General features: G+C 63.8%; 45 protein-coding genes and 1 pseudogene. 25 read left to right on the top strand and 21 right to left on the bottom strand.

Going from position 1 to position 48675, the window contains the following annotated elements; genetic code table 11:
- Positions 1-424: 424 nt before the first annotated feature.
- Together OZ411_RS34935 and OZ411_RS34930 are read left to right on the top strand one after the other, a co-directional pair.
- Positions 425-1666, top strand: coding sequence for an MFS transporter (locus OZ411_RS34935; RefSeq protein WP_282531574.1), 1242 nt, complete (start codon positions 425-427; stop codon positions 1664-1666).
- A gap of 189 nt (positions 1667-1855) precedes the next feature.
- Complete coding sequence (locus OZ411_RS34930; RefSeq protein ID WP_282531573.1) at positions 1856-3079, top strand: MFS transporter; 1224 nt, start codon at positions 1856-1858, stop codon at positions 3077-3079.
- A 79-nt stretch (positions 3080-3158) separates the two neighbouring features.
- On the opposite strand, the gene OZ411_RS34925 is transcribed toward OZ411_RS34930, so the two are convergent.
- Together OZ411_RS34925 and OZ411_RS34920 are read right to left on the bottom strand one after the other, a co-directional pair.
- On the bottom strand, positions 3159-3653 hold the full coding sequence (locus OZ411_RS34925) for a VOC family protein (protein WP_282531572.1): 495 nt from the start codon (positions 3651-3653) through the stop codon (positions 3159-3161).
- 96 nt (positions 3654-3749) lie between these two features.
- Entirely contained in the window at positions 3750-4295 is a 546-nt protein-coding gene (locus OZ411_RS34920; protein ID WP_282531571.1) for a carboxymuconolactone decarboxylase family protein, read from the bottom strand.
- Positions 4296-4446: 151 nt separating this feature from the next.
- Here OZ411_RS34920 and OZ411_RS34915 point away from each other — a divergent pair, with 151 nt between their 5' ends.
- Positions 4447-5631: an acyl-CoA dehydrogenase family protein gene (locus OZ411_RS34915; protein WP_282531570.1), complete on the top strand. Its 1185-nt coding sequence runs from the start codon at positions 4447-4449 to the stop codon at positions 5629-5631.
- A gap of 6 nt (positions 5632-5637) precedes the next feature.
- A complete protein-coding gene (locus OZ411_RS34910; protein ID WP_282531569.1) occupies positions 5638-6777 on the top strand; it encodes an acyl-CoA dehydrogenase family protein in 1140 nt (379 codons plus the stop codon).
- Between the two features lie 106 nt (positions 6778-6883).
- On the opposite strand, the gene OZ411_RS34905 is transcribed toward OZ411_RS34910, so the two are convergent.
- From OZ411_RS34905 to OZ411_RS34845, 13 genes are all read right to left on the bottom strand, one after another.
- Positions 6884-7921, bottom strand: coding sequence for an amino acid ABC transporter substrate-binding protein (locus tag OZ411_RS34905; RefSeq protein WP_282531568.1), 1038 nt, complete (start codon positions 7919-7921; stop codon positions 6884-6886).
- Positions 7922-7979: 58 nt separating this feature from the next.
- Positions 7980-8573: a L,D-transpeptidase gene (locus OZ411_RS34900; protein WP_130578331.1), complete on the bottom strand. Its 594-nt coding sequence runs from the start codon at positions 8571-8573 to the stop codon at positions 7980-7982.
- A 159-nt stretch (positions 8574-8732) separates the two neighbouring features.
- Entirely contained in the window at positions 8733-8861 is a 129-nt protein-coding gene (locus OZ411_RS34895; RefSeq protein ID WP_130578330.1) for a DUF2474 domain-containing protein, read from the bottom strand.
- Positions 8861-9874, bottom strand: coding sequence for a cytochrome d ubiquinol oxidase subunit II (cydB, locus tag OZ411_RS34890; RefSeq protein WP_282531567.1), 1014 nt, complete (start codon positions 9872-9874; stop codon positions 8861-8863). Before cydB ends, OZ411_RS34895 begins: the two co-directional genes overlap by 1 nt.
- Positions 9871-11277 carry a cytochrome ubiquinol oxidase subunit I gene (locus OZ411_RS34885; protein WP_282531566.1) on the bottom strand — a complete coding sequence of 469 codons (1407 nt, stop codon included), beginning with the start codon at positions 11275-11277 and terminating at the stop codon, positions 9871-9873. Before OZ411_RS34885 ends, cydB begins: the two co-directional genes overlap by 4 nt.
- A gap of 152 nt (positions 11278-11429) precedes the next feature.
- Positions 11430-11987 (bottom strand): redoxin domain-containing protein, encoded by a 558-nt coding sequence (locus OZ411_RS34880; RefSeq protein WP_282531565.1) that lies wholly within the window; start codon positions 11985-11987, stop codon positions 11430-11432.
- A gap of 12 nt (positions 11988-11999) precedes the next feature.
- On the bottom strand, positions 12000-12701 hold the full coding sequence (locus OZ411_RS34875; RefSeq protein ID WP_282531564.1) for a cytochrome c biogenesis CcdA family protein: 702 nt from the start codon (positions 12699-12701) through the stop codon (positions 12000-12002).
- A gap of 237 nt (positions 12702-12938) precedes the next feature.
- Positions 12939-13118 carry a hypothetical protein gene (locus OZ411_RS34870; protein ID WP_282531563.1) on the bottom strand — a complete coding sequence of 60 codons (180 nt, stop codon included), beginning with the start codon at positions 13116-13118 and terminating at the stop codon, positions 12939-12941.
- A 167-nt stretch (positions 13119-13285) separates the two neighbouring features.
- The gene (locus tag OZ411_RS34865; protein WP_282531562.1) at positions 13286-13897 is read right to left on the bottom strand and encodes a sigma-70 family RNA polymerase sigma factor; all 612 of its coding nucleotides are present in this window, start codon (positions 13895-13897) and stop codon (positions 13286-13288) included.
- Positions 13898-14156: 259 nt separating this feature from the next.
- Positions 14157-14894 carry a response regulator gene (locus tag OZ411_RS34860; RefSeq protein ID WP_282531561.1) on the bottom strand — a complete coding sequence of 246 codons (738 nt, stop codon included), beginning with the start codon at positions 14892-14894 and terminating at the stop codon, positions 14157-14159.
- Positions 14891-16636: a DUF3369 domain-containing protein gene (locus OZ411_RS34855; protein WP_282531560.1), complete on the bottom strand. Its 1746-nt coding sequence runs from the start codon at positions 16634-16636 to the stop codon at positions 14891-14893. Before OZ411_RS34855 ends, OZ411_RS34860 begins: the two co-directional genes overlap by 4 nt.
- On the bottom strand, positions 16606-18633 hold the full coding sequence (locus tag OZ411_RS34850; protein ID WP_165421068.1) for a HAMP domain-containing sensor histidine kinase: 2028 nt from the start codon (positions 18631-18633) through the stop codon (positions 16606-16608). Before OZ411_RS34850 ends, OZ411_RS34855 begins: the two co-directional genes overlap by 31 nt.
- Positions 18634-18718: 85 nt before the next feature.
- Complete coding sequence (locus tag OZ411_RS34845) at positions 18719-19678, bottom strand: TRAP transporter substrate-binding protein (RefSeq protein ID WP_282531559.1); 960 nt, start codon at positions 19676-19678, stop codon at positions 18719-18721.
- A gap of 263 nt (positions 19679-19941) precedes the next feature.
- Between OZ411_RS34845 and ugpB the strand changes: the two genes are divergently transcribed.
- The 11 genes from ugpB to OZ411_RS34790 all read left to right on the top strand — a co-directional run bounded on the left by ugpB (position 19942) and on the right by OZ411_RS34790 (position 30838).
- Complete coding sequence (gene ugpB / locus OZ411_RS34840) at positions 19942-21243, top strand: sn-glycerol-3-phosphate ABC transporter substrate-binding protein UgpB (protein WP_282531575.1); 1302 nt, start codon at positions 19942-19944, stop codon at positions 21241-21243.
- A gap of 116 nt (positions 21244-21359) precedes the next feature.
- A complete protein-coding gene (locus OZ411_RS34835; RefSeq protein WP_282531558.1) occupies positions 21360-22313 on the top strand; it encodes an aminoglycoside 3'-phosphotransferase/choline kinase family protein in 954 nt (317 codons plus the stop codon).
- 228 nt (positions 22314-22541) lie between these two features.
- Positions 22542-24161 carry an ABC transporter substrate-binding protein gene (locus OZ411_RS34830; protein WP_282531557.1) on the top strand — a complete coding sequence of 540 codons (1620 nt, stop codon included), beginning with the start codon at positions 22542-22544 and terminating at the stop codon, positions 24159-24161.
- A gap of 23 nt (positions 24162-24184) precedes the next feature.
- Positions 24185-25198, top strand: a complete 1014-nt coding sequence (locus tag OZ411_RS34825) for an ABC transporter permease (RefSeq protein WP_130578318.1) — start codon at positions 24185-24187, stop codon at positions 25196-25198.
- 10 nt (positions 25199-25208) lie between these two features.
- On the top strand, positions 25209-26108 hold the full coding sequence (locus OZ411_RS34820; RefSeq protein ID WP_282531556.1) for an ABC transporter permease: 900 nt from the start codon (positions 25209-25211) through the stop codon (positions 26106-26108).
- Positions 26108-26245: a hypothetical protein gene (locus OZ411_RS34815; RefSeq protein ID WP_165421067.1), complete on the top strand. Its 138-nt coding sequence runs from the start codon at positions 26108-26110 to the stop codon at positions 26243-26245. Before OZ411_RS34820 ends, OZ411_RS34815 begins: the two co-directional genes overlap by 1 nt.
- Positions 26242-28014: an ABC transporter ATP-binding protein gene (locus OZ411_RS34810; protein WP_282531555.1), complete on the top strand. Its 1773-nt coding sequence runs from the start codon at positions 26242-26244 to the stop codon at positions 28012-28014. Before OZ411_RS34815 ends, OZ411_RS34810 begins: the two co-directional genes overlap by 4 nt.
- 121 nt (positions 28015-28135) lie before the next feature.
- Complete coding sequence (locus tag OZ411_RS34805; RefSeq protein WP_282531554.1) at positions 28136-28318, top strand: DUF4089 domain-containing protein; 183 nt, start codon at positions 28136-28138, stop codon at positions 28316-28318.
- Between the two features lie 7 nt (positions 28319-28325).
- The gene (locus OZ411_RS34800; protein WP_282531553.1) at positions 28326-29711 is read left to right on the top strand and encodes an AtzE family amidohydrolase; all 1386 of its coding nucleotides are present in this window, start codon (positions 28326-28328) and stop codon (positions 29709-29711) included.
- A 3-nt stretch (positions 29712-29714) separates the two neighbouring features.
- Positions 29715-30113 (top strand): oxalurate catabolism protein HpxZ, encoded by a 399-nt coding sequence (hpxZ, locus tag OZ411_RS34795; protein WP_130578314.1) that lies wholly within the window; start codon positions 29715-29717, stop codon positions 30111-30113.
- Positions 30110-30838, top strand: coding sequence for a GntR family transcriptional regulator (locus OZ411_RS34790; RefSeq protein WP_282531552.1), 729 nt, complete (start codon positions 30110-30112; stop codon positions 30836-30838). The genes hpxZ and OZ411_RS34790 overlap by 4 nt, the downstream gene beginning before the upstream one ends.
- Before the next feature lie 202 nt (positions 30839-31040).
- Here OZ411_RS34790 and atzF read toward each other — a convergent pair whose 3' ends face one another.
- Positions 31041-32834 carry an allophanate hydrolase gene (gene atzF / locus OZ411_RS34785; RefSeq protein ID WP_282531551.1) on the bottom strand — a complete coding sequence of 598 codons (1794 nt, stop codon included), beginning with the start codon at positions 32832-32834 and terminating at the stop codon, positions 31041-31043.
- A gap of 261 nt (positions 32835-33095) precedes the next feature.
- A complete protein-coding gene (locus OZ411_RS34780) occupies positions 33096-33590 on the bottom strand; it encodes a MarR family winged helix-turn-helix transcriptional regulator (RefSeq protein WP_349017065.1) in 495 nt (164 codons plus the stop codon).
- Positions 33591-33793: 203 nt separating this feature from the next.
- On the opposite strand from OZ411_RS34780, the gene OZ411_RS34775 reads away from it, so the two are divergent.
- A complete protein-coding gene (locus OZ411_RS34775; RefSeq protein ID WP_282531549.1) occupies positions 33794-35656 on the top strand; it encodes a feruloyl-CoA synthase in 1863 nt (620 codons plus the stop codon).
- A gap of 14 nt (positions 35657-35670) precedes the next feature.
- Here OZ411_RS34775 and OZ411_RS34770 read toward each other — a convergent pair whose 3' ends face one another.
- Together OZ411_RS34770 and OZ411_RS34765 are read right to left on the bottom strand one after the other, a co-directional pair.
- Positions 35671-36195, bottom strand: coding sequence for a MarR family transcriptional regulator (locus tag OZ411_RS34770; RefSeq protein WP_282531548.1), 525 nt, complete (start codon positions 36193-36195; stop codon positions 35671-35673).
- 69 nt (positions 36196-36264) lie between these two features.
- Positions 36265-37539, bottom strand: coding sequence for an NAD(P)/FAD-dependent oxidoreductase (locus OZ411_RS34765; protein ID WP_282531547.1), 1275 nt, complete (start codon positions 37537-37539; stop codon positions 36265-36267).
- A gap of 257 nt (positions 37540-37796) precedes the next feature.
- Between OZ411_RS34765 and OZ411_RS34760 the strand changes: the two genes are divergently transcribed.
- The 7 genes from OZ411_RS34760 to OZ411_RS34730 all read left to right on the top strand — a co-directional run bounded on the left by OZ411_RS34760 (position 37797) and on the right by OZ411_RS34730 (position 44034).
- Positions 37797-38120: a hypothetical protein gene (locus OZ411_RS34760; protein ID WP_130578308.1), complete on the top strand. Its 324-nt coding sequence runs from the start codon at positions 37797-37799 to the stop codon at positions 38118-38120.
- A complete protein-coding gene (locus OZ411_RS34755) occupies positions 38117-39007 on the top strand; it encodes a sigma-70 family RNA polymerase sigma factor (RefSeq protein WP_282531546.1) in 891 nt (296 codons plus the stop codon). Before OZ411_RS34760 ends, OZ411_RS34755 begins: the two co-directional genes overlap by 4 nt.
- 290 nt (positions 39008-39297) lie before the next feature.
- Positions 39298-40470, top strand: a complete 1173-nt coding sequence (locus tag OZ411_RS34750; RefSeq protein WP_130578306.1) for an ABC transporter substrate-binding protein — start codon at positions 39298-39300, stop codon at positions 40468-40470.
- Positions 40471-40694: 224 nt separating this feature from the next.
- Positions 40695-41612, top strand: coding sequence for a branched-chain amino acid ABC transporter permease (locus OZ411_RS34745; RefSeq protein WP_282531545.1), 918 nt, complete (start codon positions 40695-40697; stop codon positions 41610-41612).
- On the top strand, positions 41609-42556 hold the full coding sequence (locus OZ411_RS34740; protein WP_130578304.1) for a branched-chain amino acid ABC transporter permease: 948 nt from the start codon (positions 41609-41611) through the stop codon (positions 42554-42556). Before OZ411_RS34745 ends, OZ411_RS34740 begins: the two co-directional genes overlap by 4 nt.
- Positions 42549-43328, top strand: coding sequence for an ABC transporter ATP-binding protein (locus OZ411_RS34735; RefSeq protein ID WP_282531544.1), 780 nt, complete (start codon positions 42549-42551; stop codon positions 43326-43328). Before OZ411_RS34740 ends, OZ411_RS34735 begins: the two co-directional genes overlap by 8 nt.
- Positions 43321-44034: an ABC transporter ATP-binding protein gene (locus OZ411_RS34730; RefSeq protein ID WP_282531543.1), complete on the top strand. Its 714-nt coding sequence runs from the start codon at positions 43321-43323 to the stop codon at positions 44032-44034. Before OZ411_RS34735 ends, OZ411_RS34730 begins: the two co-directional genes overlap by 8 nt.
- Positions 44035-44125: 91 nt before the next feature.
- Here the strand turns inward: OZ411_RS34730 and OZ411_RS34725 are convergent, their stop codons facing one another.
- The gene (locus OZ411_RS34725) at positions 44126-45016 is read right to left on the bottom strand and encodes an SDR family oxidoreductase (RefSeq protein WP_282531542.1); all 891 of its coding nucleotides are present in this window, start codon (positions 45014-45016) and stop codon (positions 44126-44128) included.
- A gap of 91 nt (positions 45017-45107) precedes the next feature.
- On the opposite strand from OZ411_RS34725, the gene OZ411_RS34720 reads away from it, so the two are divergent.
- Positions 45108-45932, top strand: coding sequence for a helix-turn-helix transcriptional regulator (locus OZ411_RS34720; protein WP_282531541.1), 825 nt, complete (start codon positions 45108-45110; stop codon positions 45930-45932).
- 17 nt (positions 45933-45949) lie between these two features.
- A pseudogene (locus tag OZ411_RS34715) lies at positions 45950-46252 on the top strand (ATP-binding cassette domain-containing protein); the annotation flags it as partial.
- 211 nt (positions 46253-46463) lie between these two features.
- Here the strand turns inward: OZ411_RS34715 and OZ411_RS34710 are convergent.
- The gene (locus OZ411_RS34710) at positions 46464-47864 is read right to left on the bottom strand and encodes an adenylate/guanylate cyclase domain-containing protein (RefSeq protein ID WP_282531540.1); all 1401 of its coding nucleotides are present in this window, start codon (positions 47862-47864) and stop codon (positions 46464-46466) included.
- Positions 47865-48675 lie beyond the last annotated feature (811 nt).

Here is a 48675-nt window from a genome sequence, read left to right as displayed (position 1 = left end):
ACGGGACCCATGGGTGCAACCGGCACCCGGCTTTCCCTGCGCCCTCTGATCTCGAGGAGGGTGGAAAGTGAATCAAAGCTCGGGCGTAACGCGCCGCGAGAATGCGAACTCACATCCTCTCACCACACTCCACCGTCATGCCCCGCGCAGGCGGGGCATCCAGTATCCGGCGGCCTCTCGGCTCAAGCACTACCGTCTCTGGAATACTGGATCGTCCGGTCAAGCCGGACGATGACAGCGGAGAGCTGTTTGACATGCGAATCAGACCTCACCGTCATTGCGAAGCGTGGCCGTGACGCGGGACACACAGCGCCACCTGCATAACGTGCGTCCGTTTGCGCTGGTTGATCGGGCGGCGTCCGCTCTCCATAGTGCGCCTGCAACAGCGAGGTTCCCTGCCGGGCGCCTTGGGATGGGAACGTCGATGAGTGCCACAACCAGCGATGAGATCGCCGACGACGCGCGGGCGCGCGCCAATGTGCTGCGGCTGGCTGCGGCACAAGCGCTGACCGGGGCCAATTCGGCGGTCATCTTCGCGACCGGCTCGATCGTCGGCGCGACGCTGGCGCCGAGCGTCTCGCTCGCGACCGTGCCGCTGTCGATGTATGTGCTGGGGCTTGCCGCCGGCACGCTGCCGACCGGGGCGATCTCGCGCGCCTATGGCCGCCGCACGGCGTTCATCATCGGCACCGGCTGCGGCGCGCTGACCGGCGCGCTCGGCGCCTTCGCGATCCTGCGCGGCGCATTCTGGCTGTTCTGCCTCGCGACCTTTCTCGGCGGCCTGTATGGCGCGGTGGCGCAATCCTATCGCTTCGCCGCCGCCGACGGCGCCAGCGCCGCGTTCCGGCCCAAGGCGGTGTCCTGGGTGATGGCGGGCGGCGTATTCGCCGGCGTGCTCGGTCCGCAGCTCGTGCAGTGGACCATGGACATCTGGCCGCCTTATCTCTTCGCCTTCAGCTTCTTGATGCAGGCGTTCGTCGCCCTGGTCGCGATGGCGGTGCTGGCCGGCGTCGATGCGCCAAAGCCGGCCGCGGTCGATCTGCATGGGGGCCGGCCGCTGCTCGAGATCGCGCGGCAGCCGCGCTTCATCGCCGCCGCGCTGTGCGGCATCATCGCCTATCCCATGATGAACCTGGTGATGACGTCGGCGCCGCTCGCGATGAAGATGTGCGGCCTCTCGCTCAGCGATTCCAATTTCGCGATCCAATGGCACATCATCGCGATGTATGGCCCGAGCTTCTTCACAGGCTCGCTGATCGCCCGCTTCGGCGCATCGCGCATCGTCGCGCTCGGCCTGCTCCTGGAGGCGCTTGCGGCGACGATCGGGCTCTCCGGCCTGACCACGCTGCATTTCTGGGCGACGCTGATCGTGCTCGGCGTCGGCTGGAATTTCGGCTTCGTCGGCGCCTCCGCACTGGTCCTGGAGACGCACCGGCCGCAGGAGCGCAACAAGGTGCAGGCGTTCAACGATTTCCTGGTGTTCGGGACGATGGCGATCGGCTCGTTCTCCTCCGGCCAATTGCTCGCCAATTACGGCTGGTCGGCGGTGAATCTTGTCGTGTTCCCGCCGGTGGTGCTGGGGCTCGCCGTGCTGTGGATCGTATCGCTTGCGAAGCGGCGGGCGAAATTGCGAACGGTCGATGAGTTTCCGGAACCAACTATTTGAGGACTTGCTGACAACTGCTGACAGTTCGGTGGTGATCGAAATGATGATCTAGCAAGCCCTGCTAATGGTGTTCGTCATGGCCGGGCTCGTCCCGGCCATCCACGTCCTTGGCGGCCGAAAAGAACGTGGATGCCCGGGTCAAGCCCGGGCATGACGGCTAGACCAACAGACAAACGACAAGCAAGAACCGTGGACGCATCAACTCACACCAGCACCGACGAGACCGCGCTCCGCTACGACGGTTGGCGCATCGTGCTGGTTTGCTTCCTGCTCGCAACGTTCGGCTGGGGGCTCGGCTTTTACGGCCAGAGCGTCTATGTCGCCGAGCTGCAGCGCCTGCGCGGCTGGCCGGCATCGCTGATCTCCTCCGGCACCACGTTCTTCTATCTCGCAGGCGCGGGGCTCGTCGTCTTCGTCAGCGAGGCGATCAAGGCGTTCGGTCCGCGGAGCTGCTTGATCGCGGGCACGATCGCGATGGCTGCGGCGGCGGTCGCGATCGGGCAGGTGCGCGAGCCCTGGCAGCTTTATCTTGCCGATGCCGTGCTCGCCTTCGGCTGGGCCGGCACCAGCCTCGGCATGATCACCAACACGCTCGGTCTGTGGTTCGACAAGAAGCGCGGCATGGCGATCAGCCTGGCGCTGAACGGCGCGAGCTTTGGCGGCATCGCCGGCGTGCCCCTGCTTATCGCCGGCATCGGATATTTCGGCTTCTCCGGCGCGATGACCGTGGCGGCCATCGCGATGGTCGCGGTGATGGTGCCGGTGATTGTGCTGTTCGTCGGCCGGCCGCCGGCGCATATCGAGGCGGTGGCGCTGTCGGCGGCGGGAGGGCCGTCGCCGACGCAGATCCGCGCCCGTGCGCTTCGCGATCTCGGCTTCCTCTCGGTCTCGATCGCGTTTGCCCTGGTGCTGTTTGCCCAGGTCGGCTTCATCGTCCACCTGATCTCGTTCCTGGATCAGGTGATCGGCCGCGAGCGCGCGGCGGTGGCGATGGCGCTTCTGACCGCGATGGCGGTGGTCGGTCGCGTGACGTTCTCCTTCGTGATCGACCGGCTCAATCAGCGATTGGCGTCGGCGCTGTCCTTTGTCAGTCAGGCCGTGGCGCTGCTCGTCATCATCAACCTGCGCAGCGATTGGGTGCTGGTTGCGGCCTGCGCCGCCTTCGGCTTCTCGGTCGGCAATCTGATCACGCTGCCGGCCTTGATCGTGCAGCGCGAATTCGATCCGCGCTCGTTCGGGGTGCTGGTGAGCCTGGTCACCGCCATTAACCAGATCACCTATGCCTTCGGTCCGGGCGTGGTCGGCTTGCTGCGCGATATATCGGGGAGTTACACGCTGCCGTTCTACGGCTGCATCGCGCTCCAGTTGATCGCGGCCGTGTTGATCATGATCCGCGGGCGCGGCATTGCGTAGCCCGGATGGAGCGAAGCGAAATCCGGGAATCTTCCGAGGCGTCCCCGGATTGCGCTTCGCTCCATCCGGGCTACGAGGCTCAGACTTCCCGCTGCCGCAGCAAATCCTCGAGATCGAGCCGCTTGGTGAACATCGCAAGCGCACCGTCCGGCGTGCGCGGCCATTGCGCCTCGGGCCGGTCCCAATAGAGCTCGACGCCGTTCTCGTCGGGGTCGCGCAGGTAGAGCGCCTCGCTGACGCCATGGTCGCTGGCGCCGTCGAGTGCGATACCAGCGCTGAGCACGCGGTGGAGCGCGTCCGCGAGAGCTGGTCGGGTCGGATAGAGAATCGCGGTGTGGTACAGGCCGGTGGTGCCGGGCGGCGGCGGATTGCCGCCCTTGCTCTCCCAGGTGTTCAGCCCGATATGGTGATGGTAGCCGCCCGCCGAGATGAACGCGGCACCGGCACCCATGCGCTGCTGCAGCTCGAAGCCGAGCACGCCGCAATAGAAGCCGAGCGCGCGATCGAGATCGGCGACCTTTAGGTGCACATGCCCGATCCGCGTGCCGGCGATGATGGGAGGATTTTGCGCCATGCTGCTGCTCCGGTTGAAAAACAGTATCTAGCGATGAACCGAACCGCGCGGTACCGGCCTATCCTGAAACCCTGTGTTTCCGGCAGCGTCCCTGGCTCACGCCAGTTCCGACACCTCGCCATCCGGCAAGCCGAATTCGAACGTGTTCAGCGTCATCGACACCATCGTGTAATAGCCGCAGAGCCCGATGATCTCGACCACGCCGCGCTCGCCGAGCAGCGCGACCGCCTCATCATAGAGCGGCTGCGACAGCCCAAGGCCTTCGTGCAGCGATTTCGCCACGTCGTAGATCATCCTGGCCTTGGGGTCGTCGAATTCGGGCGTGCGGCGGTCGCGGATGTCGTCGATGATCTTCGGATCGAGGCCGCCCTTCAGCGCGAGGCGCTTGTGCGCGAACCATTCATAATGCGCGGTGAAGTGGCGCGCGGTGACGAGGATCGCGATCTCCGAAAGCTTTGGCGGGAACATTGTGTTGAAGCGCAGCATCTCGCCGAGCCGCGTGGCATGCCTCGCCATTTCCGGCCTGTTGAGCCAGGCCATCATCGGCGCCGGCGCCGAGCCGCGCTTGCCGGCAATAGCCTCGTCATAGGTCTGTTTTTGCGCCTCGTTCATTTCGCCAGGCGAAAGCAGCTTCAGCCTCATGTCCGTTTCCTCTTGTTTTTCAATCGTTACGCCAGGAAGCGAATACACCCCTTTCAGCCGCGCGGCCACCGGCGCTGGGCGCAGGGAGATATTGAATTCCACGATCCGGCGGCTAAGGTCGTTTCAACAATTCGTCAGATGGAAACGCGCCATGGCCGATCTTGAAAAATTCCGCAGCGAAACCCGCGCCTGGCTGGAGCAGAACTGCCCGCCGGAGATGCGCAAGCCCATGACCTCGAACGACGACACGTTCTGGGGCGGTCGGAACGCAAAGTTCTCCTCCGAGCCGCAGCGGGTCTGGTTCGAGCGGATGCGCGACAAGGGCTGGACGGTGCCGCATTGGCCGAAGGAATATGGCGGCGGCGGGCTCGATGGCGAGGAGGCGAAGATCCTGCGCCAGGAGATGGCGGCGATCGGCGCGCGGCAGCCGCTGACCTCGTTCGGCATCTCCATGCTTGGGCCGGCGCTGCTCAAATACGGCACGGAGGCGCAGAAGAAGGAGCATCTGCCGAAGATCACGGCCGGCTTGATCCGCTGGTGCCAGGGCTATTCCGAGCCGAATGCCGGGTCCGACCTCGCTTCGCTGCAGACGCGGGCCGAGGGCGACGGCGATGATTTCATCATCAACGGTCAGAAGATCTGGACGTCCTATGCCAACTATGCGGATTGGATTTTCTGCCTGGTGCGCACCGATCCAGCCGCGAAGAAGCATGACGGCATCAGCTTCATCCTGTTCGACATGACCTCGAAAGGTGTGTCGACAAAGCCGATCCTGTTGATCTCCGGCTATTCGCCGTTCTGCGAGACGTTCTTCGACAATGTGCGCGTGCCGAAGTCGCACGTTGTCGGCGCCATCAACCGCGGCTGGGACGTGGCGAAATATCTGCTGCAGCACGAGCGCGCGATGATCTCGGGCATGGGCGAGCGCGGCGTCGGCCGTCCGCTCGGACAGATCGCGGCGGACTCGATCGGCGCCGATACGCAGGGGCGGCTGGATGACGCGGTGCTGCGCAGCCAGATCGCGAGCTTCGAAGTCGATGAAGCGGCGCTCGCCGCGGCCGCCGAGCGCGCCGTTGATTTGGCGAAAGCGGGGCAGGCGCATCCGGCATTTTCCTCGGCGATGAAATATTACGGCACCGAGCTCAACAAGCGCCGCTATGAGATCCTAATGTCGGCCGGCGGCATCGACGCGCTGGAGTGGGAGAGCGAGCGCTCCCGCGGCGGCGCCCGGCCGCGCGCCTGGCTGCGCACCAAGGCCAATTCGATCGAGGGCGGCACGTCAGAGGTTATGCTCGGCATCGTCGCCAAGCGCATCCTCGACCTGCCCGGAGCTTGATACACCATGGCCCTCATCCTCAATGAAGAACAATCCATGCTGCGCGACAGCGCGCGCGGCCTCATCAGTGAAAAGGCGCCGGTCTCGCATCTGCGCCAGTTGCGCGACAGCAAGGACGAAACCGGCTTCTCGCGCGAGCTCTGGAACACCTTTGCCGAGATGGGCTTCTCCGGCCTCTTGGTATCAGAACAATTCGGCGGCAGCGGGCTCGGCGCGGTCGAGGCCGGGATCGTGATGGAGGAGATAGGGCGCACGCTGATGCCGTCGCCGTTCCTTGCCACGTCTGTGCTTGCAGCCTCGGCGCTGTCGCGCGGCGGCAGCGAGGCGCAGAAATCGCAGCATCTGCCCAGGATTGCCGACGGCTCGCTGCTCGCTGCGCTCGCGGTCGATGAAGGCGCCAAGCATCGGCCGCTGCAGACCAGGATGCAGGCGATACGCAGTGGCAACGGCTTCAAGCTGAATGGCGACAAGGCGCTTGTCGTCGATGGCCATACCGCCGGTCTCCTGATCGTTGCGGCGCGCACGGCCGGCAGCGCCGGGGAGAAGAACGGGGTGACTCTGTTCCTGGTCGATCCGAAGGCCAAAGGGATTGCGAGAGAGCGCACCATCATGGTGGACTCCCACAACGCGGCGCGCATCGTGTTCGACAGTGTCGAGGTCAATGCCGACAGCGTGCTGGGGGAGGTCGACCAGGGCTATCCGCTGCTCGAAAGCGTGCTCAATGTCGGCCGCGGCGCGGTCGCGTCGGAAATGGTGGGTTTGAGCGAAGAGGTGTTCGGCCGCACCGTCGCTTACCTGAAGGAGCGGAAGCAGTTCGGCAAACCGATCGGCGAATTCCAGGCGCTGCAGCACCGGGCTGCCCAGCTCTACATCGATATCGAAATCACCCGCGCTGCGGTGCTGAAGGCGCTGCAGGCGCTCGATGCTGATACGGCCAATGCGGGCAGCGCCGTCGCCGTTGCCAAGGCGCGCGCCGGCACGACGGCGACGCTGGCCGTGCAGGAAGGCGTGCAGATGCATGGCGGCATGGGCATGACCGACCAGTTCGACATCGGCTTCTTCATGAAGCGCGCCCGCGTCTGCCAGGAATTGTTCGGCGACAGCAATTTCCACGCCGATCAGTTGGCAAGGGTGAAGGGGTATTGAACTCTATCCCGTCATTGCGAGCGAAGCGAAGCAATCCATCTCGCCGCTTGCGGAAGCGTGGATTGCTTCGTCGCTGCGCTCCTCGCAATGACGGCGTATGTGGCCCCTACCTAATCGGCGGGGCGTACTGGATGCCGCCGGCGCTCCAGAGCTGGTTGAGGCCGCGCGGGATCTTCAGTTGCGACTCGCTGCCGACATTGCGGTCGTAGATTTCGCCGTAATTGCCGACATGGCGGATGATGCGGGCGGCCCAGTCCTTGGTCAGGCCGAGGTCCTCGCCATAGGAGCCCTCGGTGCCGACCAGCCGCATCACTTCGGGCTTCTTCGATTTCATCGCCTCGTCGATGTTCTTCGAGGTGATGCCGAGCTCCTCGGCGTTGATCATCGCATAAAGCGTCCATTTCACGATCATCATCCAATCGTCGTCGCGCAGCCGTACCACGGGCGCGAGCGGCTCCTTCGAGATGATGTCGGGCAGGATGATGTGGTCGTTGGGCTTGGAGAGGTTGAGCCTGAGCGCATAGAGCTGGGAAGCATCGGCGGTAAGGGTGTCGCACTGTCCGCTGTCATAGGCCTTGACGACATCCTCGAGCTTTCCGAACTTCATCTCCGTATATTTCATATTGTTGATACGGAAATAGTCGGCGAGGTTGAGCTGCGTCGTGGTCTCCGCCTGCACGCAGACCTTGCTGCCGTTCAAATCCAGTGCGGAATCGATGTTGCGCGAGCGCGGCAGCATGAAGCCTTCGCCGTCATAATAGGCGACGGCCGGGAAATAGAGGTCGTAATTGGTCTCGCGCGACATGCTCCATGTCGAGTTGCGCGAGAGGATGTCCACCTTCCGGCTCTGCAACTCCTTGAAGCGCTCGCTGGCATCGAGCGGGATGAATTTCGCCTTGGACGGATCGTCGAAGATCGCGGCCGCCACCGCGCGGCAGAAGTCGACATCGAAGCCGGTCCAGTTGCCCTTCTCGTCGGGGATCGAGAAGCCCGGCAGGCCCTTGTTGACACCACACAGCACCTCGCCGCGGCGAACGGTGCGCTTCAAAGTCTTGGTGTCGTATCGCTCATAGATGATGGCGGCGGCTGCAACCAGGGCCGCGACCGCGAGCCCGATCAGCAGGCCGCCTCGAAATGTGCGCATCATTTATTTTCACCAGATGATGAGGGAAATAGGGCGTCAGGAAGGGAGGCAGAGACGGTTACAGTTCGGGCTTTTGCCGGACGATCACCTTGGTGCCGACGGGGACGCGATCGTAGAGGTCGGCGACATCAGCATTGACCAGCCGGAAGCAGCCGGAGGAGATGGCAGTGCCGATGGTATTGGGCTGGTTGGTGCCGTGGATGCGGTAGACGGTGGTGCCGAGATACATCGCGCGGGCGCCGAGCGGGTTGCCGGGGCCGCCGGCCATGAAGCGCGGCAGGTAGGGTTGGCGTGCGATCATTTCCGGCGGCGGCGTCCAGTCCGGCCATTCCGCCTTGCGGGTGATGTTCAGGAGCCCCTGCCACTGGAAGCCTTCGCGGCCGACGCCGATACCGTAACGGATGGCGCGGCCGTTACCCTGGACCAGATAGAGATGGCGCTCCTTGGTCGAAATGATGATGGTTCCCGGCGCTTCGTTGGTGCGGTAGTAGACCACCTGCTTGCGCCATTCCGGATCGAGCTCGACGTTATCGTCGGGGACCAGGCCTGGCTGATCGCCGACGTCGGGCGCCTGGGCCTGGCTTTGCGAGGCCGAAAGCATCAGGCCGCCTGCGGCAATGACCATCCAGATCAGGTGACGAAGTTTCGTCATACAAAGCTCTCCTCGTTGGCGCGGGGCCAAATGCATTGATGCTCCACCCAAATCAGGAAGCATCAAATCTCAGTGGCAGCTTGATGGCAAGTTTGGGGCAAAGGAGGTAGCTGGCTGGAATACCTGCGATTTCCGTCATGGTGCTGTAGCCGAGCCGTCTTATTTCGGTGCGATCCAAAGCCGCAGGCCGAACGAAATCAACGCCACGGTGCCGACGCCGCCGAGCCAAAGCGCGGCGAACCAGATCAGGCGCTTCGCGAGCGGGCGTGGATTCTCCTCGCGTGGCATCAGTGATACCCGCCCCCAGGCCGCACCTTGCCGCGAAATACCCAATACGCCCAACCCGTGTAGGCGAGGATCAGCGGAATCAGGATCGCCACGCCGACCAGCATGAAGATCTGGCTGTTGGGGGGCGAGGCCGCCTCCCAGATCGTGATGCTCTGCGGCACGATATAGGGATACATGCTGATGCCGAGGCCGGCATAGGACAGCAAGAATAACGCCAGCGTCAGGAAGAACGGCTGGTAGTCATATTTGTTCGCAAGACTGCGCAGCAACAGAGCGGTGACGGCCGCCACGGCGAGCGGCACCGGCGCGGTCAGGATGATGTTCGGCCAAGTGAACCAGCGCTGGGTATATTGCACGCTGAGAAATGGGGTTGCGAGGCTGACGGCGACGATCGCGCCGAGCATCGCGAACAGCAATACCCAACTCAATTGATAGGCCTTGTCGCGCAGCGCGCCCTCCGTCTTCATCACCAGCCAGGTCGCGCCCAACAGCGCGTAACCCACCAACACCGATATTCCGGTCAGCACGCTGAACGGCGTCAGCCAGTCCCACCAGCCGCCGGCATATTGCCGACCCTCGACATGCACACCCTGCAGGATGGCGCCGAGGGCAACGCCCTGCGCCAGCGCCGCCACCAGCGATCCGCCGAAAAAGGCGACGTCCCAGCGGTTGCGTTCCCTTTGCGTGGTGCGCCAGCGGAATTCGAACGCAACCCCGCGGAAGATCAAGCCGACCAGCATCGCGATGACAGGCGTATAGAGCGCCGGCATCAGCACGGCATAGGCAAGCGGAAACGCCGCCATCAGGCCGCCGCCGCCGAGCACCAGCCAGGTCTCGTTGCCGTCCCAGACCGGCGCGACGCTGTTCATGATGACGTCGCGATCCGCCTTCCTTGGAAACAGCGGAAACAGGATGCCAAGGCCGAGATCGAAGCCGTCCATGACGATATAGACGAACACCGCGAAGGCGATGATGAAGGCCCAGACCATGGCAAGGTCGACCGCGACACTCATGACGCGCCCTCCGCTGCTGCGGCGGCGGCCGGGGTGATGCCGGCGGCGCGGGCGGGTACGTCACGCGGCGGTCCCGCTTCGCCCGGATGCGGCGGCGCCGCCATCAGCCGTAGCAGATAGATCACGCCCGCCGTGAACACCGCGAAGTAGACGATGACGAAAGCGAGCAGCGAAGAGCCGACCGCAGGCGCAGCGAGCGGGGAAGCCGAATCGGCCGTCCGCAGCAGGCCGTAGACCGTGAATGGCTGCCGCCCGGTCTCGGTGGTGATCCAGCCCGCCAGCACCGCGATGAAGCCCGCCGGCCCCATCAGCATTGCGAAGCTGTGCAGGAAGCGCGAGGAATAGAGCTGACCGCGCCAGCGCATCCATGCGCTCAACAGGCCGAGCCCCATCATCAGAAAGCCGAGCCCGACCATGATGCGGAACGACCAGAAGGTGATCGGTACCGGCGGCCAGTTTTCGCGCGGCACGGTGTCGAGGCCGGCCATCGGCGCGGTGGGTGAATGCTTCAGGATCACCGATCCGAGCTTGGGGATCTCGACGGCGAAGTCGACCCGGCCGGCCGTCTGGTTGGGCCATCCGAACAGAATAAGCGGCGCGCCGTCCTTGTGGCTCTGGTAGTGGCCTTCCATCGCCATGATCTTCACGGGCTGATGCTCCAGCGTGTTCAGCCCGTGCTGGTCCCCGGCCAGAATCTGGATTGGCGCCACGAAAGTCGCCATCCACATCGCCATCGAGAACATCACGCGCGGGCCGGCGAGATGCTGGTCACGCAGCAGATGGTAGGCGCCAACCGCGCCGACCACGAGCGCGGTGGTCAGATACGCCGCGAGCACCATGTGCACGAGGCGATATGGAAAAGACGGGTTGAAGACCACCTTGAGCCAGTCGGCGGCCACGAACTGGCCGCTCGCATTGACGGCGTAGCCGGTCGGCGTCTGCATCCAGGAATTGGACGAGAGTATCCAGAATGCCGAGATCAGTGTGCCGATCGCGACCATCAAGGTTGCGAGAAAGTGCAGCCGGGGACCGACGCGGTTCAACCCGAACAGCATCACGCCGAGGAAGCCTGCTTCGAGGAAAAACGCGGTCAGGACCTCATAGGCCATCAGCGGTCCGATGACGGGCCCGGTCTTGTCGGAGAAGGCCGACCAGTTGGTGCCGAACTGGTAGGACATCACGATGCCCGACACCACGCCCATGCCGAATGCGACCGCGAAGATCTTCAGCCAGTAGTGAAACAGATTGATGAAGACCTCGCGCCCGGTCCAGAGCCAGAGCGCTTCGAGCACCGCAAGGTAGCTGGCGAGCCCGATCGAGAAGGCCGGGAATATGATGTGAAACGACATCGTGAAAGCAAACTGCGCCCGGGCGAGCGCAACCGCATCCCAGCCTTCGAACATGACGCGCTATCCATCGTGAATTACGACATGAGGTTATCACGCGTCCGATCGTAGTGAAAACATGTCAATATGACCAAGGCAGAGCGAGCGGCCCCGGCGCGGACCTTGGCACGCCGGGTTTGACGATAGTCCTTTAGTCCTCGCAAAAGCGCTCAACTGTTGACGTTGAGCAGCCGGGCGATGGTGCGGTCAATCTGCTCGTACTGTCCCTCGCCGTCGTGATGGAATACGATATTTCCATTCTGGTCGATGATGTATTGCGCCGGCCAGTACTGGTTGCGGTAGGCATTCCAGGTCTGCGACTCGTTGTCCTGCGCCACCGGGTAGGTGATGCCGTGCCGTTTCAGCGCCGCCTGGACGTTGGAAGCCGAGCGTTCGAACGGAAATTCCGGCGTATGAACGCCAATCACCACCAGGCCTCGATTCCTGTACTTGGCATCGAGCGCGACGACATGGGGGAGCGTGTTGACGCAGTTTACGCAGCCATAGGTCCAGAAATCGACCAGCACGACCTTGCCGCGCAGGTCGGCGATGTTGAGCGGCTGCGAATTGAACCATTTGCTGATGCCGACAAAATTCGGCGCGTTCTGCTCGGCGGCCGCAACCTTCACTTTGGGCTCCTGCGCGCGGGCGATATGAGGAGCGGTGATGCCGGTCAGGCAAACAGCGCCGACCAGGGCGGATACAAGCGAGCGCATGATCATTTCCATTTCCTCCTGATGTCAAAGGCCGATCTGGCCGTTGGGGTAGAAACTGGTTAGCCACGCCACGATCAGCGTGTCGTATTGGAAGTAGGAGAGGGCCGCGAAGGCGATGATGACGACGCCAAAGCCCTGCTGCAGTCGCGGCGCGATCCGCGCGATGCTGCGGATGCGGGTCGTGACGGCCTGCCCACCGTAGGCGATGGCGAGCATCGGAATCGCCGCCCCGACGGCGTAGACGACGAGCTGCAGACTGGCCCACCCGGTATCTTTCGATGTCGCCACGATGGTCAGGATCGAGCCCAGCACGGGTCCAGCGCATGGGGTCCACACCAGCCCGAGTGTTGTGCCGAGCACGAAGCCGCCGACCAGGCCTTGCGATGGTGTTGCGTTGTCCGGCGAACCGCCTGCGGTGAGACCGCCGATTCGGATCGTCAGCCATTCGAACGGCGCCGGCCAGATCATCAACAGCCCAAAGCCGAGCAAGAGGATCGCGGCGCCGGTTCGCAACACGTTGGGATCGAAATCGAAGGCGCGCGTGATCGCGCCCAGCAGCAACGCCACCATCGAGAATGACATCACAAAGCCGAGCGCGATCATCGCCGGCCGCGCCTTGCTGGTCTGGCCTATCGATGCCCCAAGCAGGATCGGCAGCATCGGCAGGGTGCAAGGCGCCGCGACGGTGACAACACCTGCGAGCAGCGCGAGAACAAGATTCAGCATCAGAACCGCCCATCGCCAACCGGCCACGCCCAATGCCTGCGCCGGCAGTGTGATGTTCTTCGCGATGGCGAGATCAGCCGTTACGTCTGCCTCATTCGCGCGAGGTCACGTCTGTGTGAGACTTCCATGCCGATTGTACGGACCGCAAAGCAAAGCGACCCGGCTGGGGGGGGGCATCCCGGCCGGGTCGTTGGAGGTAGTCCTTGGGAGGTTAGAACTTGAAGACGTAAAAACTCGCTACCTGATCTCGCAGACTTCTGCGGCGCTCTTGGTGCTGCAGTCGATCACCTGCTCGCGCACCGGCGTCACACCGGCATCGCGCTGCGCGCGCGGAGCGACATTCTGACTCGATAGTGTTGCAAGCGTAGCCACTGCGCCGAGCGGGATGATGAAGAAGCGGAAGGACGGCTTCAGCATGTCGTTCTCCTGTTCGGCGTTGGCGTTGCGTTCGATGGCTATTGTATAGAGACTGAGCTTTTCCAGGTGATGTCGTCGATTGTTTCAATTGTTTCGTCGCCGCTTTCTGGCTTCGAAAACAATCCCTACAATTTCTTACCCTCCATACGACTTCCGGGATCGCTGTTTCACGCTGCGAGGCTTTCCACGCCGGCGCACCTCAGCAATTCGGCCAACTGCTTGCGGGCATAGAACATGCGGGTCTTCACGGTGCTCTGGGGAATGCCGATGATCTCGCCGGCCTCTTCCACCGACTTCTCGTGATAGTAGACGAGGTTGATGATCTCGCGGTGCGCAGGTGACAGCTTCGCGACGCAGGCGCGGAGGATCTCGCTCGTAGTGGCGCGATCGAGCGCGGCTTCCGGTGTATCGGCTTCGTCGACGATGTCGAGCACTTCTTCCTGTTCAATGTCCTCGTGCCGGCGCTGGCGCAGCGCGGTCAACGCCTTGAAGCGGGCGATCGACAACAGCCAGGTGGAAACCTGCGAGCGGCCTTCGAACTGGTCGGCGGTGCGCCAGACGTCCAGGAACACCTGGCTCACGAGATCTTCCGCCACCGTGGTGTCGCGGACCATGCGGAGGACGAAACGGTAGACCCGGACGTTGTGACGGGAATAGAGCACGTGCATGGCCGTGCGGTCGCCTATGGCGATCTTGCCGAGCAGCATTTCGTCGGATGTCTGGCGTGCAGCGGCGATATGATCGTTGGCTGCAGCGTTGATGGCGACGACGTTCGACATGACAGGCTCCCAGTTCGCCTTGGCGGCTTTCGTTGGGAGAATTGTTAATGAGCCACGGTTTCGGGATGTCTGCGCGAAAAGCGGAAAATGGTTTCATCCGTAGGAGAATTGTTTCGTCGGGGCGTGGGCGACGAAACATTCGGGGCAAAAATGCCAGTAATTTCAATGCGCGGAAAATTGCCGGGAAGTTGCGGACCGGGCGGAACCGAACGGCGCCTGACGCGTTTTCGCGCGCCCCGTCATTGGGCAGGGGCGAAGATCAGGCCTTTTCGCCGCTTGGTGAGAACAGATAGCCGCCGCCGCGGATGGTGCGGATGACCGCGGGCTTGGTCGGATCGATCTCGATCTTGCGGCGGATGCGCATGATCCGGAGGTCGACGGCGCGGTCGAAGGCCTCGGCGTCGCGCGCATTGGCCAGTTCGAGCAGCCGCTCGCGCGACAGCACCCGTTTCGGATTGGCCGCAAACACCTTCAACAGCCCGAATTCGGATGCCGTCAGCGGATGCTCGTTGCCTTCGTCGTCGCGCAGCGCTTGCGCCTGCAGATCAAGCCATTTGGTGCCGAAGCGGACCAATTGTTCCTTCTCGGTCTTGGCGGCTGTCGTCTCGGGCGCGGCCACTTTGGCCGGCGTGCTCCGCCGCAGGACCGAGCGGATCCGCGCCATCAATTCGCGCAGCTCGCAGGGTTTTGCCACGTAATCGTCGGCCCCGAGCTCAAGCCCGACCACGCGGTCGATCGGGCTCGCGGTCGCCGTCAGCATGATGACCGGCACGTTCATCCGGCTCTTGAGATCGCGGATGATCGACAGCCCGTCTTCCTCGGGCATGTTGAGGTCGAGCACCACGAGGTCGGGATGGTTGGTCTCGATCACGCTGCGCAGGCTCTTTCCGCCATCGCACAACGTCACGCCAAAGCCATGCATCTTCAGATAATCACCGACCATCTCGCGGGCCGGTGCCTCGTCATCAACAATGATGATGTGCGGGCTCTGGGTCATGATGTCTCTGCTGTGGCCGGCAATGTAACCGTAAAGATCGAGCCCTGTCCGGGGCCGGGGCTCTGCGCAGTTACATGGCCGCCATGCATGTCGATAATGCGTTTGACGATCGAAAGTCCAAGCCCGGTCGAGCTCTCGCCTGCGGTCGGCTTGGCCGACAGCCGCTGGAACCGGCCGAACAGGCGCCCCAAATCCTCCGGCGAGAGGCCGGCGCCCTCGTCGGCGATCCGGATCACCGTGTGGTCGCCCTCATGGGTGACGACCACCCTGATCTTGCCGCCGATTGGTGAGTATTTGATGGCATTGCTGACCAGATTGTCGATCGCCTCGCGAATGCGGTCGGCATCGCACATGGTCACGAAATTCGGCGGTGCGGAGACCGAGATGCTCTGCTGCTTGTTGACCGCCAGCGGCAGGTTCGCTTCGGCGACCTCGTTGATAAGAGCCGCGACATCGACCGGTTCACGGCGGATGGTGATGTCGAAGGCGTCGGCCATCGCGTCCGAGATCAGATGATCGACCATCGATGTCAGGCGCTTGGTGGCATCCCTGATGTGCTCGACCTGGGTCGCGACCGCTTCCCTTGGCGAGCCGGCGCCGATCAATTCGGTCAGCATCTCGGTGCGGCCGAGGATCACGCCGAGCGGGTTCTTGAGGTCATGGGCGACCGTGCCCAGGATCTCGTTCTTGAAGCCGTTGGCACGCTGCAATCTCAGCCATTGCGCCGAAAGCCGGCGGTTGGCCTGCATCAGCGCGCGGGTGCGCTGGGCGACGCGGTCCTCGAGCTGCGTGTTGGCCTCATGAAGCTGCTGGTACAGGATCACGTTGTCGAACGCGATCGAGAGGCGGCTACTGAAGATCTCGACCAGCGCGCGGTCGGTGTCGGAGAGCTGGCGCTCCGCCTGCAGGAGCACCACGACTTCGCGGCCGCTGCCGGTGCGCAAATAGAGCACGCTGCGGTGGTCGGCGAATTCGTTCTTGCGACGCTGGAAGGCGGCTTCCACCATCTCGCGCAGATCAGGGTCGAGCGATTTCGAGCTGGTGGTGCCGATGAAACGGCTGTAGCAGCCGGAGCCCGCCAGCACCGACAATTCGCTGCCGGCGCCGTCATCGCGCAGCACCAGGATGCCGGCGCATTCGACATTGAGCAGCGAGGCGAGCTGGGTCAGCACGCCCTCGGCGAGCCGCTGCATCGATTTGAAGTCGTAGAGCGTGGAGGCGGCGTCGATGATGATCTCGAGCCCGCGCCTGGTCTGCACCATGCGCTCGAGCTGCTGGTAGCTGCGCAGCGCTGCCGTCAACGAGGTGAACAGCTTGTCGGCGGTGAGCTCGGTCTTGGCCTTGTAGTCGTTGATGTCGTACTGGACGATCACCCGCCGCTCCGGCGCCTGGCCCGGCTGTCCGGTGCGCAGGATGATGCGGACGGTCTCGTTCTTGATCTCGTTGCGGATATATTCGACGAGTTCGAGCCCTGCGACGTCGGTCTCCATGATGACGTCGAGCAGGACGGCGGCGATGTCCGGATGCTCTCGCATCAGCTTGCGACCTTCCGCCGCAGAATAGGCCGACAGGATCTCCAGCGTGGCCCCGTTCAGGCTGTAGTCGGACAGCGCGAAGCGGGTGCCTTCATGCACTGCAGCATCGTCGTCGATGACTGCCACCTTCCATTTTCGCGCGGACGAATCCTCCGGTGTGACCCCGGTGTCGTCGATCAGGTGGAGGACATCGTCCTGTTCGGCCATTGAGCAGTTCCGTCATTGGCTTGGTCCGCGATCGTGGGCTGACCCGTCGGCTGACCCGTTGGCTGACCCTTGGCGATTCTTGGCATGATAATGCGAAAAGTGGTGCCTTGTCCCGGCCTTGACTCCAGCACCATGCGGCCGCCGAGCTGTTGGGTGACAAGATTATAGACAATATGCAAGCCCAGCCCGGTGCCGCCTTCATTGCGCCGGGTGGTGAAGAATGGATCGAACGCCTGGCGCTGCACGTCCGGCGTCATGCCGGCGCCGTTGTCGGCGAAGATGATCTCGATGTCGTCGCTGCCGCGGGCCCGCGCTGAAATCGTGATCGTCCCCGATCGCCGGTCGGCGAACGCATGATTGACGGCGTTAAGGAAAAGATTGGTTAAAATTTGTCCGTAGGAGCCGGGATAGCCGTCGATCATCAGGCCTTCCGGCACGTCGACTGTCAGGGCGATCGCGGCTTTCTTCAGCACCGGCCGCAGGCTGGCGACGATCTGGTCGGTCGCTTCGCTCAAGGAAAACTGGCGGCGCTCGGCATGCGAGCGATCGACCGCCACCTGCTTGAACGACTGGATCAGTTCGCCCGCACGCTGCAGGTTGGCGACGAGCTGCTGCGCGGCATCGCGCGAGCTCTTCACGAATTCGTCGAGCTTGGAGCGGCGCAACTGTTCTGATTTCAGCTCGTGCTCGAATATCTCGGTGCGGCGCGCAAAGCTCGAGGCCACCGTCAGGCTGATGCCGATCGGATTGTTCACCTCATGGGCGACGCCGGCAACCAGGCCGCCGAGCGCCGCCAGCCGCTCCGCATCGATCAGGTTCTGCTGGGCCGTATTGAGTTCGAGCAGCGCGCTCTCGGCCCGTTCCTTGGCGGCGCGCAATTCGTCTTCGGCCTGGCGCTTGGCGATCGCATTCTCGCGGAACACTTCCACCGCGCGCGCCATCGCGCCGACCTCGTCCTTGGCATCGGTGCCCAGCACGCGGCGATCGTAATTGCCCGACGTGATGGCGTGCATCGAGGCCATGATCTGCTGCAGCGGCAGGCGGATCGAGAGCGCGATCAGGACGCCCGCGGAAACGATGATGCCGAGGAAGATCACCGCGATCGAGAGCACACGGCGCGAAATGTCCGACAGCGTCCGGTCGAAGGTTTCCTGCGCCTTCTGCTCGCGCTGGCGCATGTTGATCGAGAGATCGTCGATGACGCCGATGGCGTCGGCCTGGCTCGCGTCGATGGTGTTGCGCAATAGCTCGGTGCGGCTCGCGAGCTGCTCGGTCAGCTTTCCCAATCCCTCGCGCAACGCTTCGGTCCGTTTGTTCAGCCGCGCCAGCGCCAGGCGCTGCAGGTCGTTGTCGGCGAGGTCGATCATGACCGGGATCGTCTTCTCGATCGTCTCGGTGTTGCGGCGGGCCTCTTCGGCGGATGTGCTCGAGAGCGACAGATAATAGGCGTTCGCCGCCACCAGCATCGCGGTGAAGGCCTCGCGGGATTTGCCGAGCGATGGCCAGATCAGCGCGTCGCGATGGCCGGTGGCGCCCTCGATGATGGAGTAAAGACCGGCCATGTCCTTGGCCGGCCCGAGCACCTGCTCCTCATAGGTCTTGGTGATCTTTGCCTGCACGGCGCGCAGTTCGCCGAAGCCGTCCAGGAAGCGGCTGGTGACGCGCTCGAGCTGCTCCACCGATCCTGACAGCATCGGGTCGGTGGCGGCGCGCGTGGTCAGCGTGCCGAGCACGGCTTCGCGGAGCAGCAGGATCTCGGCGAACAGCTCGGGGCTCGGCTGGTTGATGTAGCGGTGGATCAGGTTCTGCAGCCGGCTGGTCTCGGTCTCGAGCTTGGCCAGGATCTTGTCGGACTCGCGGACCTGCCGGACATCCTCCCAGGCCGAGCGCAGCACGGTGGCGCCGTTCCAGATCAATGCCGCCAGCACCACCACGACCGCCGAGTTCAACAGCGCGATCGACAGGATGCGCCAGCGGATCGGCACCGCCCGCAGCATCTGGACGATGTGCACGCGGCCGAGCGCGGCGAGGCTCGCCTGCCGTCTCACTGCTCCATCCTGTCCGGGCGCTGCCAAGCTTGCTTCACTCCACCTTGCGGATGCGATCGATCAATGACGCGATCGCGGGGTCGCGCTGCGCTTTGGCATAGAGCCCTGCCATCGCTGTCTCGAACGGCCTGCGGTCGAAATCACCGATGATCTTCACGCCCGCGGCTTCGGCCCGCTGGCGCGAGCGCTCGTCGAGGTCGTTCCACTTCTCGCGCATGAAGGTGCTGGAGCGCTTCGCAGCCTCGCGGAAAAGCGCCTGGTCTTCGACCGACAGGCTCGCCCACGCCTTTTGCGACATCACCAGCACTTCCGGGCTCATCGTATGTTGGGTCAGCGTATAGAAGCCTGCGAACTTGTAGTGATCGGCGGTGATGAAAGACGGCCAGTTGTTCTCTGCGCCGTCGATCAATCCGGTGGCAAGGCCGGTCTTCACCTGCCCGTAGGGCAGCTCGACCGGTTCGGCGCCGAGCGCGCGGATCATGTCCGACATCTGCTGCGACTGCTGGACCCGAATCCGCAGGCCCTTGAGGTCGTCGAGCGAACGGATCGGACGGGCGCTGTTGTAGATCGAGCGCGCACCCGAATCATAGAAGGCCAAGCCGACGAAGCCGTAAGCCTCGAATGAGTTAAGGATCTCGTTGCCGATGGGGCCATCCAGCACCTTCTGCAAATGTTCGACCGAGCGGAACAGGAAGGGCATCGCCAGCACGTTGGCCGCGGGCACCATGGTGCCGATCAGCGCCACATTGGTGCGGTTGATGTCGATCGCACCCGCCCGCGTCTGCTCCAGCGTTTCTTTTTCCTCGCCAAGCTGCCGTGAGTGAAACACCCGCACATGATGACGGCCACCGCTTCGCTCCTCCACCAGGCTGCCCATGTAACGCAGCGCCTGGACGGTCGGATAGTCCTCGCTCTGGGTATCGGAAGCCCGAAATTCGCGCGCAGCCGCACCCGTTGCGACCGCCGTCAGCAGCAGCGCGACAACAAGCTTCATGATCCGCGAAAGGCCGGCGCGGCGGTACACAGGCTACAAATCCCCTTGTGATATGGTCTGTGGCAGGAAGAAAAGGTTCAATACTTTTTAGCAGAAGCCGGAAAGATAGCTATCCGACGATCTACGGTTAATCGGCCATTCCGACGTTTTGCCGGATTGCAACCGTAACGACGCAGCCTTAATCAGGGGCAAAAGTGATTTTGATTTTGCTTCTCAAGCGCGAAAGCCTGGATTGGCGCACCGTGACATCGTTTACGAGATTCCTGTACCCAGCGGCGCTTGCGGCCACTCTGCTCGGATCTCCCGCGCATGCCGCGACCGAGATCATGTGGTGGCACGCGATGTCGGGAGAACTCGGCAAGCAGGTCGAGAAGCTCGCTGCCGATTTTAACGCGTCCCAGTCCGACTACCGGATCGTGCCGAGCTACAAGGGCAACTACACCGAAACGGTCACGGCGGCGATCTTCGCTTTCCGCTCGCGCAGCCAGCCCGCTATCGTCCAGGTCAACGAGATCGCCACCGCCACCATGATGGCGGCTCGCGGCGCGATCTATCCGGTGTTCGAGCTGATGCGCGACCAGTCCGAGCCGTTCCTGCCGTCGGCCTACCTGCCGACCGTGACCAGCTACTACGCCGACCTCAGCGGCAATCTGCTGTCGTTTCCGTTCAACGCCTCGACGCCGATCCTCTATTACAACAAGGATCTGTTTCGCGCCGCCGGCCTCGACCCGGAGGCGGCGCCCAAGACCTGGCCCGAACTCGGCGCGGCCGCAAAGCGGTTGCGCGCGGCGGGTGCTCCTTGCGGATTCACCACGTCGTGGCCGTCCTGGATCAATGTCGAGAATTTTTCCGCCTTTCACAATGTGCCGATCGCGACCAAGGCCAACGGTTTCGGCGGGCTGGATGCGGAGCTCATCTTCAACAATCCGCTGATGGTGAAGCACATCGCCCAGCTCGTGGAATGGCAAGCCACCAAGGTGTTCGACTATAGCGGTCGCGGGCAGGCGGCCGAGCCGCGCTTCCAGAAGGGCGAATGCGGCATTTTCATCGGCTCGTCCGGCACCAGCGCCGATATCAAGGCCAACTCGAAATTCGAGGTCGGCTACGGCATGCTGCCCTATTGGCCGGACGTCACCGGCGCGCCGCAGAACAGCATCATCGGCGGCGCCACGCTATGGGTGCTGCGCGATCGCCCGCGGGCGGAATATGCCGGCGTTGCGAAGTTCTTCGCCTATCTGTCGAAGCCGGCGGTGCAGGCCGCCTGGCACCAGGCAACCGGCTATCTGCCGATCACCCGCGCAGCCTACGAGCTCACCCGCTCGCAGGGTTTCTACGACCACAACCCCGGCGCGGCGATCGGGATCGAGCAATTGACGCTGAAGCCGCCGACCGAGAACTCGAAAGGTATCCGGCTCGGCTCCTTCGTGCTGATCCGCGGTGTCATCGATGAGGAGCTCGAGCAGGCCTTTTCCGGCAAGCAGTCGCCGCAGGCCGCACTCGATCTGGCTGTCGAACGCGGTAATCGGCTGCTGCGCCAGTTCGAGCGCGCCAATCCGGACAGGTAGAAATTGGTCTCGCCAACCGTCATTGCGAGCGAAGCGAAGCAATCCATTTCTCCGCGCGGGTCGAAATGGATTGCTTCGTCGCTTCGCTCCTCGCAATGACGTCGTGGCGCAAATTCATGACGCGGTCATTACCCGCCTTCACCGACTACGAAGCCTTTCGCACTTGGCGCGCCGACCCATCGCGCTGGCTGCCGGTCGCGATCGATATCGCCCACAGCCACGGATTTGCCTCCACGTCGCCTCACGTCTTCACAACCGGCACCAACCTCGTCGTTGGACTCGGTGATGATCTCATCCTGAAGATATTCCCGCCGGTGCTGCGGGCGCAGTTCGTATCCGAGCGCGGATCGCTCGCGCAGCTTTGCGGGCGGGTCAAGATTCCGATTCCGGAGATCGTCGCCGAAGGCGAGCGCGACCGGTGGCCCTATCTGATCCTCACGCGCGTATCGGGTGTCCTGGGTGCGGAGGTGTGGCCCTCGCTACCCGAAGCTGACAAGGAACGCGTGCTCGCCGAGATCAGCGAGACCATCGCCGATGTTCAGCGCGTGCCGCCGGGCCCGCTGCTTGAAATCGAGCCGCGCTGGGACGTGTTCATGCAGAGCCAGATGGAAGGCTGTCGTGCCAGGCACGAGCGGCTGGGGCTGGCGCGAAAATTCCTCGACGGGCTCGATGATCTCTTGCGCGACGCCGCCGAGCTGATCCCGATGCACGAACCGCCGGTCATCCTCACCGGCGAATACATCCCGGAAAATTTCCTGCTAATGCAGCGGGACGGCCGCTGGCACCTTTGCGGGCTGATCGATTTCGGCGACGTGCTGACGGGATGGCGCGACTACGATCTGCTCGGCCCCGGCGCGTTCATGGCCGCGGGCCGGCCGCGCCGTGTGCTGAGCCTGCTCGAAGGCTTTGGCTATTCCCGCAGCGACATCGACTTCGCGCTGAAGCGGCGGCTGATGGCCTTGATGCTGTTGCACCGCGCAAGCGACCTGAACCGGCACATCTGCATCGACGGCTGGCAAGCGAAGGCTGACGATCTCCTGCAACTGCAAGAGCTGATTTGGGCCACATAAATGGCTCGCCTAACAAACGGGCGTTCAAAATTAATAGCTTAATCAGTGAGCAAATATGCCGATTTGTATGCAATAGGGTGGCGATCGATCGCAGCGTTTGAACTTGCCGTTCTTGATATTCGAAAGTTAAATCAACGACTTGTGCGTACGCTAACGTTCCATTAAGGCTTGGCACAAACCTTGCGAACCTGTTCCACGCCATTTCCTAGGGGCGTTGGAGCATCACCCATGAAACGTCGCGATTTCCTGAAGTCCGCGTCCGGATTAGCCGCTAGCGCGATGGTGCCTGCGCCCGCGATCTGGTCGCCGGCCAAGGCTGATGCGCGCTCGGAGACGCTATTGATCGTTTCCGAGGGCGGCCCGAACAATCTCGACATCCATGGCGTCGGCACCAATGTGCCCGGCTATGAGGTGTCCTGGAATTGCTACGACCGCCTGATCACCCACGAGATGAAGAGCGGCCCGGGCGGCGTGCCCTATTACGACCGCGACAAGTTCAAGGGTGAACTGGCCGACGACATGAATGTCGGCGACATGTCCGTCACCTTCAAATTGAAGAAGAACGCCAAATTCCACGACGGCGCGCCAGTGACGGCGAAGGACGTCAAATGGTCGCTCGATCGCGCGGTCAGCGTCGGCGGCTTCCCGACCTTCCAGATGAGTGCGGGCTCGCTGACCAAGCCCGAGCAGTTCGTCATCGTCGACGATTCCACGGTGCGGGTCGATTTCGCCACCAAGGACCGGCTGACGATCCCCGATCTCGCCGTCATCGTGCCCTGCGTTGTCAACTCCGAATTGGTGAAGAAGAACGCCTCTGAAAAAGATCCTTGGGGCCTCGAATACACCAAGCAGCAGACCGCGGGCTCCGGCGCCTACAAGGTGACGAAATGGACCGCCGGCACCGAAGTGATCATGGAGCGCAACGACGCCTGGGTCGGCGGACCCATGCCGAAGATCAAGCGCGTGATCTGGCGCATGGTGCCGCAGGCCGGCAACCGCCGCGCGCTGCTGGAGCGCGGCGACGCCGACATCTCCTATGAGCTGCCGTTCAAGGATTTCCAGGAGATGAAGGCGAACGGCAAGCTCGACGTGGTGTCGCTGCCGTTCTCCAACGGCATCCAGTATATCGGCATGAACGTGACCAAGCCGCCGTTCGATAATCTGAAGGTGCGGCAGGCCGTGGCCTACGCGATTCCCTATCAGAAGATCATGGACGCGGTGCTATTCGGGCTTGCCAACCCGATGTTCGGCGCGCCCAAGGACAAGCCGACCGAGGTCGCCTGGCCGCAGCCGCACAAATATTTCACCGACATCGAGAAGGCCAAGGCGTTGCTGGCGGAGGCCGGCTATCCCAACGGCTTCGAGACCACGATCTCCTTCGATCTGAATTTTGCGGGCGTCAACGAACCGCTCTGCGTGCTGGTGCAGGAAAGCCTGGCGCAGATCGGCATCAAGACCACCATCAACAAGGTGCCCGGCGCCAACTGGCGCACCGAGCTGAACAAGAAGGAGATGCCGCTGTTCACCAATGTGTTCTCGGGCTGGCTCGATTATCCCGAGTACTTCTTCTACTGGTGCTATCACGGCAACAATTCCGTGTTCAACACCATGAGCTACAAGTCGCCGGAGATGGACAGGTTCATCGACGGCGCCCGCAAGGCTGCCGCGATCGGCGACACCGCGGCCTACGACACCGACGTCAAGGGTTTCGTCGATCTCGCCTTCGCGGAAGTGCCGCGCATTCCGCTGTATCAGCCCTTCGTCAACGTGGCGATGCAGAAGAATATCTCCGGCTATCAGTACTGGTTCCACCGCCGCCTCGACTATCGCGCGATGGCGAAGGGGTAGCGAACGAGCAGGGAGGGCGCGCCATGCTCACGATGATCGGCAAGCGGCTGATGTTTGCGATCCCGAGCCTGATCGGGGTCGTCATCGTCACCTTCCTGCTGACCCGCGCGCTGCCGGGCGATCCGGCCGCCTATTTCGCCGGGCCTGCCGCCACCAAAGAAGCGGTCGAACAGATCCGCAAGAAGCTCGGCCTGGACCGGCCGCTGATCGAGCAGTTCTTCCGCTACACCAATGATCTCGCCCATGGCGATTTCGGCAATTCGCTCACCACGGGACAGCCGGTGGCGGCCGAATTGCGCAACCGCCTGCCGGCTTCCGCCGAACTGACGCTGCTCGGCCTGCTGGTGTCGATCGCAATCGCAATCCCGCTCGGCGTGCTCGCCGCAACGCGGCCCGGCTCGTGGATCGACCATCTCTGTCGCGTCACGACCACCGCCGGCGTATCGCTGCCGGTGTTCTTTACTGGGCTGGTGCTGGTCTACATCTTCTATTTCCAGCTCGGCTGGTCGCCGGCGCCGTTGGGGCGGCTCGATGTGTTCTATAGCGCGCCGCCGACCGTGACCGGCTTCTATCTGATCGACACTTTGATCGCGCGCGATTTCGAGGCATTCCGTTCCGCGCTCAGCCAGCTCATCCTGCCGGCGACGACGCTTGCGATCTTCTCGCTGGCGCCGATCGCGCGCATGACCCGGGCTTCGATGCTGGCCGTGCTGTCCTCCGACTTCGTTCGCACTGCGCGTGCCAGCGGCCTGTCGCCGGGGACGGTGATCGTCACCTACGCGTTCCGCAACGCGATGCTGCCGGTCATCACGACGCTCAGCATGGTGTTCTCGTTCCTGCTGGGCGCCAATGTGCTGGTTGAAAAAGTGTTCGCCTGGCCTGGCATCGGCTCCTATGCGGTGGAAGCGCTGATCTCGTCGGATTTCGCGCCGGTGCAAGGCTTCGTGCTGACCATGGCGGTCATGTATGTGCTGCTCAATCTGGTGATCGACATCCTCTATGGCGTGATCGATCCACGCGTACGACTGGAAGGGTGAGGGGTGAAGCATGAGCACCGTTGCGCCTGTCGTTGAACCCGTCGCTCCGGCGCCGACCTCGGGGCTGTCAGCCGTCTTCGAGCACACGCGCTATGTGCTCGGCGAGAACAAGGTCACCGCCTTCGCCTTCGGGCTGCTGGTCGTGATCGTGTTCGCGGCGCTGTTCGGCCCCTATGTCGTGCCCTACGACCCGCTCGCGAGCGATACCGCCGCAGCGCTGAAGCCACCGTCGGCGGCGCACTGGTTCGGCACCGATCAATTGGGGCGCGATATCTTCAGCCGTGTCATCGTGGCCACTCGGCTCGATACCTTCATTGCAGTTGCGTCCGTAGTGCTGGTGTTCCTGATGGGCGGGCTCGCCGGCATTGCGGCCGGCTATTTCGGCGGCTGGATCGACCGCATCGTCGGCCGCATCGCCGACACCATCATGGCGTTTCCGCTGTTCGTGCTGGCGATGGGCATCGTCGCGGCGCTCGGCAACACCGTGCAGAACATCATCATCGCCACCGCAATCGTGAATTTCCCGCTTTACGCGCGCGTCGCCCGTGCCGAGGCCAATGTCCGCCGCAATGCCGGCTTCGTCCAGGCGGCGCGGCTCTCCGGCAATGGTGAGTACCGCATCCTGCTGGTGCACATCCTGCCCAACATCATGCCGATCATGATCGTGCAGATGTCGCTCACCATGGGCTACGCCATCCTGAACGCTGCCGGCCTCTCCTTCATCGGCCTCGGCGTCCGCCCGCCGACCGCCGAATGGGGCATCATGGTCGCCGAAGGCGCGGGCTTCATGGTGTCGGGCGAATGGTGGATCGCGCTGTTCCCCGGCCTTGCTCTGATGATCGCCGTGTTCTGCTTCAATCTGCTCGGCGACGGATTGCGCGACATCGTCGACCCGCAGCGGAGAACGTGATGGGCTCGCTCTTTCAGCCGATCGTCATTGCCGGGCTTGACCCGGCAATCCATCGTGCGAAGCGCATTCTTGATTTCTTGATGGATGCGCGGGTCAAGCCCGCGCATGACGATTTGAGAATGGGGCGCCCGTCATGACCGCGCAGCCGCTGCTCGACGTCAGGGACCTCACCGTCGAATTCACCACGCGGCGTGGCATCGTCAAGGCGGTGCAGCACGTCAATATTTCCGTGGCAAAAGGCGAGACCGTCGGCATCGTCGGCGAGTCCGGTTCGGGCAAGTCGGTGACGTCTTACGCCGTGATGCGCATCCTCGATCGCGCCGGCAAGATCGCCGAGGGCTCGGTGATGTTCTCGGGCATCGACGTGAAGGCGGCGACCGAGACGCAGATGCGCGACCTGCGCGGCCGCGAAGTCTCGATGATCTTCCAGAACCCGCGCGCGGCGCTCAATCCGATCCGGAAAGTGGGCGACCAGATCGAGGACGTATTGCGTCAGCACGTCCAGCAATCGACCGTGGCCGATCGTGGCGAGAAGGCGATCGAGGCGCTCGAGCAGGTCAAGATCGCCCGCCCGCGCGAGCGTTATCACGCCTATCCGTTCGAGCTCTCGGGGGGCATGTGCCAGCGCGTCGTGATTGCGCTCGCGCTGGCTTGCAATCCGCAGCTTCTGATCGCGGACGAGCCGACCACCGGTCTCGACGTCACCACCCAGAAGGCGGTGATGGACCTGATCGTCGAGCTGACGAAACGGCGGTCGATGTCGACCATCCTGATCACGCATGATCTCGGCTTGGCCGCCGCCTATTGCGACCGCGTCGTGGTGATGGAAAAGGGCCGCGTGGTCGAGACGGCAAAATCGGCCGATATTTTTGCCAGGCCCGAGCACGCCTACACCAAGAAGCTGATGCGCGCGACGCCGCGCATCGGTGTCTCCTTGCGCGATTTGCTGCCGGAGGACGATACGCCCTCCGTCATGGCCGGGCTTGACCCGGCCATCCATCAATCTTCGAAAGACTCTTCTTCTGAACGGATGGACCCCCGGGTCAAGCCCGGGGGTGACGAGAAGGCAGAACCCCTTCTCCTGGTCGAAAAGCTCGTCAAGGAATATCCCCGCCAGGGCGCGAACGCGGTGCTGTCAAAACTGTTCTGCCGCAAGCCGCCGGTGGAACAAGAAGTGTTCCGCGCCGTCGACGGCATCAGCTTCCATGTCGGCCACGGCGAAAGCGTCGGCCTGGTCGGCGAATCCGGATGCGGCAAATCGACGACATCGATGATGGTGATGCGGCTGCTCGACCAGACCTCCGGTCGCATCGCCTTCGATGGCGACGAGATCGGCGAGATCAAGCCGCAATCCTTTGCGCGATTGCCGCTGCGCAGCCGCATCCAGATGGTGTTCCAGGATCCGACCGACAGCCTCAACCCGCGCTTCACCGCCGCGCGTGCGATCGTCGACCCGATCATGCAGCTCGGCGACATCAGGGGCCGCGACGCGCTGCGCGCCCGCTGCGAGGAACTCGCCACGCTGGTCGGCCTGCCGGTCAATTTGCTCGACCGCTTCCCGCACCAACTGTCCGGCGGGCAGAAGGCGCGCGTCGGCATCGCGCGGGCCATCGCGCTGCATCCGAAGCTCGTCATCCTCGACGAGCCGACCGCGGCACTCGATGTCTCCGTGCAGGCGGTGGTGCTGAACCTGTTGCAGGATCTCAAGCAGTCGATGGGGATGAGCTATCTGTTCGTGTCGCACGATCTCAACGTCGTGCGCTTGTTATGCGACCGCGTCATCGTGATGCGCAGCGGAAAGATCGTCGAGCAGGGCACGTCCGAAAAGGTCTTGGGCGATCCGCAGGATGCCTATACAAAGGAGCTGCTGACGGCGATCCCGCATCCGCCGTTGCCTGTTCATTGAGCAGTCTCCGGGAAGAAAACGGGCAAGCAGGCTTTCCAAACGCTCGATAAAACAGATGTGTTTGTGGTCCGATTCAAGTAATCGGATCATGGGTGCGTTGAGATCGCCGGGTGGGAGCGTGATGGTTGCCGACAAGCTGGATGACTATATCGACGCCGTCGCGACGGCGATGGGGCTACCGGTCGAGGACGCCTGGCGGCCGGCGATTCGTGCCAATCTCGAAGTCTCGCTGAGACTGGCGCGGCTGGTGGACGAATTCCCGCTTCCCGACGAGACCGAGCCGGCCAGTGTCTACTCCGCCTGATAGCGCAATGACCGACCAATCAGCCACCGACATCGCGCAGGCCGTCGCCACGCGAAAGCTCTCGGCACTGGAAGCAACCGAGGCGGCGCTCGGCCGCATCGCAAAGCACGATGCCGTGCTCAACGCCTTCACCGACATCACCGCCGATCGCGCACGCGCCAAGGCCAAAGCCGTCGATGCGGCCATCGCGGCCGGCCAAGGCGTCGGCCCGCTCGCGGGCGTCCCCTTTGCAGTGAAGAACCTGTTCGACGTGCAGGGCCTCTCCACGCGCGCCGGATCGAAGATCAATCGCGATCTGCCGCCGGCCACGCGCGATGCCACATTGATCGAACGGATGGAGGCCGCCGGCGCCGTGCTGGTCGGCGCGCTCAACATGGGCGAATACGCCTATGACTTCACCGGCGAGAACGTGCATGACGGCCCATCACGCAATCCGCACGATCCGACGCGGATGACCGGCGGCTCCTCGGGCGGCTCCGGCAGTGCGGTGGGCGGCGGACTGGTACCGATCGCGCTCGGCTCCGACACCAACGGCTCGATCCGCGTGCCCTCGTCCTTCTGCGGTACCTTCGGCCTGAAGCCGACCTATGGCCGGTTGTCGCGCGCGCGGTCGTTTCCATTTGTCGCAAGCTTCGATCATCTCGGCCCGCTGGCGCGAAGCGCGCGCGATCTCGCGCTCGCCTATGATGCGATGCAGGGGTCTGATGCAGATGACGCCGCCTGCACCACGCGGCCGGTCGAGCCGGTGATGCCACAGCTCGCGCAAGGCATCGGCGATCTCCGCATCGCCATTGCTGGCGGCTATTTCCAGCAGAACGTCTTTCCCGAGGCGGTCGAAGCCGTCGCCCGCATCGCCAAGGCGCTCAACACGACGCGCATGGTGGAACTTCCGGAAGCCGCGCGCGCCCGCTCGGCGGCCTACGTCATCACGACAACAGAAGGTGCTTCGTTGCATCTCGATCGCCTGCGCAAGCGGCCGAATGATTTCGATCCCGCGGTGCGTGATCGCCTGATCGCGGGTGCGATGATTCCGGCGCCCTATGTCGACAAGGCGCAAAAGTTCCGGCGCTGGTACCGCCAGAAGGTGCTGGAGCTGTTCAGGACGGTCGACGTGATCCTGGCCCCGGCGACGCCCTGTGTGGCGCCGAAGCTTGGGCAGGTGAATTTTACGCTCGATGGAGTCGAACTGCCGGTGCGCGCCAATATCGGCATCCACACCCAGCCGATTTCGTTCATTGGCCTGCCGGTGGTGGCCGTCCCGGTTCCACTCGAGCCGATGCCGATCGGCGTGCAGATCATCGCCGCGCCGTGGCGCGAGGACATCGCGCTGCGGGTCGCCTACGCTCTGGAGCACATGGGTGCGGCCGCCGCGCCGCCGCCGCGAGGAATCTAGCGAATGGAAATCGATCTGCCCGACGTGCTTGCCGAAGTGACCGCGCAATTCGACCGCTACGAGAAGGCGCTGGTGTCGAACGACGTCGCTGTGCTCGACGAATTGTTCCGCAACGACAAGCGCACGCTGCGCTACGGCATGGGCGAAAATCTCTATGGCTATGACGCGATCATGGCGTTCCGCGCCGGGCGCTCGTCGGTCGGGCTCAATCGCCGGACCGACAAGACCGTGATATCGACCTACGGCCGCGACACCGCGGTCGCCTCGACGCTGTTCTTTCGCGACTCCGCACCGGGCAAGGTGGGGCGGCAGATGCAGACGTGGATACGCTTCCCCGAGGGCTGGAGAATCGTCGCCGCCCATGTCAGCATCATCGACGAACCGAAGGATCCGAAGACATGAGTCTGGACGATCTTCCGCGTAGCCCTGCTGCCGCCGGACCGGAAATGCTGGTGCGGCGCGTCGACCGTCCGTTTCCGCAACAATCCAAGACCACGCGCGCCGAGGAGCTGCGCCTGCAGCTTGCCGATGAGATCGTGCGCGGCGCGCTCGGGCCGGGCTCGTCGCTCGATGAAACCGATATCGCGCGCCGCTTCAATGTCTCGCGCACGCCGGTGCGCGAGGCGCTGCGTCAGCTTGCCGCAAGTGGTTTGGTCGAAGCGCGCGCCCATCGCGGCGCGGTGGTGGCGCGGCCCTCGGTCGAACGGCTTACCGGCATGTTCGAGGCGATGGCGGAGTTGGAAGCGCTGTGCGCGGCGCTCGCCGCCGAGCGGATGACGGCTGCGGACCGGCATGCACTCGAAGCCGTGCATGAGGAATTGCGCGTGCTCAGCTACACGGGAAATCCCGAGCGCTTTCACGAGGTCAACGAGCGCTTCCACAACACGATCTATGCCGGCTCGCACAACGACTATATTGCGGAGATGACGTTGGCGACGCGGGTCCGCGTGCAGCCGTTCCGCCGCGCCCAGTTCCGCAATCTCGGACGATTGGCGAAATCCCATGCCGAGCACGACCGCGTCGTGGTCGCGATCCTGCGCGGCGACAAGACCGGCGCCGCCGCCGCCATGCGCGCCCATATCACGTTGGTGCGCGGCGAATACGAGATCTACGCAGTCTCGGTGTAGTTTCGTAGTTCCGTAGGGTGGGCAAAGCGCAGCGTGCCCACCTTGCTTGCACCGAACGTGGATGGTGGGCACGCTTCGCTTTGCCCACCCTACGAAATCGGTGTTGTCGGAAACGTTTCTCCGCGTCATTGCGAGCGCAGCGAAGCAATCCATCTCTCCACAAGCGGCGGCATGGATTGCTTCGCTGCGCTCGCAATGACGGCTAGACCGTAGCGTTCTCCGCCACGAACGCGCGCCAGCCGCCGAAGGCGGAGATGTCGCGCGCGCCGTTGATGGCCGCTGGCTCCACGAGGAAGCCTTTCACCTCGCGGCCATCGGCGAGGCGGATCGTGCCGATCGAGAGCGGCGGCGGGATCGCGGCGACGAACTTGCCAAAGGAAGCCGGTGAGAGCGCCCAGAGTTCGAGCTTGATCGCCGATCCCGCGCCCGCCTCGACCCGCAGCATGCCGGGTTTCGGCGGCGTGGTGCCGAGCGCATAGAGCCTGTAGTCCGGAGCGGTCGTGGCCTCCTCGAGCAAACGTCCGTCGAGCGTGCGCAATTCGCCGTTCAGCGCCATGCCGGACAGGTGCGCGCCGACAACGGCGATCGGAATGTCCTCGCCGCTTGATGGCGGTAGCGGACCGAGCGGCGGCTGCGGCAGCGACTTCGCGCCGATCGGCAGCCTGGTGTCGGTATGGAAGACGCGGCCGATGCTGGCAAGCAGCGCGTCGCGGCCGGCCAGCGCCAGCAGCGTGATGCCGAACGGCGCGCCGTCGGGCCGCATCGCGGACGGCAGCGCGAGGCCGCAGAGGTCGAGCAGGTTGACGAAATTGGTATAGGTGCCGAGCCGGCTGTTGAGCTCGATCGGATTGGCCAATACCTGCGCGGTTGAATAGACCGTCGGCGCTGTCGGCAGCACGATCGCGTCGATCGAGGCGAAAGCGCGCTCGGCGATCCGGCGCAGCGCCTGCAGCCGGTAGAGCGCGGCAAAGGTCTCGGCGGCGGTCAGCCGCGTGCCGGCCGCGGTGATCTCGCGCGTGACCGGGTGGATCGACTCCGGTGATGAGGCGAGCAGATTGCGGATCACCAGATAACGCTCGGCGACCCATGGGCCTTCGTAGAGCAGCCGCGCGGTCTCGTAGAACGGTTCGAGGTCGAATTCGACCAGCGTCGCGCCGAGCGCGGCCCAGCGCTCGATCGCTTCCGCGTAAAGCTGCTCCGACTGGCGGTCGCCGAAGAAGATCAACTGTCCCTTGCGGGGGATGCCCAGCCGAAGCTCGGCGGGAAACTCCGTCATCCCGGCGAGCGGCCGCTCGCGCGAGAAGGGGTCGGCGCCATCGGGGCCGGCCATCACCTTCAGCGCCATCATGGCGTCGTCGACGGTGAGCGAGAACACCGAGATGCAATCGAGGGTGCGACAGGCCGGCACGACACCCGCGGTCGAGATCAGTCCGAGGCTCGGCTTCAATCCCACGATGTTGTTGAGCATCGCCGGCACCCGGCCGCTTCCCGCGGTGTCCGTGCCCAGCGCCAACGGCACCAGTCCGGCGGAGACCGCGACCGCCGATCCCGAGCTCGATCCACCTGGAATGAGGTCGTCGCGGACCGGATTCCTGGGGATGCCGTAGGGCGAGCGCACGCCGACGAGACCGGTTGCGAACTGGTCCAGATTGGTCTTGCCGATGATGATCGCGCCGGCTTCGCGCAGCCGTGCCACCGCGGTGGCGTCATGCGTCGGCATGTAGGAGAAGGCGGGGCAGGCCGCCGTGGTCGGCATCCCCAGCACGTCGATATTGTCCTTCACCGCGACCGGCACGCCATAGAGCGGCAGGCGCGCGGCGTCCTTGCCGGCCAGCGCCTCGGCTTCCGCCAGCGCGTCCTTCCCGTCGCGTAGGGTGATGAAGATGGCGGGATCGCCATGGTCGCGGACGCGCTGAAAACTGCGCGCGACCGTTTGCGCTGGCGTCATGGTGCCGGCGCGATGCGCAGCGACGATCTCAGCGGCGGTTTCTGTCACGTGGTGCCCCGTCCGTTGGTCGACCGATCTCCGCCACGATCGACGGCGCCCGGCCTGACAAAACCCAAGCCCGACCGAAGCAAGCGATGTGCCATTGTGTACATTTCCGATCCGGGCGCGGTTACTGGAATCGGCACGTAAGATCAGCCGCTTAGGGCAGGCGTGGGAATTGGCAAGAGTTCCAGGAGGCAATCCGCCGCAACGGGATTGCCCAATCATTGGGCAGGACGATTTGAGGCGAGGTACGCCCCGCGCCGGGGGTCAGGTGAAGCAGGAGAGGATCTGAAGCAGGCGCTCCCGGTTCTCCTTGCCGATCTTCTCGGCTACGTGACGTTCGTGCTCGGCAGCAAGCCGCTTGAACTGACGCAGCGATGTCTCGCCTTGCGCGGTAAGATACAAGGCGTGGGACCGCCGGTCGGACGGGGACTGGACCCGCTTGACCAGCTTGCGCCGCTCGAGGCCGTCCAGGAGGTGCACCAGCCTGGCGCGCTCGATCCCGAGCCGCTTCGCCACCGCCATCTGGCTCAGGCCCGGATTGGCGCCGATCACGGTCATGACGGAATATTGCGTCGGCCTGATATCGACCGCCGCAAGCGTCTTGATGAAATCCTGGAAGATCCAGATCTGAAATCGTCGCACTGCGTAGCCGGCATGCCCGGCCAGCGCGTCGAGCCCGACCTCACGGTCCGCGTCGTCTCGCCGCGCCTTGCCGTTTCCTGTTGGTCTTCCTGATGGTTTCCCGTTGGCGGAAGTCAGCCGCAGCGGCGCCGCTCTGTTGGCCACGTGATTCCTCCGATGCCGCGTCTCTTTTAACGCCCGAGCAGGGGCAAGAAAAGATTGTTGTTGACGACAACAATTGTCCTGCCCAACATTATGACCAAGCAGCCCGGAACGAGGCTGCAGCCGGCGGCCATAAGCTGCGCCGGGCAAGCCCGGTCAGGACGGGCGAGGAGGAAACCATGACGATTGCCGCCGCGCGCGGGGACAATCCTGATCATCTGTTTGCCGTGCCCGCGATCGTTGCCGATCGGCGGGGCGACGGCAGCATCATCGTGAGATCGACCGTGCCCTTGCGCGAAGGCGCGCGCTGCGTCGGCGACTGGCTGGAGCATTGGGCGCGGCAGATGCCGAACAGGGCCTTCCTCGCCGAGCGCGCCGATGTCGAGGTGCCCTGGACCACCGTCAGCTATGCCGATGCCTTGGCGCAGGTGCGTGCGCTCGCATCCTGGATCCTGGCGCAGGGCCTTAGCGCCGAACGCCCGGTGATGATCCTCTCCGACAACTCAATCGATCACGCGCTGCTCGCGCTCGCCGCCCAGCATGTCGGCGTGCCGTCGGCTGCGATCTCGCCGGCCTATTCGCTGATGTTGAAGGATTTCGACAAACTGAAGAGCATGGTCCGGCTGCTCGAGCCCGGCGCGATCTATGTTTCCGCCACCAGGCCGTTTGCGGCGGCGCTTGCCGCGGTCAAGCCGTTCCATACCGCGAGCATCATCAGCGGCAAAGCCGACGACAGCGATGCGATTTCGTTCCGCGCCATCGCGGCTACGCCCGAGACCGCGGAGATCGAAAAGGCCTTCGCGGCGGTGACGCCGGACACCATCGCAAAATTCCTGTTCACCTCGGGGTCGACGGGCGCGCCGAAGGCCGTGATCAACACCCAGCGGATGCTGACCTCGAGCCAGCAGGCCAAGGCACAGACCTGGACGTTCCTTGACTCGGTGCGCGACGATCTCGTGATCCTGGACTGGCTGCCCTGGAGCCACACCTTCGGTGCCAACCACAATTTCAACCTGGTGCTGCGTAACGGCGGCACGCTTTATATCGACGGCGGCAAGCCGGCGCCGGGCCTGTTCGCGACGTCGCTCGCCAATCTGCGCAGCGTGGTGCCGACGGTCTATTTCAATGTGCCGCGCGGTTTCGACATGCTGATCGCGGCGCTTCGCGACGATGATGCGTTGCGCCGGAAATTCTTCGGCGAGGTGAAATTTGCCTTCTATGCCGGCGCGGCGTTGCCGCAGAATCTATGGGACGCGCTGGAAGAATTGTCCGTGAAGACCGTCGGCCGCCGGCTTCCGATGGTGTCGGCCTGGGGCTCGACCGAGACGTCGCCGCTCGCGACCGATTGCCATTTTCTGGCGGAGCGTTCCGGCAACATCGGCGTCCCGGTCCCGGGTACCGAATTGAAGCTGGTCGCCTCCGGCGACAAGCTCGAGGTCCGCGTGCGCGGCCCCAATGTCACGCCGGGCTACTGGAAGGCGCCAGACTTGACCGCGCAGGCATTCGACGAGGAAGGCTTTTACCGGATCGGCGATGCCGTGAGGTTTGCCGATCCGGAACAGCCCGAACGCGGGCTGTTCTTCGATGGCCGCGTTGCCGAGGATTTCAAGCTCAATTCCGGCACCTGGGTCAGCGTCGGCACGCTGCGCGTCGCCGGCATCGCCGCACTGGCGCCGCTCGCGCAGGACATCGTCGTCACCGGCCATGGCGGCGACGACGTTCGCTTCCTGGTATTCCCCAACATCGCCGCCTGCCGCGCGCAGGCCGGGTTGCCCGACGGCGCCGATATCGCCGACGTGATCGGCCACGAATCGATCCGCGGCGCGATCGCGCAGGGTCTTGCAAGACTGAAGGCGCAGGGCGGCAACTCCTCCGGCCACGCCACGCGCGCGCTGTTGCTTGCGGAGCCCGCCTCCGTCGACGGCGGCGAGATCACCGATAAGGGCTACATCAACCAGCGCGCAGTGCTGACGCGCCGTGCGGCTGCGGTGGCGATGCTGGATGACGATACCTCGCGTGAATGGATCGCCTGCGTTAGCTGAGGCAGCGCGTGCGGTCAGGAGCCGGTCTGGCGGGTCACCGCGCCGAGATTATTGTGCAGCCGCCGCAACAGGTCGATCAGCATCTCCCGCTCGTCCTTGCGCAGGCAGGACAACAGCCGACGCTCGCGATCGAGCGCGGCGACGATGACTTTGTCATGGATGGCGCGGCCTCTGGCCGTCAGCGTGATCGAATGGCTGCGGCCGTCGTTCGGGTTGGCGCGGATCGCGACCAGCCCGCGCTTCTGCAACAGCGCCAGCGTCCGGCTCACCGGTCCCTTGTCGAAGCCGATGATGTGGCAGATGCGCGAGGCGGGGATGCCCGGCTCGATCGCGAGCTGCGACATGATCCGCCACTCCGTGACATTGACGCCGAAATGACGCTGGTAGAACGAGGTGGCGCTGTTGGAGAGCTTGTTGGCAATGAAGGTGACGAAAGCCGGCACGTAGCGATCGAGGTCGAGCGTTGGGCCGGAATTGACAGCCGCTGCTTGCGCGGGTCTCGGCCGGCGCGGCTTCCTGGGGGAGGTTTGAGTGCTCATTTCCTTGATCATCGCTGCGGGGTCGCGGCCCGCAATAAGGTCGTTCCAGCGGTTCTTTTTGGTTTAAGGCTATCGCGCCACCTTGCTGCTGCCCTGGGTGATCAGCCGGGCCGCGCGCTGGTCGCGGGCGTGAATCCAGAGCCAGCTCAGCGCGACGCTGAGGCGGTGGCGGATGCCGATAAGGAAGTAGATGTGGGCGATGCCCCAGATCCACCAGGCAATCGCGCCGCGCAGCTTGAGCCAGCCGAAATCGATGACGGCCAGCCGCTTGCCGATCTGGGCGAGACTGCCCTGGTGCTTGTAGCGGAATGGCGGCAGCGTGCGGCCTTCGAGCCGCGCCCTGATCAGCGTCGCGACGTAGCGCCCTTCCTGTTTCGCCGCCGGTGCGATGCCGGGCACCGGCTTGCCGTCGGGACCGGCGATCGTGATGGTATCGCCGATCGCAAAGATGTCGGGATGGCCGGGGACGGTGAGGTCGGGATTGACCTGCAGCCGATAGGCGCGGTCGGCCGGCGCGTTCAGCCATTCGGCGGCCCGGGAAGCGCGCACGCCGGCAGCCCAGATGATGGTCCGCGCCTCCAATCTCTTGCCGCCATAGACCACGCCGTCGGCATCGCATTCGGTGACCGGCGCGCCCAGCATCACCTCGACGCCGAGCTTTTCGAGCGAACGCTGCGCGTAGGTCGAGAGATCGTCGGGAAAGCCTGCGAGCACCCGCGAGCCCGCCTCGATCAGAACGACGCGGGTCTTGTGGGTGTCGATGTTGCGAAAGTCAGGCGCCAGCGTGTCGCGTGCGAGGTCGGCGATGGTGCCGGCCATTTCGACGCCGGTCGGGCCGGCGCCGACGATGACGAAGGTCAATAGCGCCGCGCGCCGCGCCGGATCGGTCTCGCGCTCGGCGCGCTCGAAGGCGACGAGGATGCGGCGCCGGAGCGTGGTGGCATCCTCCAGCGTTTTCAGGCCTGGTGCGAACGGTTCCCATTCGTCGTGGCCGAAATAGTCGTGGCGTGCGCCGGTCGCGAGGATCAGCGTGTCATAGGGGACGCTGTCGCCGTCATCGAGCACGACACGCTTGCCTTCGGCGTCGATGCTGTTGACGTTGGCGAACAGTGTCGTCACCTCGCGGCGGTCGCGCAGGAGGTGGCGGATCGGCCAGGCGATCTCGGAGGTCGCCAGCGAAGCGGTCGCGACCTGGTAAAGCAGTGGCTGGAACAGATGATGATTGCGACGGTCGATCAAGGTAATCTTCACCGGCGCGCCGGCGAGCCCAAACGTCGCCTCCAAGCCACCAAAGCCGGCGCCGACGATCACCACGTGATGCGGATCTTTCGACGGCGTCGTCATGGATTATGGCCCCGGGGTTCTCGGTATCTCCGGGTAGATTATGTATTCATTTGTGCAGTTGTTCCAAGGCGCTTCTTTCTAATCGCACGATAGCGAAAACGTATGGCTCAGGCCTTCCGTGGTGCCGCGGCCGTGATCGGCGACGGCGCCTAGGAGCGCAAAAATTCTTCCTGTGACACCGTATCCTTTGACCGTCGCCAAACGTCCTTGGGATGCGCGATGGCTTCCGCATCGCGGCTCGAACCAGGGAGAGGACGATGACGACCAGGCTGATCAGGTACAAGGCGAAGCCCGAAATGGCCGATACGAACGCCGAACTGGTTGCGGCGGTGTTTGCGGAACTGAAGGCGGCAAAGCCCGATGGCGTGCGCTATCTCACGCTGCGGCTGGAGGACGACACGTTCATCCATGTCGTGGAGACCGCATCCGACGACGGGTCCAGCGCGTTGCCGCAGCTCGCCGCGTTCAAGGCGTTCCAGAGCGGCATTCGCGACCGTTGCGCCGAGCCGCCGCTGGTTCGCAGCGCCAGGGTGGTCGGCAACTACCGTATGCTGGAGCATGATCCTGAGCAGGGAGAATGACGCCAGTGTCCGATGCATCGGTGGCCGCGGGTCTCGACAGCCTCCTGGTCGTGCTGCGGCCGCGGCTGCACCGCTACTGCTCCCGCATGGTCGGTTCGGTGATCGACGGCGAGGACGTGTTGCAGGATGCGCTGATCAAGGCGGTGGAAGCGTTTCCTTTGGCTGGGGAGATCCAAAACCCGGAAGGCTGGCTGTTCAGGATAGCGCACAACGCCGCGCTCGATTTCCTGCGCCGCCGCCAGCGGCAGGCCGCGCTCCGGTCGGCGGAGGAGGTCGACATGATGGCCGACGAGCTCGACGACATCGCCCGCCGCGAGATCGCCGCCGCCAGCCTGCGTACTTTCATGCGCCTGCCGGTGGCGCAGCGCAGCAGCGTGATCCTGAGGGACGTGCTCGGCTATTCGCTGGCGGAAGTCTGCGAGATCATGGACCTGAGCCTGGTGGCGGCAAAGGCCAGCCTGCACCGTGGCCGGGTCCGGCTGCGCCAGCTCGCGCAAGAAGGCGACGACGCGCCGCGGCCGAAGCTGACGGACGCCGATCGGGCCCGTCTTTCCGCCTATGTCACCCATTTCAACGCCCGCGATTTCGACGCCATCCGCGCCATGATCGCCGACGACATCAAGCTTGATCTCGTCAGCAGGACCCGGCTCAATGGCAAAGCCGAGGTTTCGCGCTATTTCGGCAATTACGCCAAGGCCAGCGACTGGCATCTGGTGCCGGGGCTTGTGGAAGGCCGTCCCGCGATCCTGGTGTTCGACCCCACGGTGCCCGCCGCGACGCGGCCGAACTATTTCGTGCTGCTGGACTGGCGGGCCGACAGGGTTGCAAGCATCCGGGATTTCCGCCACGCGTCCTACATCATCGAGGACGCGGAATATCTGGTGTAGTCGGCGCGGCAAAGGCGGCCGGCAGCAGCTCCGAAACTGCGACAATGGTTGCCCGGGCAACCGGCACTATAATTCTTGCCAGCCTCGTATTTTACGAATTATGGTGCAGATTAGGCGCGAGCATGCACCGAAGGTTCTAAACGCCGCCTTCGGTTCACGCTTGCTGCCCAGTCAGGATTCCGCGCACAAAACACGTCACCCTGAGCGGGAGTGACGGGGGCACGGATGGCGCCGCCGGACGGTTCACCCGCCTGGCGGGCCGGTTGGAATGGTTGAGGAGGGGAGTGAACATGAAAACGTCATTTTGGCTGGCGGGCGTGACCGCGCTGGCGCTGGCGCAGCCCGCACTTGCGGCTGACACGATCAAGATCGGCTTTGTCTCGACTTTCAGCGGTCCGACCGCCGTCATCGGCAACGACATGCGGAACTCGTTCGAGCTGGCGCTCGACCATCTCGGCCGCAAGATGGACGGCAAGCCGGTTGAGGTGATCTATGAGGACGACCAGCAGAAGCCGGATGTCGGCAAGCAGAAGACCGAGAAACTGGTGCAGTCCGACAAGGTCGACTTCATTGTCGGCTACATCTGGTCGAACGTGCTCCTGGCCTCGCTGAAGACCGCCGTCGACAGCAAGACCTTCCTGATCTCGGCCAATGCCGGCCCGTCCCAGCTCGCCGGCGAGCTTTGCTCTCCTTATGTCTTCTCGACCTCTTGGCAGAATGACCAGACGCCCGCCGCCATGGGCCTCTACATGAACCAGAAGGGCGTGAAATCGGTGTTCCTGATCGGGCCGAACTATGCCGCCGGCAAGGACATGCTTGCGGGCGTCAAGAGCACCTTCAAGGGCGAGGTGGTCGGCGAGGAATATACGGTGTGGCCGAGCCAGCTCGATTTCTCCGCCGAGCTGACCAAGGCGCGCAACTCGAAGGCCGAGTCGATCTTCGTGTTCTATCCGGGCGCCGCCGGCGTGCAGTTCCTCAACCAGTATGTGCAGGCCGGCATCAAGCAGCAGATCCCGCTCTATACCGCCTTCACCATCGACGAATTGTCCTTGCCGCTGCAAAAGGAAAACGCGCTCGGCATTCCCGGGGCCCAGGAATGGGTGAACGACCTGCCGAACGAAGAGAACAAGCGCTTCGTCGCCGATTACCGCAAGAAATACGCGAACCTGCGCCCGACCTATTACGGCGCGCAGGCCTATGACGCTGCCCAGCTCATCAACAGCGCGGTCGTCGCGGTGAAGAGCGACCTGACCAAAAAGGATGCGATGAAGGCGGAGATGGAGAAGGCGAACTTCAAGTCGCTGCGCGGCCCGTTCAAATATGGCAACAACCACATCCCGATCCAGAATTTCTACCTGCAGGACGTGGTCAAGGACGCGGACGGTCAGCTATCGCTGAAGACGGTGGCCACCATCGTCGAGAACGACCAGGACCGGTTCCACGACAAGTGTCCGATGAAATGAGGGTAAGTCACCTCGCCCCGCTTGCGGGGAGAGGTCGGATCGCTCTTGCGATCCGGGTGAGGGGGACTCTCCGCGGGCGCGGTGTTCGCGGAGGCAGCCCCTCACCCCGGCCCTCTCAGAGCGAGCTTCGCTTGTCTCGACCCCGCAAGTGCGGGGCGAGGGAGCAGGGCGGCGGCGCCTCCGCGCTGCCGCTGTTTTGTTTATGAGGCTGATATAAGTCGCCGATGTTCCTTCTGATCGAACAACTTCTGAACGGATTGCAGTTCGGCCTGCTCTTGTTCCTGCTGGCGGCCGGGCTCACGCTGGTGTTCGGCATCATGGATTTCGTGAATCTGGCGCATGGTTCGCTGTACATGATGGGCGCCTATTTCGCCGCGACCTTTGTCGGCTGGACCGGGAGCTTCGTGCTCGGTGCGATCCTCGCGCTGGCCGCCACGCTTCTGCTCGGCATCGCCCTTGAATTCGTGGCACTCAGGCATCTCTATGGCCGCGACCATCTCGACCAGGTGCTGGCGACCTTCGGTCTGATCCTGTTCTTCAATGACATGGTGCGGCTGATCTGGGGGCCGGCCGGCCTCGCGCTGCCATTGCCGACATGGCTGACCACCCCGGTGCAGCTTCTGCCCGGCGTCTACTATCCGGCTTACCGGCTCTCGATCATCGTCGTCGCGCTGCTGGTCGCCGCGCTGCTTTATCTCGTGGTGATGCGCACCCGCATCGGCATGTTGATCCGCGCCGGCGCCTCCAATCGCGAGATGGCCGGCGCGCTCGGCATCAACATCAAGCTGCTGTTTACATTGGTGTTCGGCCTTGGCGCCGCGCTTGCGGGTCTTGCCGGTTTGATGCAGGCGCCAATCCTGACCGTGCAGATCGGCATGGGCGAGAACATCCTGATCCTCGCCTTCGTCATCATCGTGATCGGCGGCATCGGCTCGATCCGCGGTGCCTTCCTCGCCGCGATCTTCGTCGGCATCATCGACACGCTCGGCCGCGCCTTCCTGCCGGATTTGCTGCGCATGGTGCTGAGCGGTGCCGCCGCCTCGACCGCCGCGCCCGCTTTGTCCTCGATGCTGATCTACCTGTTGATGGCGATCGTGCTGGTCGTGCGGCCGGAGGGGCTGTTTCCGGCCGCCAAGCGATGAAGTCCAAGCTCAACGCCAGCAACGCCGTCGTGGCGGTCGTTTGCGCCGCGCTTGTCCTGCTGCCGGTCTATTCGGCGGTTACAGGCAATATCTTCATCCTGACGCTGTTCACGCGGATCATCATCTTTGCGCTGGCGGCCTCGAGCCTGAACCTGATGATGGGCTATGGCGGCATGATGAGCTTCGGCCACGCCGCCTATCTCGGCATCGGCGGCTATGCCGTCGGCATCCTGGCGGCCGAGGGCATCGGCTCCGGTTTCATCCAGTGGCCGGTCGCGCTCGCCGTCTCCGCCTTGTTTGCGCTGGTGATCGGCGCGCTATCGTTGCGGACCCGCGGCGTCTATTTCATCATGATCACGCTCGCCTTTGCACAGATGGCCTATTACGTCGCCTCCGCGCTGTCGCGCTACGGCGGTGACGACGGCCTGACCATCTACAAGCGCAGCACCTTCGACGGGCTGATCAACCTCTCGGACCGCACGCAGTTCTATTATCTCTGCCTCGCCTGCCTGTTCGGCGGCGTCTACCTGATCTGGCGCATCGTCAATTCGCGGTTCGGCCTTGTGGTGCAGGGCGTGCGCTCCAACGAGCAGCGCATGCAGGCAATCGGCTTTCCGGCCTATCGCTACCGGCTGACCTGCTTCGTCATCGCGGGCACCATCTGCGGCCTTGCCGGCGCGCTGCTCGCCAACAACACCGATTTCGTCAGCCCGGCCGTGATGTACTGGACGCGGTCCGGCGATCTCATGGTGATGGTGATCCTGGGCGGGATGGGCTCGCTGTTCGGCCCGTTGATCGGCGCGATCGTCTATCTCGTGCTGGAAGAATTGCTGTCGCAGTTCACCGAATATTGGGCGCTGATCATGGGCCCGCTCTTGCTCTTGATCGTCCTGTTTGCGCGTGGTGGCATCATGGGCCTGCTCGGGAGGGTGCGTCGTGGCTGATCCCCTGCTTCGCGTCGACAATCTGGTGCGCCGTTTCGGCGGCATCCTCGCGACCGACAATCTGTCGCTCGAAGTGCCGCGCGGCGAACTGCATGCGATCATCGGACCCAACGGCGCCGGCAAGACTACGTTGATCAGTCAGTTGACCGGGCAATTGATGCCGAATTCCGGCACCATCCATTTTGCCGGTCGCGATGTCACGGGGTTGCCGTCCTACCGGCGAAGCCGGCTCGGGCTGGCGCGCTCGTTCCAGATCACCTCGCTCTTGAAGGATTTCAGCGCCATCGACAACGTCGCGCTCGCGGCGCAGGCGCATGATGGTCACTCCTTCCGCTTCTGGGGCAACGCGCGGAAGGAGAAGCATCTGCGCGATACCGCGCGTGCGGCGCTGGAGCGCGTCGGGCTCGGATCGCGCGCCGATGTCCTGGTCTCCGAGCTCAGCCATGGCGAGCAGCGCGAAGTCGAACTTGCGGTGGCCCTTGCGACCAAGCCGCAGCTCTTGCTGCTGGACGAACCGATGGCGGGCCTCGGTGTCACCGAGTCCGCGCGGATGGTCACTCTGTTGAAGGAGCTGCGCAAGGAGTTCACCATCGTGCTGGTCGAGCACGACATGGAAGCGGTGTTCGCGCTCGCCGACCGCATCACGGTCCTGGTCTATGGCCGCGTCATTGCCTGCGACACCCCGGATGCGATCCGCCGGCATGAAGAGGTCAAGCGCGCCTATCTCGGCGAACAGCATGCGGTGACCCGCCAGGGAGGCCCAATTGGCTGACACATTGCTGGAGGTCGAAGGGATCGAGACCTGCTACGGCCTGAGCCAGGTGCTGTTCGGCCTGTCGCTGTCGATCAAGCGCGGCGAGATGATCGCGCTGATGGGCCGCAACGGCATGGGCAAGACCACCACGATCCGCTCCATCATGGGGCTGACTCCGGCGCGGTCAGGTGCGATCCGCTTTGCCGGGCAACAGGTGCGCGGCCTGCCGTCATACAGAATTGCAAAACTCGGCATCGGCCTGGTGCCCGAGGGCCGGCAGATCTTTCCGAACCTGACGGTGCGCGAAAACCTGGTCGCGGCCTCCGGCAATCGCCAAGGCAGCTCCGATCCCTGGACGCTGGAAAAGATCCACGCGCTGTTTCCGCGCCTCGCCGAACGCGGCAGCAACATGGGCGTCACGCTCTCCGGCGGCGAGCAGCAGATGCTCGCAATCGGCCGCGCGCTGATGACCAATCCCAAACTCCTGATCCTGGACGAGGCCACCGAAGGCCTCGCGCCCCTGATCCGCGACGAGATCTGGAGCTGCCTCTCGATGCTGAAGGGGCGCGGCCAGTCCGTGCTCGTGATCGACAAGAACGTCGGAAACCTCGCCCGCATCGCCGACCGCCACTACATCATCGAGCGCGGCCGGACCGTGTGGAGCGGCACATCAGAGCAACTGGTCGCCGAGCCCGATCTGCAGCACCGGTATCTCGGGATTTGAGGCGCGGCTTGGCGGTCTGGACGAGCTGGGCCGCGTACCCCGCCTGCGCGACCCACCGAAGTCGATGTCCGCTTCGCGCCCAACCTCCCGCTCAAACCTTGAAGTAACCCGGCTGGCCGATGTCGGCGATCAAGCTAGCCCCAGTGGGCGTCCAGCCCAACCGCTGCTGCGTCAAAGCGCTGGAGGCCGGCATGTCCAAACCGGCGAACATTGCCAGTGGCCCGTAATAATCGGCCGCCTCTTCCTTCTTGATCGAAACGACCGGCACATTCAACGCGCGGCCGATCACTTCGATGACTTGGCGCATGGGTACGCCTTCCTCGCCAACCGCGTGGTAAATTCCGTCTACCGCGCCCTTCTCCAACGCAAGCCGGTATAAGCGGGCGACATCCAGCCTATGCGCCGCTGCCCAGCGTTCGGCGCCTTCGCCGACATAGGCGGCGGCGCCTTTTTGACGCGCGAGCTCGAGCAGATAAGTGATCAACCCAGCTTTTCCGTCGGCGCCATGCACTTGCGGCAGGCGTATTGCCATCGCGCGCACACCACGCGACGCATAGGCCAAACCGGCCTGCTCGGACACGCGCGGAACATGCGGGCTTGAATCGCGTCGCATATCTTCGGTGATCATCACACCTGGCGCGATGAGGCCCGTTCCCGAGGTCACGATGAAAGGCTTGTTCGTGCCAGCCAGCACGTCGCCCATTGCTTCGATGGCGGCCTTGTCGATCGCGCCATTCTCCGCGAATTTCGAGAAATCATGGATGAAGGCCAGATGGATCACGCCGTCCGAATCCCTTGCGCCGCGCTTCAGGCTTTCCAGGTCCTGCAGCGAGCCGCGATGAACCTCCGCGCCTAGTTTCTCGAGCGTCTCGACGTTCGCTTCGGAGCGCGCGAGGCCGACGACTTGATGCCCGTTGGCGATGAGTTCTTTTGTAGTTTCGGTGCCGATAAATCCGGCGGCGCCGGTGACGAATACGCGCATGAGAAGCACTCCCTGTTCGGAATGCCGGGATATTGCTAAGCTCGTCATTCGGGTAAAGTAGTGAGATTATACAGGTATAATCGCTAACAGGATGACGGACGCGAACTCGCTCGGGGCTTATCTCAAGGATCGTCGCGCGAAGCTCGATCCTACGGCATTCGGCTTTCCGCTGAAGCGGCGGCGAACGCCGGGACTTCGGCGCGAAGAAGTGGCGCAGCGCGCGAATGTGAGCGCCACATGGTACACTTGGCTGGAGCAGGGGCGCGGCGGAGCACCCTCGGCCGACGTGCTGGATCGCATTGCCCGAGCCATGATGCTGACCGACGTGGAGCGCGAACATTTGTTTCTGCTCGGCCTAGGCCGGCCACCCGAAGTCCGCTATCATGCGCCCGAAGGTATCTCACCCCGTCTGCAACGGGTGCTCGATACGCTGGAATACAGTCCCGCTTTTATTCGCACGGCGACATGGGATTTGATCGCGTGGAACAGGGCCGCCGCGACGGTCCTCACCGACTACAGCAAACTGCCGGATGGGCAGCGCAATGTTCTGCGCATGATGTTCCGCGATAGCCGCGTTCGCGCAGCGCAGTCCAACTGGCAAAGTGTGGCGCGCTATGTGGTGGCGTCCTTCCGCGCGGATGTGGCGCGCGCCGGTGCGGCGCGCAATGTGCAATCGCTGGTCGATGAACTCTCCGCGACAAGCCCCGAATTCGCGGCAATGTGGCGTGACAACGACGTGCAAGGGCACGGCGATGGCGTGAAAGTCCTCCATCATCCCACCGCGGGACCGCTCTCGATGGAGTTTTCTGCTTTCGCCGTCGATGGCCGGCCCGACCTCAATATGGTGATCTACAATCCTGCAACGCCCGCGGACGCGGACAAGATCCGCGCGCTGCTGAAGTCTTTTCCGAAGTAGGCGCGATGGGCGTCACGCTCTCCGGCGGCGAGCAGCAGATGCTCGCAATCGGCCGCGCGCTGGTGACCAATCCCAAACCCCTGATTCTGGACGAGGCCACCGAAGGCCTCGCCCCGCTGATCCGCGACGAGATCTGGAGCTGCCTGTCGATGCTGAAGGGGCGCGGCCAATCCGTGCTCGTGATCGACAAGAACGTCGGAAACCTCGCCCGCATCGCCGACCGCCACTACATCATCGAGCGTGGCCGCACCGTGTGGAGCGGCACATCAGAGCAACTGGTCGCCGAGCCCGATCTGCAGCACCGGTATCTCGGGATTTGAGGCGCGGCTTGGCGCCGCGATTGCTGCGCGGCACCAAATGATGGGCCAGAAGCAGCCATCTGTTCTCTGGGCTGATCAATCATCTGCGGAACAGACAAAATCGAACTGCGTCGTAACTCCTTCGTCGGACGACGCTTTGGGATAGTAGGCTTGGCTTCATGCGAAACCGAGGCTCCGAAAGTGCCAAGCCTGTTGCGATCACCGCGATCTATCACACCTCCGCGCGTGCCTGCGTCCAGACCGCGATCGGCTGCTCGAGCCCGCGGATGGTCTGCGGGGCCTGGGCCATCAGGGGACGAAACACCGCTTCTGCACTGTCGAGTTCGGTCCTGGCCTGCCTGACGAGATCGTCGCTCGCCACCAGCGCGCAGTCGAGCGCGCGGGTCAAGGCTTCGAGCCGGCTTGCGGCGTTCACGGTCGAACCGATCACCGCAAATTCGAGACAGGTCAGCCCGATGTCGCCGAGCACGACCGGCCCATAATGCAAGCCAAAACTGACGCGGATCGGAGTCTCGCCCGCCGTTTTGCGCTGGTTGTTCCATCGATCCGCCGCCGACATCATCGCCTGCGCACAGCGTAGCGCGTTAATGGCGTCGGCCTTTCCGATGAACGGCGTGCCGAAGGTCGCCATCAGCCCGTCGCCGAGATATTTGTCCAGCGTGCCGCTGTGACGGAAAACCTCCTGCTCCATCAGCGCGTGGAATTCGCGCAAGGTGCGCACGACCTCGTCCGGCGTGCGCGCGTCGGCAAAGGCCGTGAAGCCGACGATGTCGACGAACAGCACCGCGACGTTTTGCGTGCGCACCTGCTTCAGTGGCTCGTCATGCCCTGACAATTCCTCGACCACGTTCGGCGAGAAGTAGCGCGCGAGATTGCCGCGTTCGCGCTCCACCGCGGCATGGCGGATCAAGAGATCATTGCTGCGGCGCACCGCCACGGCGAGCGTCACCGCGACGATCATGAACACGACGATCTCCTGAATGCGCTCGCCGAACACGATCGAGTTGGGCGAGATCAGTTGAAACAGCCGGTGATCGCTGCCGATTGCCGCTGCGATACGGGCGGTCAGCGCGGGATCGCGATCGGGCTGCCACCACACCCAGGCAATGCCGATGATCCAGAGGGCCGAGGTCCACGTTCCGACCGCGATAACCGTTCGCCAGGAATAGGCCAGCGTGGCGCCCGATAGAAGCACGAAAAAATAGATGAAGTTGCCGAAATGGAGTTGCATCGCCGCCGGCCAGTGCCCGGAGCCGAGGGGATTCGGTCCCACGATGACGAACGTCAGCAGCGCAAGGTCGCAGAACAGCAGCGCAAGCTCCGGCCTCGACACGCCGACCCGCCCGACTCTGGCCTGAGCCCAGCCGATTAGCGCGAACAGGCCCAGCAGAGCCACATAATATAGCTGCTCCCATGCCGGGTTGATAATCGGCAACAGGCAGGCGATTACGGCAAGCGCGACATAGCGCGCCCGCACCGCCAGCCGCAGGCCCTCCTGCTTAGCCGCTGCGAGCGCAGCCTGCGCAAACTGAACGGTGTCAGTTTCGGTGTCGCGCCGACTGCGCGCGCGGAGCGCGGCGGGCAAGTCGAGGCGCTCGACAAGCGTGGTCACGGGCGGTCTCCTTCGATTGGGCGGCTGCAGTACAGTAACGGACATCAGCAGCCGCAACCAACAATCAGTGTAGTGATACATGAGTTTCAGGTCATCAGCTCAGGCTGAGGACATCGACCTACTCGCGAAAATGGATCTCAGCTGTATGCTCGGCAGCGCATCAACCAGGCATCGCGGGAGGTCTGTTCCGGGTCATTTTCGACCGAGTGAGCCGGGTGTACCGATCGGTTGATGTCCGCTTGGCCGCTAAAGCATGACAAGGGCGAACGGTGACGAAGCTGTCCAGATGATCGATACCTCGATTTGGTCGGTATCAACGCCTGCCGGTCTGGATCGCACTGGCAGCCGGTGAGGCCCACGGTTGTAGCTCTGCGCTAATGAGCCCACGGCCCAATTGATGACGAAGCATAGCCCGGCGTTCGCTTGCGACTATGATAGTGGGTGACGCCTTGCGCCGTCGCTCGCCGCAAACTTCGCCGTCATTCCGGGATGCGTGCGAAGCATGCAGGCCCGGAATCCATTGGGCCGCAAGCGCCTGTGGTGAAATGGATTCCGGGCTCGATGCTGTCGCATCGCCCCGGAATGACGGCCCCCGTCATTGCGAGCCAACGGGTCGCGCGAACGCGCGCCCGATGACAGGCTCCGCGAAGCAATCCATGCCTCCACTTGCGGCGCTATGAATTGCTTCGCTCTGCTCGCAATGACGATGTGGATGCTTTGGGTGCGACAAATCAACCCGACGGGCAAATCACCAAAAGTCTGTCCATCCCTCGCGCGAAAAACATTCCGCTTTCGCCGTCGGGCAAATCAG

The organism is Bradyrhizobium sp. Arg237L, from assembly GCF_029990105.1.
Classification (GTDB): Bacteria; Pseudomonadota; Alphaproteobacteria; order Rhizobiales; family Xanthobacteraceae; genus Bradyrhizobium.
This window is presented reverse-complemented; position numbering and strand designations above follow the sequence as displayed.

Coding starts and splice junctions, on each gene's coding strand:
- OZ411_RS34935 (WP_282531574.1), top strand. CDS start 425: ATGAGTGCCACAACCAGCGATGAGATCGCCGACGACGCGCGGGCGCGC.
- OZ411_RS34925 (WP_282531572.1), bottom strand. CDS start 3,653: ATGGCGCAAAATCCTCCCATCATCGCCGGCACGCGGATCGGGCATGTG.
- OZ411_RS34920 (WP_282531571.1), bottom strand. CDS start 4,295: ATGAGGCTGAAGCTGCTTTCGCCTGGCGAAATGAACGAGGCGCAAAAA.
- OZ411_RS34915 (WP_282531570.1), top strand. CDS start 4,447: ATGGCCGATCTTGAAAAATTCCGCAGCGAAACCCGCGCCTGGCTGGAG.
- OZ411_RS34910 (WP_282531569.1), top strand. CDS start 5,638: ATGGCCCTCATCCTCAATGAAGAACAATCCATGCTGCGCGACAGCGCG.
- OZ411_RS34905 (WP_282531568.1), bottom strand. CDS start 7,921: ATGCGCACATTTCGAGGCGGCCTGCTGATCGGGCTCGCGGTCGCGGCC.
- OZ411_RS34900 (WP_130578331.1), bottom strand. CDS start 8,573: ATGACGAAACTTCGTCACCTGATCTGGATGGTCATTGCCGCAGGCGGC.
- OZ411_RS34895 (WP_130578330.1), bottom strand. CDS start 8,861: ATGCCACGCGAGGAGAATCCACGCCCGCTCGCGAAGCGCCTGATCTGG.
- cydB (WP_282531567.1), bottom strand. CDS start 9,874: ATGAGTGTCGCGGTCGACCTTGCCATGGTCTGGGCCTTCATCATCGCC.
- OZ411_RS34885 (WP_282531566.1), bottom strand. CDS start 11,277: ATGTTCGAAGGCTGGGATGCGGTTGCGCTCGCCCGGGCGCAGTTTGCT.
- OZ411_RS34880 (WP_282531565.1), bottom strand. CDS start 11,987: ATGGAAATGATCATGCGCTCGCTTGTATCCGCCCTGGTCGGCGCTGTT.
- OZ411_RS34875 (WP_282531564.1), bottom strand. CDS start 12,701: ATGCTGAATCTTGTTCTCGCGCTGCTCGCAGGTGTTGTCACCGTCGCG.
- OZ411_RS34870 (WP_282531563.1), bottom strand. CDS start 13,118: ATGCTGAAGCCGTCCTTCCGCTTCTTCATCATCCCGCTCGGCGCAGTG.
- OZ411_RS34865 (WP_282531562.1), bottom strand. CDS start 13,897: ATGTCGAACGTCGTCGCCATCAACGCTGCAGCCAACGATCATATCGCC.
- OZ411_RS34860 (WP_282531561.1), bottom strand. CDS start 14,894: ATGACCCAGAGCCCGCACATCATCATTGTTGATGACGAGGCACCGGCC.
- OZ411_RS34855 (WP_282531560.1), bottom strand. CDS start 16,636: ATGGCCGAACAGGACGATGTCCTCCACCTGATCGACGACACCGGGGTC.
- OZ411_RS34850 (WP_165421068.1), bottom strand. CDS start 18,633: ATGCTGCGGGCGGTGCCGATCCGCTGGCGCATCCTGTCGATCGCGCTG.
- OZ411_RS34845 (WP_282531559.1), bottom strand. CDS start 19,678: ATGAAGCTTGTTGTCGCGCTGCTGCTGACGGCGGTCGCAACGGGTGCG.
- OZ411_RS34835 (WP_282531558.1), top strand. CDS start 21,360: ATGACGCGGTCATTACCCGCCTTCACCGACTACGAAGCCTTTCGCACT.
- OZ411_RS34830 (WP_282531557.1), top strand. CDS start 22,542: ATGAAACGTCGCGATTTCCTGAAGTCCGCGTCCGGATTAGCCGCTAGC.
- OZ411_RS34825 (WP_130578318.1), top strand. CDS start 24,185: ATGCTCACGATGATCGGCAAGCGGCTGATGTTTGCGATCCCGAGCCTG.
- OZ411_RS34820 (WP_282531556.1), top strand. CDS start 25,209: ATGAGCACCGTTGCGCCTGTCGTTGAACCCGTCGCTCCGGCGCCGACC.
- OZ411_RS34815 (WP_165421067.1), top strand. CDS start 26,108: ATGGGCTCGCTCTTTCAGCCGATCGTCATTGCCGGGCTTGACCCGGCA.
- OZ411_RS34810 (WP_282531555.1), top strand. CDS start 26,242: ATGACCGCGCAGCCGCTGCTCGACGTCAGGGACCTCACCGTCGAATTC.
- OZ411_RS34805 (WP_282531554.1), top strand. CDS start 28,136: ATGGTTGCCGACAAGCTGGATGACTATATCGACGCCGTCGCGACGGCG.
- OZ411_RS34800 (WP_282531553.1), top strand. CDS start 28,326: ATGACCGACCAATCAGCCACCGACATCGCGCAGGCCGTCGCCACGCGA.
- hpxZ (WP_130578314.1), top strand. CDS start 29,715: ATGGAAATCGATCTGCCCGACGTGCTTGCCGAAGTGACCGCGCAATTC.
- OZ411_RS34790 (WP_282531552.1), top strand. CDS start 30,110: ATGAGTCTGGACGATCTTCCGCGTAGCCCTGCTGCCGCCGGACCGGAA.
- OZ411_RS34775 (WP_282531549.1), top strand. CDS start 33,794: ATGACGATTGCCGCCGCGCGCGGGGACAATCCTGATCATCTGTTTGCC.
- OZ411_RS34770 (WP_282531548.1), bottom strand. CDS start 36,195: ATGAGCACTCAAACCTCCCCCAGGAAGCCGCGCCGGCCGAGACCCGCG.
- OZ411_RS34765 (WP_282531547.1), bottom strand. CDS start 37,539: ATGACGACGCCGTCGAAAGATCCGCATCACGTGGTGATCGTCGGCGCC.
- OZ411_RS34760 (WP_130578308.1), top strand. CDS start 37,797: ATGACGACCAGGCTGATCAGGTACAAGGCGAAGCCCGAAATGGCCGAT.
- OZ411_RS34755 (WP_282531546.1), top strand. CDS start 38,117: ATGACGCCAGTGTCCGATGCATCGGTGGCCGCGGGTCTCGACAGCCTC.
- OZ411_RS34750 (WP_130578306.1), top strand. CDS start 39,298: ATGAAAACGTCATTTTGGCTGGCGGGCGTGACCGCGCTGGCGCTGGCG.
- OZ411_RS34745 (WP_282531545.1), top strand. CDS start 40,695: ATGTTCCTTCTGATCGAACAACTTCTGAACGGATTGCAGTTCGGCCTG.
- OZ411_RS34740 (WP_130578304.1), top strand. CDS start 41,609: ATGAAGTCCAAGCTCAACGCCAGCAACGCCGTCGTGGCGGTCGTTTGC.
- OZ411_RS34725 (WP_282531542.1), bottom strand. CDS start 45,016: ATGCGCGTATTCGTCACCGGCGCCGCCGGATTTATCGGCACCGAAACT.
- OZ411_RS34720 (WP_282531541.1), top strand. CDS start 45,108: ATGACGGACGCGAACTCGCTCGGGGCTTATCTCAAGGATCGTCGCGCG.